This is a genomic window from Actinophytocola sp. (assembly GCF_050699915.1).
Taxonomy (GTDB): Bacteria; Actinomycetota; Actinomycetes; order Mycobacteriales; family Pseudonocardiaceae; genus Actinophytocola.
In genome coordinates, this window is the sequence record NZ_JBOHGA010000001.1 from 115343 (window position 1) to 173013 (window position 57671).

Below are 57671 nucleotides of genomic sequence, written 5' to 3' on the forward strand. Positions count from 1 at the left end.
GAGGTCCCAGCCGCGGTCGGTGGGGAACCCGGAGACCGCGTCCACGCCGTCGACGACCAGACGCCACAGCTCATCGGGGGAGCTCACGTTGCCGGGATACCGGCACCCCATGCCGACGATCGCGATCGGTTCGTCGGTGTGCACCGGGCCGTACGGTTCGGCGGCGGCTTCCGCGCCATCGGCGGCCAGCTCGCTCAGCAGGTGCTCGACCAGGGTGTCGGGCGTCGGGTAGTCGAAGATCAGCGTGGCCGGCAGGTCGAGCCCGGTCACGGCACTCAGCCGGCCGCGCAGCTGCACGGCTGTCAGCGAGTCGAAACCCAGCTGCCGGAACGGGGTCTCGGCATCCAGCGTGGCGGGCGCGTAGTCGGCGAGTACCGCGTCCGTCTCGGCGTGCACGAGGTCCAGCACGATCCGCCCGCGGTCCGCCGCCGGCATCCCGCCCAACCGATCGCGCAGTGCGGCGAGCGTCTTCCTGGCCTCGGGGCCCGCCGCCGCCCACCGGTCCGGCTCGGCCGGGAGCGCTGCGACCACGCACGGACGGTCGCTCGCCACGGCAGCGTCGAACATGGCGAGGCGGCGCGACACCGGCAGCTCGGCGAAGTCGGCCGGGGCCCACCTCACCGACACACCGGACACACCGGCCACCCGGCGATGCCGAACGAGCGCGTCGGCGAACCCGGCCGCCTCGGCATCGCGGCCGGAGGTCAGCAGTACGAACACCGGCAGGTCGTGGCCGAGCGTCATGTCGTGCAGTGCCCGCGCCTGCGCCGGTGTCGGCCCCGCACACACGACCGCGGTGACCCGCCCGGTCTCGAGTACCTCGGCCAGCGACGCGTCGTCGCCCGGGTCGATCGTCACCAGGTCGGCCACCTCGTGCGCGGTGGCCAGGTGGTCGCCGAGGCCGAGGTCGGCGTCGGGACGGGCGGCCAGCACCACGGTGCCGGCCCCACCGAGCCTGCGGCCGGCCGGCCCGGCGGGGACCGGGAGGAACCGGGGCCGCATCAGCTGACCCGCCCGAACGGCCACCTCGTCCGCGCCGCAGGCCACGGCCGCGCGCAGCGAGTCGTCGGTCACCTCGTCCATGTCGACGAGGACGATGCGGCCGGGATGCCGCGCCTGGAACCCGCGAGCGAGGCCCCACCGGGCCGCGAGCTCGGGGACCGGCGCGTAGCGGCCGGCGTGGACGGCTCCGCGGGTCAGCAGGACCAGACGGGTGGTCGTGACCCGATCGTCGCCGAGCCAGGTCGCCAGCAGGTCGGGGAGTGCGTCGGTGTCCAGTTCGAGGCACGCGACGGCCGGCGCCGGACCCGCTGCCAGGTCGTCGAGCAGCGCGGCGAGGTCGGGATGGCGACTCGCCGCGGTCAGGTCGGCGGTCAGCTCCGTGCCACCGACGAGGGCCCAGTCGCCCGCCGCATCACCCGCGGCGGCGGTCGGCTCCCAGTCGAGCTCGTGGAGCGAGTCGTGGAACACGGCCGCCGTACCGAGCAGCCGGGCGGGGGTGTCGAACAGCCGGTGCCGGGCGAGCACGCCCGCGGGGGTGCGCGGAACCTTCGACACGGCGTAGAGCTCGACGGGGACCGCCGAGGCGGGTAGCCGCTCGCGGCACGCGGCGAGCAGCGGTGCCGGGTCGATCCCGGGCGCGACCACGAACGCGACCGGTACCGCGCCGAGCTCGTCGTCCGGTCGTCCGGCGACCGCGGCGTCGAGCACGCCGTCGACCGTGCGCAGCGCGGCCTCGACCTGTTCGGGCCGCACGCGCTCGTCGCCGACGACGATGACGTCGGCGAGGCGGCCGGTGACGGTGAGATAGCCGGACTCGTCGCGCCGAGCCAGGTCGCCGGTGCGGTACCAGCCGTTGCGCAGCGACGCGGCCGTCGCGTCGGGCCGGTTGTGGTAGCCACCGGCCATCACGTTCGGCCCGCTGACCCATACCTCGCCCTCCTGACCGGTACCCACGTCGGTACCGGTCAACGGGTCGACCAGGCGCACGCTCAGGCCGGGGACCGGCACACAGCGCCGGTCCTGGCCGTCCGGCCAGCCCATCGCGACGGGCCCGCAGGTCTCCGTGGTCGCGTAGACGTCCACCAGCGGCGCGTCGAACGTGCGGGCGAAGGACTTGCGCAGCCCCGAATCGCCTGCCGATCCGACGACCAGTCCGAAACGCACGCTGTCCACATAGGACGACGCCGGGGTCGCCAGCAGAGCGCGGTGCGTCTCCGGCGTGCCGACCACGACCGTGCTGAGATGCTCGGCGAGAACCTGCCAGAGGTCGCCGGGCGGTTGGTCGCCGGCGAGGCGCACGGACGCGCCGACCGCGGTCGCGGCCAGCACGCAGAGGTGGTGCGCCAGCCCGTCGTGCACGGGCAGCGGCCACAGCACCCAGTCCGAGGCGGACAGACCGAGGATCGGGGCGTACGCCGCGGCCGCCGACCACAGCGCGTTGCGCTGGGTGGACAGGACTCCCTTGCGCGGACCGGTCGTGCCGGCCGTGTAGACCAGGAACGCGAGGTCGTCCAGGCCGAGGTCGTCACGGGCGGGCGAGTCCGGCGTCGTCGTCGCGAGCCGCTCGTACGAGGTGGCGGACATCTCCGCCGGCCCGCCGCTGACGATGAGGTTCAACGGAGCCGGGTCCAGCCGGGCAACCCGCTCGACGCGGGCCGCGTCGGTGATCACCGTGTCGGCGCCGCTGTCCTCGACGAGCCTCGCGAGCTCGGTGTCGTCGAGCTCGGGGTCGAGCGGTACCGCGATCGCGCCCGCCCTGGCGATCGCCAGGATGCTCTCCACCGCCACCACGCCGTCGATGAAGACCGCGACGCGGTCGGCCGGCCACACTCCGAGGTCCGCGAGGTGCCCGGCGATCCGTTCCGTACGGTCGGCTAGCTCGGCGTGGGTCACCCGGCACTTGGAGTCGGCGTACGCGACCCGCGGGCCGAGCCGGCTGGCGTTGGCCCGAAGGAGTTCGGGCAGCGGGCGGAGCAGGTCGGTATGCGGCATGGGTAAGCACCTCTTGTCCGAACAAATGAACCGATGCGGACCGGCAACGTCGTGGACATGCTCTCGCCGGCCTGCCCACGTCCGGGTAACTCGGCGAGCAACGCGGCTCGCGTGTGACTAGTGGCTCGCGAGGACCGGAACCTGGATCGTCGCGTCGTGCTCGAGGATCCGTTGGTGAAGCTCCTGCAGGCCGCGGCCGGGCTCCAGGCCCAGCCCGTCGATGAGCGCCCCGCGGGTGCGGCGGTACACCGTCAGCGCGTCGGCTTGGCGCCCGGATCGGTAGAGCGCGAGCATGAACTGCACGCACAGGCGTTCCCGCAGCGGCTCGGTGGCGGTCAGCACCTCGAGCTCCGGGGTGATCTCACGATGTCGCCCGCAGGCGAGCTCCGCGTCGAGCCGGTCCTCCAGTGCGGACAGTCGCTCGTCCTCGATCGCCGCGAGCTCGGACCAACAGATGCCGGTCTCGACCAGATCGGCGAGCGCGCGCCCCCGCCACAGCGACAACGCCTCACGCAGCTGCTCGGCGCCCTGTTCCGCGGCACCGGCGGTGATCGCCTCGCGACCTTCGCGGACCAGCGACCGGAACCGGAACAGGTCGATGGTTCCGGTGGCCACACGCAGTTGGTAGCCCGGCGGCCGCGTCTGCAACGCCGGCGCCAGGTCGTGGTGCCCGGCCAGCAGTCGCCTGATCCCCGACACGGCGTTCTGCACCATCTTCCGCGCGGTCGGGGGTGGCTCGCCGTCCCACATGGCCTGCAGAATCCGGCTGGTCGGAACCACCTTGTTGGCGTTCAGGACGAGATATCCGAGGATCGCTCGTTGCTTCACGCCACCCAGCTCCAGCTGGCCGCCTTTGTCGTCGGTGACTTCGAGACTCCCGAGAACTGAGAAATTCATTGGCTCACTCCGAGTCGGGAAATTCGTCCGATCATGGATCGGCGCGGCCGAGCATCCCATATTCGGTCACTCCGGAGAAACCCCGCAGCCATCGCGCGCCCTCGGGCCGGCCACGCCGCGTGGCCGTTCGCGATCAGACGTACCTGCACGTCAAAGTCCTTCGCGGAGCTCCGTTGTGAATCGCTCACCCCGCACCTGATGACGGCGTCACTTCGGATCCAGGAGCGACGACTCTGCGCCAGGGGAAACCTTCAACGGACGGCGCGTGGCATTCGCGGAGGTCCGAGATGACCTGTGTAGGACACTCAGGCTCGATCGGTTTGCGGGTGAATTGCGATGGGCCGCGGCTACTTTCTCCAAGGCGTGATGAATTCATGATTCGGCGGTGAGAATCCCGACAGGGAACGGTGAGCGACTGCCTTGTCGCGAGCCGGTCGAATCCAGCAAGTTGAGTCGAGCGCTCGCCAACCCGCGAACGCACGACTCAAGGAGACTCAGATGTCGACCACCACAATTGGCATTCTTGATTCCCTGTTCTTCGACGGCGCCGGCGCGCCGACCCACGCCGACGTCAGCATCGATGTGCTCGACAGCTGGACCAATTCGGGCCGGGCTCCGGTCTCGCCCACGACCATCAGCTGGTGCGACGGCACGGCGACCGAGGCCGCGACCCTCGCCGTGTCCTGACCGGCCGGCCCGTTCGAGCAAACAGTGACACGACTTGGAGCCCTCGAGGTGAGCGAGAGATGACCGACACCGATCTGTGGGTACGGCGGTTCCATCCGGCGGCTGATGCCCCCAGTCAGCTGCTGTGCCTACCGCACGCCGGCGGTGCGGCGAGCTACTTCTTCGCGGTGTCACGGGAGCTCTCGCCAGAGATCGACGTGCTGTCCGTCCAATACCCGGGCCGGCACGACCGGCGCACCGAGCCGTGCCTCGACTCCATCTCCGAGCTCGCCGACCGGCTGGTGGCCGCCTTGCGGCCGTTGGCCGGTCGGCCCGTCGCCATCTTCGGCCACAGCCTCGGGGCGACCCTCGGCTTCGAGGTCGCGCGTCGGCTCGAGCGCGACGGCGTCGAGCCGACGGCGCTGTTCGCATCCGGACGGCGCGCGCCGCACCTGCGCAGGCTCGAACGAACACACCTGCTCGACGACGCGGCCCTGATCGCCGACATGCGAAGCCTGGCCGGCACCGACTCCGCCCTGCTCGACGACGACGACGTCCTCAGCATGCTGCTGCCGGCGGTCCGGGGCGACTACTACGCGGCGGAGACCTACGAGTACCAACCGGGACCACGGCTCGGCTGCCCGATCTACTCGCTCGTCGGCGACAGTGACCCGAAGGTGACCGTCGAGGAGGCGAACGCCTGGCGCGAGCACACGAGCGCCGGGTTCGAGCTGGCGGTGCTGCCGGGCGGCCATTTCTATCTCAACGACCACGTCCCGGACATCCTCCGGCGAATTCGCCAGCACGCCTGTGTGCGCGTCAAGGAATCCACTGCGCGATAGGACCCGACATGACCGTTGCCGCGGATGAAGGAGTCGGCCGACCGGCCGAACGACTCGTCAAGCAGATTCTCCAGCTGACCTTCCGGTTCCGTCGTCTCCAGCGACCAGACGACCCGTGCGGCGCGGAGCCGTGTGCCACCTGCTTCGCCGTGCACGACGAGCGGGTCCGGCACTACCTCGACCGAGGAGAGCCGCTCCACTTCGTACTGCCGGCGTTCCCGGCGAAGTCCCGCAACCCGGGCAAGGTGGTCGGCTCGCTGCCCGATCTCGGCGAGCGGATCTCCATCGAGTTCCTGCAGTCCTTCTGCGAACAGCTGAGCCATCTGCATCCGCCCGGCGCCAGGATCGAGATCTGCTCGGACGGCCACGTCTTCTCCGACCTGCTCGACATCCCGGACGACGACGTGACCCGGTACCGCGTCGAGCTGCAACGCATCATCGACTCGATCGGCGCGGGCTCGGTGCGGCTGTACTCGCTCGACGACGCGTTCGGCCCGGACTCCTACGACGAGATGCGCGAGCTGCTCGTCGCCCGGTACGCCACGCCCGTCGACGAGATCCGCGCGGAGGTGCGTACCGACCTCCAGGCCAGGTCGCTGTTCAACGGGATGCACCGCTTCATGGTGGAGGACCAGACGGCGCTGCACCCGGAGATCAGCCGGAACCGGCTCAGCAAACGCTGCAAGGACCTCGCCTACCAGATGATCCAGCGCAGCAGGGCCTGGGGCGACCTCGTCGGCGACGTGTTCCCGCACTCGCTGCGGCTGTCGATCCACCCGCAGCCCAGTCATGCCGACAAGATCGGCTTCCACCTCATCCGCACCAAGGACAGCTGGCTCACCCCGTGGCACGGCGTGGTCGTCGACGACGGAACGAACATCACGCTGGTCAAGCGGAGCCAGGCCGAGAGCGAGAACGGGTCGCTGATCTGGCGCCACGGTCGCCCGAGCCACTACGCCAACCCACACATCCCACCGGAGGAGATCGCGTCATGACGAGGTCAGATGTGCATGACATCGAGCAGACACCGCTGCGGCCGTTCGGCCGGCTGATGACGGCCACCGATGCGGGTGCGGACCTGCGTGACATCGCGCCGGCCACCCTCGAGCAGTGGACCATCGAGTCGAAGGTGCTCGTGCTGCGCGGATTTCCGTTGCTGGAAAAGGAAGACCTGGTCGAGTACTGCTCGCGCTGGGGCGAGATCCTCACCTGGGACTTCGGCGCCGTCCTCGATCTGGTGATCCAGGAGGACCCGAAGAACTACCTGTTCAGCCGGACCGACGCGCCATTCCACTGGGACGGTGCCTTCGCCAAGGCCGCGCCGAGGTACTTCCTGTTCCAGTGCGTTCGGGCGCCTCGTCCCGGTGGCGGCGGCGAGACGGTGTTCTCCGACTCGAGCGCGGTGCTTCGCCGCGCCGGGGAGGACCTGGTGCGCCAGTGGGCGTCGACCGAGATCACCTACCGGACCGACAAGGTCGGCTACTACGGCGGCGAGACGGTTTCGCCGCTGCTGGCCGAGCACTCCGCGACCGGCGAGACGATCATGCGCTACGGCGAGCCGATCGACCCGGAGCGCTACCTGAACCCGGTCTGGGTGGATGTCAACGGGATGTCCGAAGTGGATGCCGCGGCGTTCAAGGAAGACCTGCGGGACCGGCTGCACGACCCGGAGGTCTGCTACGCCCACGAGTGGCGCGACGGCGACATCGTCGCGGTGGACAACCAGGCCCTGCTGCACGGCCGCAACGCGTTCCAGGACGACTCGTCCAGGCACCTCCAGCGAATCCAGATCCTGTGAACGGGGGTTGGCGACCATGACTGTCGGACAGTTACGAGAGGGCACCGCGGGAGCGCCATCGCCGGAACCGCTGACCTGGGGTAGCCGAATCCGGTACTCGGTGCGGATCCGGCGAGTCGAGTTCCTGCCGGTGATGCTGGCCATCTACCTGATCCCGGCGCTGCTCTCGGTCGACTCCGCGAGCACGCTAGCCACCGGGAACTTCCTCCTGGTTCTCGTGATGGCTCTGTCGATCATGCACTTCATCGACATGACCAACGCCTACGCGGATCGCGACGTGGACGCGGTGTACAAGGCCCGGCTGTCGCGGTCGGTGTACGGCCTCGGGCTGCGCAACGTCCGCCGACAGATCGCGGTCACCGGCGTCTTCGTGCTCGCCCTCGCCACGTACTTCACCATCCGTACCGGCAACTGGGACCTGCTGCCGCTGGTGGCATTCACCCTCTACATCGGAGCCGGCTACTCGGTTCCGCCGCTGCACCTGAAGAGCTCGGGTGTGTGGCAGATGCCGGGCCTCGCCGCGGTGCTGATCTGGCTGCCGATGCTCATCGTCGTGCGGTCGGTTCCGGGTGAGCTGTCCTGGCCGGTGCTGGCCGCGATCGTCGGCTTCGGGATCAACCAGGTCGGCATCGTGCTGGTGAACACCGCGGAGGACTTGCCGGAGGACGAAGCGTTCGGCATCCGGACCTGCGTGCGGGCGCTCGGCATGACGCGGGCCATGGCGACCGCGGTCGGCATGATCGCGATCGGCGGCTCCACGGTGTGCCTGTCGGTGTTCGCGATCGGAGGCCCGACTCTCGGGATGATCCCGATGGTCGTAGCGATCGGGTTCGCGCTGATGCACGTCTTCGGAACGTGGCGTGGCGTGCGCGGAAAATCCATTGAGGACGCACTGGCGTACCTGCGGCCCCGGGCGAAGCTGGTACCCCTGCAGGTGGCGACCACCGGCTGGGGCACGGTGTTCGCCGCCGCGTTCGTGCTGGCCGGCTGAGCGTCCCGGAGGGCGGGAGATCATGAACAAGGTAGTGCCGCTCGACCAGCTGCGTCTGGGCTTCTCCTGCTACGTGTTCACCACCGACGGGCGACTACTGCTCACGATGCGAGGACACGTGAAGCGGACCTGGTCCGGCGCGTGGACGAACTCGTGCGGCGGTCACCCCGCGCCCGGCGAGCTGCTCGACGGCGCGGTGGCCCGCACGCTGCGGGACGAGCTGGGCCTGCACACGGCGGTGCCCGAGCTGGTCCTGTCCCGGTTCCGGTATCGATCGGAAGGCGAGGACGGCGTGGCGGAGAACGAGCTGTGCCCGGTCTATCGCGTGGTGACCGACGAGTCCCCGAGCCCGGAACCCGGTGCGGTCGGTGATTTCGAATGGGTGGACTGGGTCGACTTCGTGTACGCGGTGGCGAGCAGGGACATCTCGGTGGCGCCCTGGTGCCGGCTGCAGGTGGCCGAGCTCTGCGCCCTCGGCGAGGACCCCACCCGGTGGCCGGTCGTGGCCGACGACCCGGCACTGCCGCTCGTCAGTTGACCGTTCGCGGCCGAACTGCGCGACTTCATTGGAGAACCACGATGGTCACCTCATCGGACAAACTCGTCGAGGCACTACGTGAGTCGTTGAAGGAGAACGAACGGCTCCGGCGACGCAACCAGCAACTCGACGCCGAGGCGCGCGAGCCGATCGCGATCGTCGGCATGGGCTGCCGGTTCCCCGGTGACGTCCGGTCCCCGGACGACTTGTGGCGGCTCGTCTCCGACGGTGCGTCCGGCGTCTCGGACTTTCCGACCGATCGTGGCTGGCCTACCGACGAGTTGTACGACCCGAACCCGAACGTGCCCGGGAAGACCTATGTCCGCCGAGGCGGGTTCGTCCACGGTGCCACGGAGTTCGACGCGGAGTTCTTCGGGATCAGCCCTCGAGAGGCGCTGGCCATGGACCCGCAGCAACGACTGCTTCTGGAGACCGTCTGGGAGGCGCTGGAACAGGGCGGAATCAGGCCGAGCTCGCTGCGGAGCAGCCGCACCGGCGTGTTCGCCGGGTTGATGTACCACGACTACGTGTCGGACTATCACGGCCTTCCCGACGCCGTACGGGGACTTCTGGTGACCGGGACGTCCGGCAGCGTGCTGTCCGGCCGGATCGCATACAACCTGGGCCTCGAGGGACCAGCCGTCACGGTGGACACGGCCTGCTCCTCGTCGCTCGTGACGACGCACCTGGCGGTTCAGGCGCTGCGCAGGCGGGAGTGCTCGCTGGCGCTCGCCGGCGGTGTGACGGTCATGGCGCAGCCGTACACCTTCATCGAGTTCTCCCGACAGGGCGGGCTGTCCAAGGACGGCAGCTGCCGGTCGTTCGCGGCGTCCGCGGACGGGACCGGGTGGAGCGAGGGTTGCGGGGTCCTCGTGCTGGAGCGGCTGTCCGACGCGAGGCGCAACGGCCACGAGATCCTCGCCGTCGTCCGGGGGAGTGCGATCAACCAGGACGGTGCGTCGAACGGGTTGACCGCACCGAACGGGCCGTCGCAGCAGCGGGTCATCGGCCAGGCGCTCAAGGACGCCGGACTCACCTCCGCCGCGATCGACGCGGTGGAGGCGCACGGCACCGCGACCACGCTGGGCGACCCGATCGAGGCGCAGGCTCTGCTGGCGACCTACGGGCAGGACCGGCCTGCCGACCGTCCACTGTGGCTCGGCTCGGTGAAGTCCAACCTCGGCCACACGCAGGCCGCCGCCGGTGTCGCCGGCGTGATCAAGATGGTCATGGCGTTGCGACACCAGACGCTGCCGGTGACCATCAACGTCGACGAGCCGACGCCGCGGGTCGACTGGTCGGAGGGCGCGGTCGAGCTGCTGACCGACTCCCGGCCCTGGGAGCGGGGCGACCACCCGCGCCGCGCCGGGATCTCCTCGTTCGGGATCAGCGGCACCAACGCGCACGTGGTCATCGAGGAGTCGCCCGCGGACGACGGTGAACGTGGCGAACCGGTCGCGCCGATGCCGGCCGTGCCGTGGGTGCTCTCCGCACGGACCGAGGAGGCGTTGCGAGACCAGGCCGACCGTCTGTGGAACCACGTGGACGGCCGGACCGAACTCGACACCGTCGATGTCGGGTACTCCCTGGCCACCAGCCGCGACGTCTTCGAGCATCGCGCGGTCGTCGTCGGCAGTGACAGGGAAGAGCTGTTGTGGGCGCTGGACGGGTTGAGCGAGGGCGAGCCGGGCGCGGGCGTGGCCCAGGGCGACACGCGCGGGGTCGGCGGGCGGCGCCGGGTGGCGTTCCTGTTCACCGGCCAGGGTGCGCAGCGGGCCGGCATGGGCCGGGAGCTCTACGAGTCGTACCCGGTGTTCGCCGCGGCGTTCGACTCCGTGTGCGAGCACCTGGACCCCCTGCTGGAACGGCCGATCGCCGACGTGATCCGGGACGGCGAGGGGCTGGACGAGACCGGCTACACGCAGCCGGCGCTGTTCGCGCTGGAGGTGGCGCTGTTCCGGCTGGTGAGCTCCTGGGGAGTGATCCCGGACCTCGTCTGCGGCCATTCGATCGGGGAACTGGTCGCGGCACACGTGTCCGGCGTGCTGTCGCTGGCCGACGCGGCCGCCATGGTCGTGGCCCGCGGGAGGCTGATGCAGGCACTGCCCACCGGTGGCGCCATGGTCGCGATGCAGGCCACCGAGGACGAGGTACTGCCCCTGCTCGACGAGGACCCCGGCCGGGTGAGCATCGCCGCGATCAACGGCCCGTCGTCCGTCGTCGTCTCCGGCGACGAGGAGCCGGTGCTGGCCATCGCCGCGCGCTTCGAGCGGCAGCGGCGCGGGGTCAAGCGGTTGGCCGTCAGCCACGCGTTCCACTCGCCGCGGATGGACGCGATGCTGGCCGACTTCCGCGACGTCGCCGCCAAGGTCTCCTACGGAGAGGCGCGGATTCCGGTCGTGTCCAACCTGACCGGAGGGCCGGCCACCGCCGAACAGCTGTGCTCACCGGACTACTGGGTCGAGCACGTACGGGGCACCGTGCGGTTCCACGACGGGATCCGCACGCTCGTCGAGACGGGCGTCACCACGTTCCTCGAGCTGGGGCCGCACGGGGTGCTGTCCGCCATGGGACGGGAGTGTGTCGCCGACCTGTCCGGTGTGGACGGCGGACCCGAGCTGGCCGACGTGTCTTTCACGCCCGTCCTGCGCCGGGATCGCGCGGAGCCCGTCGCCGCGTTGACAGCGCTGGGTGAGCTGTACGTCCGGGGGGCCGCGAACGTGGACTGGCCGGCGTTCTTCGCCGGCAGTGGCGGGAACCGCGTGGAGTTGCCGACCTATGCGTTCCAACGCGGAACCTACTGGCTGACGCCCACCGGGGGGCGCACCGATGTGCGGGCGGCCGGACTCCGGCCCGCCGACCACCCGCTGCTGGGCGCGGTGCTCACCGCGGCGGACTCGAACGGGCTCGTGCTGACCGGCCGGCTGTCCCCAGAGACTCACCCGTGGCTCGGCGAGCACCTGGTGCGGGACGTGCCCCTGGTGCCCGGCGCGCTGTTCGTCGAGCTGGCCATGTCCGCGGGAGTGGACGCCGGTTGCACGTACCTCGACGAGCTCACGATCGAGCGTCCCCTGGTGCTGCCGGACCAGGGGGGCGTCCGGTTGCGCGTCGACCTGTCCGGTTCGGATGACTCGGGACGCCGCACGGTGAACGTGTACGCCCAGCCGGACGATCCCGATGACGAGGACCCGCAGTGGGTCCGGTACGCGACGGGGACGTTGTCCGCCGAGCAGGCCGAGCCCGCGCCCGAGACGACCACCTGGCCCCCGGCCGGGTCCACGCCGATCGGCGTCGGCACCCTGCCGGACTCCGTCTACGACACCCTCGCCGAGGCCGGGAACACGCTGGGTCCGGCGTTTCGTTGCGTGCGCTCGGCATGGCGTTGCGGAGACGACGTCGTCGCCGAGGTCGCTCTGCACGACGCGCTCGAGGCCGATGGGTTCACGATCCATCCGGCACTGCTGGAGGCGACCTTGCACGCCACCGTGCTCGGTGAGTTCGCCGGCTCCGGAAACCTGCCCGTCCGCTGGACCGGTGTGTCACTGTCCACCACCGGCGCCACGGCGCTGCGGCTGCGCATGTCGGCCGCCGGCGCCGACCAGGTCACGCTCTCCTTGACGGATCCCGCCGGCGCACCCGTCGCCAACGTCGAGTCGGTGCGGCTGGCGCCGGTCTCCGCGGAACAGCTCACCAAGGCCGCCGGCCACGGCGACCTGCTGTTCACCATGGACTGGAACGAACTGCGGACCACGACCCGTACCACGCCACGAACCTGGGCGGTGCTGGGCGACGACGACCACTGGCCGGACGAACTGGGCGCCACGCGGCACGCCGACCTGGCGGCACTGGCCGGCGCGATCGACCGCGGGGCCGAGGTGCCAGAGATCGTCGTCCTGCCGTGCTCCGCCACGGCGGACAGTGAGGTCGTCCCCGCCACGCATGCCATGACGCAGGGAGTCCTGCACGTACTGCAGGACTGGCTCGCCGACGAACGGTTCGCCGGCTCCCGCCTCGTGGTGCTCACCCGCCGGGCGGTGCCGGTCGGTGACGACGGCGTCGACGACCTGGGTTGCGCCCCGGTGTGGGGACTCGTCCGCAGTGGACAGTCCGAGGATCCCGACCGGTTCGCCATCGTGGACCTCGGCGCAGACGACATCCGATCCGACACGCTGGTCGCGGCCATGGCGTCCGGCGAGCCGCAGGTGGCGATCCGTGCCGGCGAGGTGCTGGTGCCGCGGCTGGCCCGGCATACCCGCGACGATGTTCATGCTCGCCGGCCGCTGACCGATCCCGGGCGAACCGTGTTGATCACCGGTGGTACGGATGCCATCGGCGCCGCGCTGGCACGCCACCTGGTCACCGTGCACGGCCTGGAACATCTGCTGATCACCACCAGCCCCGGCACCGACGCCGATGACGAGGCCCTGGCCGACGAACTGGCCGAGCTTGGCGCGCAGGTCCGCGTCGCGTCGTGCGATGCCGCCGACCGGCAGTCGCTCGCCGAGCTGCTGGCCTCGATCCCCGCCGAACGGCCGCTCGGCGCGGTCGTCCACGCGGCGGCGGCGCTCGACGAGGGGCTGCTCGGCTCGTTGGACGAGACGAAACTGCACAACGTGCTGCGGCCCAAGGTCGATGCGGCGTGGCACCTGCACGAGCTGACCCGCGACTGCGACCTGTCCGCGTTCGTGCTGTTCTCCTCGGCGGCCGGACATCTCGGCGGTCCCGGCCGGGCGAACAGCGCGGCGGCCGACACCTTCCTGGACGCGCTGGCCACACACCGCAGGGCGAGCGGGCTGCCCGGCACGTCCGTCGCATGGGGTGTCTGGGCCGAGAGTCCCGATCAGGCCGCACATTCGGACGACGCCGTGGTCGCCAGGATGTCTCGCGACGGGATGGACCCCCTCACCGTCGAGCAGGGCACCAGCACGTTCGACGCCGCGCACGGCGCCACGGCGCCCGTGCTCCTCGCCGCCAGGATCAACGTCGCCGCACTCCGCCGCAACGCGGAGGTAGGCGCCGTGGCACCGCCGCTGCTCGGACTCGTCGGCGCCGGCAGCAAGCGCGGCAAGCGAGTCGGCACCACACGGGACCGCGCGCGCCTCGACCGGCTGGCCGAGCTTGCCGCGCCCGAGCGGGAACAGGTCGTGCTGGACGTGGTCCGGACCCAGGTGGTCGGCGTCCTCGGGCACGCATCGGCCGACAGCATCGACCCCGAGCGACCGTTCAAGGATCTCGGGTTCGACTCGCTGACCGCGGTCGAGCTCCGGAACCGGCTGACCGCGATCACCGGACTGCGTCTGGAGCCGACCCTGGTGTTCGACCTGCCGACGCCGGCGGCACTGGCCGACTACGTGCGGACCGAGCTCGTCTCCGACGACGCCGAGGCGCCCATGGCGGCAGGCGCTCCGGTCATGTCCGAACTGGACCGACTCGCCGCGACGCTGGCGACCGTCCCGGACGACGCGGCGATCAGGACGGATGTCACCGCCCGGCTCGAAGGACTGCTGGCTACCTGGAAGGCCGCGCGGACCGAGAACAAGCCGGACGGGCTGAAGGCGCGCATCGATTCGGCCAGTGTCGACGACCTGTTCAACCTCATCGACACCGACCTCGGGAGGGCGACGAGCGCATGACCGCAACGAACGAGTCGGCGAACGAAGCGAAGCTCGTCGAGTACCTCCGCCGCGTCACCGCCGACCTGCACGAGACCCGGCAGCGCCTGGCGGCGGTCGAGTCTGCGTCCGGCGAGCCGGTCGCGATCATCGGGATGAGCTGCCGCTACCCGGGCGGGGCCAACACAGTTGAGCAGTATTGGCAGAAGTTGCTCGACGGGCTCGACGCCGTGCGAGAGGTGCCCGCCGATCGCTGGGACGCCGCGGAGATCTACGCCGAGGACCGTTCCGCTCCCGGCAAGGCGTACACCCAGCGGGCCGGTTTCGTCGACGACGTCGCCGGCTGGGACGCGGAGTTCTTCGGGCTGTCCCCGCAGGAGGCGAGGCGGCTGGACCCACAGCACCGGCTGCTGATGGAGCTGGTGTGGGAGGGCCTGGAGGACGCCGGTCTCGCCCCGGATCGCTTGCGTGGCACCAAGACCGGTGTCTTCGTCGGGCTGATCGACTCGCAGTGGGTGGACCGGCAGTCCGATGCCGAGGGACGCGACCTCGTCAACGATCCCTACGTGGCGCTCGGTAGCGCGCAGGGCGCTTCGGCGGGCCGCATCGCTTACCACTTCGACCTGCGCGGCCCCACTCTGACGATCGACACGGCGTGCTCCTCTTCGCTCGTGGCCACCCATCTCGCGGTGCAGAGCCTGCGGCGCGGCGAGTGCGACGTCGCGGTCGTGGCCGCCAGTTCAGCTATCCTGCACCCGAACACGTTCATCGCGGGCTGCAAGATGAACATGCTCGCCTCCGACGGCCGCTCCAAGGCATTCGACGAGTCCGGCGACGGGTACGGGCTGGGGGAGGGCGGCGGCATCGTCGTGCTGCAGCGTGCCTCCGACGCGACCTCGAACGACCGCCGCGTCCACGCGTTGATCCGCGGGTCCGCGGTGAACCAGGACGGGCGCAGCAACGGGCTCACCGCGCCGAACAAGCAGGCGCAGGTCGCGCTCCTGCGGTCGGCGCTCACCGCCGCGGGTGTCGGCCCGGACGACCTGGATCTGCTCGAAGCGCACGGCACCGGCACCGCGCTGGGCGACGCGATCGAGTTCAGCGCGCTGCTCGAGGTCTTCGGTGGCCGGGTCGCCGAGCACCCGCTCCTCGTCGGTGCGGTGAAGACCAACATCGGCCACCTGCACGCCGCGTCCGGGCTCGCCGGACTGATCAAGTCGGTGCTCGCCCTGAAGCACGGCGAGGTGCCGGGCAACCTGCACCTCGACAACCCGATCTCGGTCGTCACCTCCGACGGTCCCGTACAGCCGATCCGGCAGCGACAGGCGTTGCGCCGCAACGAGGATCAGCCGCGCCGGGCCGGCGTCAGCTCGTTCGGCTGGTCGGGGACCAACGGCCACGTCGTCATCGAACAGGCGCCCGAGGCGCCGCGACCGGCGGAGCCGGACGCGGGTTCGATGACCGCGAGCCTCCTCACGCTGTCCGCCGACCGTCCGGAAAGCCTCGCCCGCACCGCGGCCGCCCTCGCCGACCACCTGGAGTCCACAGCGGACATCGAGCTGGCCGACATCGCCTACACCACCCAGACCGGCCGGTCCGGGCTTCGCTACCGCCGCGCCCTGCCGTGTGCCGACGTCGCCGACGCGGTGACCCGGCTCCGGCGTGCTGACGTCGCGGAGACCGAGCCCGTCGGGGTGACCAAGCCGGTCGTCGGGATGGTGTTCCCCGCGGCGAGCGATGACGTGCCGGGCCTCGAGTTCTACGAGACGCAGCAGGCGTTCCGCGCCGCCGTGGACGAATGCGCCGAGCTCGTCGCCGGGCACGGCATCGACCTCCGCGAGGTGCTCTCCGGCACGGGCCACCGGCACCTGCGGGCGTTCGTGCACGGCTACGCGCTCGCCGCTACGCTTGGGTCGCTGGGCGTCTCGCCCACCGTGGTGTCCGGCACGGGTGCCGGCGAACAGGTCGCCGAGCTCGTGGCCGGCCGGTACGGGCTCGCCGACGCGCTGAGGCTGGTTCGCTGCCACGCCACGGGACAGGACCCGGCGGCGGAGCTCGCCTCGATCGAGCCGCGGCCGCCGAGGATCACGGTGGTCGACGGCTTCGTCGGGATCGCCGAGCCGGCCAGTCCGGTGCTCGTCGCGGGCGCCGATGCCGAGACGCCGGGCCCGGTCGTCCCCTTGCTCGACGTGCGGGCGGCGCTAGGCCGGCTGTGGGAGCTCGGGGTTGCCGTCGACTGGCCGGCAGCGTGGCCGACACCGCGACGGGTCGCCGACCTGCCCACCTACTCCTTCGAGCGCACGCGGTTCTGGCCCGAGCTGGGCCGCGGCGCGGTCAACGCACCACGTGGCGCGGCCGCGCCGCGCCGGGAGGAGCCTGTCCGGGAAGTCCGCTGCCATGCGCCCTCCTGGCGGCGCCACGACGCGATGCCGCCCGTGACCCCGGCGCCGACGGGAACGTTGCTGGTCTTCGGGGCGGATGACGAGCCGGCCGAGTCGGCCACCGCGGCGGGTCACCGGGTCGTGCGGGTGGCGCCGGGCGACCGTTACGCCCGCACCGGCGACACGCGCTTCACCATCGACATCACCGACCCCGAGCACTACCGGCTCGTGCTCACCGAGCTCGACGAGGAAGCGGGCCCACTGCGGGTCGTGCACACGTACGCGGGCACCGACACCACCGAGGCGGCGCTCGACTCGGGCTTCTACAGCCTGCTGTGGCTCAGCCAGGCGATCGGGCAGGCGCTGCCGGACCGACCGGTCGAGTTGGTGGCCGCGACCGCCGGTGTCTTCGACGTGCTCGGCGGCGACGCTCGCAACCCGGTGCAGGCCACCGTCTCGGGACTGTGCCGGGGAATCGACGCGGAGTACCCGAACATTCGTTGCCGCAGCGTCGACCTGGACACCCCGGTGGGCGCGTCGACGAGCGCGGCGGCGCTGCTGCGCGAGGTCGAGCTGCTCGCCGACGACCACACCGACGACGGCGTGGACGGTCTGGTCGTCGCCTGGCGTCGCGGTCGCCGCTGGCAGCGAACGTTCACGGAGGTGGCCATCCCGGCCGGCACCGAGCCGGAGCGGGCCTGGCGGCCGGGTGGCAGCTACCTGATCACCGGCGGCCTGCGCGGTCTCGGTCTGTCGTTGGCACAGCGGCTGGCGCCGCTGGGTACGAAGCTCACGCTCGTCGGCAGGACCGAGCTGCCCCCGGAACCGCGCTGGGACGACTGGCTGGCCGAGCACGGGCCCGACGACGAGATCAGCACCATGGTGCTCGCGGTCCGGGCGCTGCGCGACGCAGGCGCCGAGGTCCTCCCGTTGGCCGCGGACGTATGCCGTCCCGACCAGGTCGACCGGGCGATCCGGACCGCGCGGGATCGGTTCGGCGAGCTGCACGGCGTCGTCCACGCCGCCGGTGTGTCCGGCGGCGAGCGGCTGGCGAACATGACCGGACGGCAGGCGGCCGAGGTGCTGGCGCCGAAGATCGGCGCGACGTTGGCGATCGCCGACGCGCTGCGGGACGATCCGCCGGAACTGCTGGTGCTCTACTCCTCGGCCATCGCGGCTCTCGGCCGCCCTGGCGAGACCGACCACGGCGCCGCGAGCTGCTTCCTCGACGCGTTCGCGGCTTCGGACGCGCTGACCGAGAAGGTGGCCACGCGCGTGGTGTCGGTCGGCTGGGGACCGTGGCGGCAGGAGAGCCGGCAATCGGGTCCGGTGGACGCGATGCGCGATGCCCACCTGCGCCAGTATCGCGAGGACTTCGGCATCACCGTGCCCGAGGGCGCCGACGTCCTCGCCGGGATCGTCACCGCCGGACCGGCGCACGTCGTCGTGCTGACCCAGCCGTTCGCCGACGCCGCCGAGCGGGTGGCGGCGCTGGCCACTGTGGCGGCCGAGCTCGACGCGCCTGCGGCGGGTCCGAAGTACCCGCGACCCGACCTGCGCACGCCCTATCTCGCACCGCGCACGGACACCGAGCGGCGCATCGCCGTGGTGTGGCAGGACTTTCTTGGCATCGAGGAGATCGGCGTGCACGACCCGTTCTTCGAGATCGGTGGCACGTCGATGATCGGGCTCGGGGTCGTGAACCGGCTCAACAAGGACTTCGGGATCGAGCTCGCCGCGGCGAGCGTGTTCGAGCGGCCCACGGTGGCGGAGCTCGCGGCAACGATCGCCGAGATCGATCCGCGATCCGACTCGGTGCCCGAAATCGCGTCCGCGCCGCGACGCCGACGACGCGGACCAGGAAGCCCGGAACGAAGGACGGCGTGATCGAGCAACTGTCCTGATCGGACGAAAGGATTTGAGATGGCTGGCAAATGCCCTGTTCACCAGAACCCGATGCCCTTCGACGAGGACTACTCGCGGGACCCGTTCGACTTCTTCGCCGAGCTGCACGCGGCCGGTCCGATCCACCGGGTGTGCATCCCCAGCGGAGACCCGGCGTGGTTGGTCACCCGGCACGAGGACGTCTACCGGTACCTGCGCGACCAACGCCTGGCACGCCCACGCAAGTACGCCGGGCCGGACTACACGAACACCCGGATGATGGAGGGGGCGGACTACCTCCCGCTGGTCATGGAGGATCCTCCGGAGCAGACCAGGGGACGCAAGCTGGTGAACTACGCGTTCATCCCGAAGCGCCTCGACGCGCTCATGCCGATGATGAACGAGATGGTCGACGAGATGATCGACCGCATCGCGGACGACGGCAAGGCGGACCTGATGGAGGCCCTGGTCGGGCCTTTCCCCGTGAACGTCGTCGCCGAGATCCTGGGGATCGCGCCCGGCGACCGGGAGAAGTTCCGCGCGTGGGGTGACGCGCTGTTCGGCACGGGGCCACGGGAGGATGGCGAGGCGGCATTCGGCGAGCTGATGGCGTTCATCGACAAGCTGATCGCGACCAAGCTCGAGAACCCGACCGACGACCTGATCAGCTACATGGCGACGTCGACGCACAGTGACGGCGAGCCCGTCACGCCGAAGCAGGTCCGGCAGCTCGCCACGATCATCATCATCTCCGGTTTCGACACGACGGTCGGCTCGATCGCCAACGCCCTCATCGCGCTGCTGAGCGAGCCCGCGAAGTACGCGGAGCTGCGGGACAACCCGGACCTGCTGCCCAACGCGATCGAGGAGCTGCTGCGGCTGCACAGCTCGGTGACCCGCGGCTTCCGCAGGTTCGCGACCGAGGACATGGTCATCGGCGGTCAGCACATCGCCAAGGGGGACACGGTGCTACTGGCGCTCAAGGCGGCCGACCGGGACCCGTGCCGCTTCGCCAACCCCGACGAGATGGACTTCGAGCGGCCTGACATCCAGCACGTCGGGTTCGGTCGCGGCGCGCACGTCTGTCCCGCCTCGCAGCTGGCCCGTATCGAGTTCCGCCTGGTGTTGGAGAAGCTCATGGCGCGCTTCCCGAACCTGGAGCTGGCCGTCGCGCCCGAGCACGTGGAATGGCGGCTCTCGGACCTCGTCCGCACGCCCGTCGGCATCCCCGTGAAGTTCTGAGTGGACCGGGAGCAGACATGACTGAGAGGTTGGAGAAGCGCGGGGGGCTGTGGGCGGTGATGCTCACGGCGTCCGGCGCGGGTTTCCTCGCGATGCTCGACTCGACCGTCACCAGCCTGGCGGTGCCGGCGCTGCACCGTGACTTTCCAGCCGCGTCCTTGCCCAGCCTGTCCTGGGTGATCAGCGCCTACGCGGTGGCGTTCGCGGCGTTGCTCGCGCCGTCCGGCCGGTTGGCCGACACGTTGGGACGCAGACGGCTGTTCGTCGGCGGCGTGCTGGTGTTCACCGTGGCCTCGCTGCTGTGCGCGCTGGCTCCCGGCCTGGAGATCCTGATCGCGAGCCGAGTGCTGCAGGGAATCGGGGCGGCCGCCATGATCCCGACCTCGCTCGCCATCATGCTGCACGACTGCCCGGCCGAGCGCCGCATGCTGTCGATCGGGGTATGGAGCGCGGCCGGCGGGCTCGCCGCCGCGGTCGGCCCGAGCGTCGGCGGGGTGCTGGTCCACTTGTGGGACTGGCGTGCGGTGTTCCTCATCAACCTCCCGTTCGGGGCACTGCTGGTGTTCGCCGCGATGCGCCTGCTCAGCCCGCCCGCCCGAACCGGCGACCGCAGGCTGCCGGATCCACTGGGGACGGTCCTGCTCGCCACCGGGATCGGCGCGGCGACGCTGGGCGTGACGACGGCGGAAACCTGGGGATGGACCGACGGCAAGACGTTGACCAGCCTTGCGGTGGGCGTGCTCGCGGTCGCGTACGCCCTGTACCGGTCCGGTCATCACCCGGTGCCCGCGGTCGAAACCGGTCTGCTCGGTCAGCGAACCTTCGCGACGACGAACGTCGTGGCGCTGCTCTACGGAGTGGCGCAGTTCGCCTGGCTGCTGGCCTGCGTGCTGTTCCTCACCGACGAGTGGGGCTACTCGGTGCTGGAGGCAGGCCTCGCGCAGACGCCGGGCGCCGTGCTGGCCGCGGTCGGCGCGGTGGTCATGGGCAAGCTGGCCGCGAAGTTCGGCGGCCCGCGCTTCGCCATCCTGGTCGGGCTCGCCGCCAACGCCGTAAGCGGAGTCTGGCTGCTGTTCGCGCTCACCGACGAACCGTCGTTCCTGACGCTGTGGCTGCCGGTCAGCATCATCGGCGGCGCCGGCATGGGCGCCGCGGTCACCGGGATGTCGACCGCAGCGGCCATGTCCGTGCCACCGTCCCGGTTCGCGAGCGGCACCGCGATCGTCACGACCGCACGCAACTTCGGCCAAGCCCTGGGCGTCGCGGCGGTTGCGGTCATCCTGCACGCCGGTGCCGGCGCGGACGGATCTCAGGACACCGCGTCCTACGTCAACGTGTTCCTTTTCTGCACGATCCTGATCGCGGCCGCCATCGCCATCACCATGGCCCGCATCAGGCTCGAGCCGCCACCGAAGGCGGCAGCCACGGCCGCCACCGAAAACGTGCTGTCCGAACAACCCTCGTGAGGTGAGGTACGTGATGAACCGCCGAGATCTGCTCCGCTCGTCGACCGCCGCCGCCACGGTCGCCGCGATGACCTCGCTGCTCGGACCCGGCACGGTCGCCGCGGCGACCGCTGCGGGCGAGCGGCGTGCCCGGGGCACCCTGCGGACCCACATCCTGATGTACGACGGCGTGGAGGAGCTCGACTCCATCGCGCCCGCCGAGGTGTTCGACATCGCCCGGGTCTACTTCAACGCGAACCTGACACTGGATTTCGTGACCGTCGACGAGCCGCGGGTCATCACCCTCAACCGGGGCTCGAAGATGCTCGTGGAGACGCGGTGGAACCCCCGCCGCGCAGACCTGATCTTCGTGCCCGGCGGCGGCTGGCGGGATCCGAACGCTCCGGGCACGCATCAGGAGATCGCCCGCGGCGTCATCCCTCGCGAGCTGACTGCCGCCCGCGACGGCCAGCGGAGCTTCGCCGGCATCTGCGTCGGCGCGATGCTGATGTCGGCCGCCGGCTTCCTACGCGGCCGTCCGTGCACCACGCACGCGGTCGCCAAGGAGCGCCTCGCCTCGGAGGGCGGGATCGTGAAGACGGCGCGCGTCGTCGACGACGGCGACCTGCTCACCGCGGGGGGTGTCACCTCGGGACTCGACGAGGCGCTGTGGCTGCTGGAGCGGGAGTTCAGCCCGGACCTGGCGGTGGCCACCGAGCGCATCCTCGAGTACGAGCGCCGCGGCACCGTCTGGCGCGCCTGACCGTTCCCGATTCGCCCGGACGACTGAACCAAGGAGGGTCGCCGTTGACCGCCGCCGTGAACGCAAGTCCGGCCGAGTCGGTCGGCTGGGTGAGCTGCCGCCGGTGCCGCTCCCTCGTCTACGACAAGCGGTTGAACCGGAGCCTGCGGGTGTGCCCGGACTGCGGGTACCACGGGAAGGTCGGTGCGCGCACGCGAGTGGATCAGCTGCTCGACGCGGACAGCGTGGAGTTGCTCGACCTTCCGGTGCACTCCGCGGATCCACTCGGGTTCGTCGACTCGAAGCCCTACCCGGACCGTCTGGCGGACGCACGCCGTAAGACCGGGCTCGACGAGGCCGTGCTCTGCGCGAGCGGCAGCATCGAAGGCCGGCCGCTCGTCGCCGCCGTCATGGACTTCGAGTTCATGGGAGGAAGCCTCGGCGGTGCGGTCGGGGAGCTGATCACGCTTGCCGGGGAGGCGGCCCTGGAGCGCGGTGTCCCGCTGCTGGTCGTCACCGCGTCCGGCGGCGCCCGGATGCAGGAGGGTGCCGTCGCGTTGATGCAGATGGCGAAGACGAGCGCGATGATGGGCCGGCTGGACGAGGCGGGCCTGCTGACGATCACGCTGGTCACCGACCCCACGTTCGGCGGCGTCGCGGCGTCGTTCGCCACGTTGTCAGACGTGATCATCGCCGAGCCCGGCGCCCGCCTCGGGTTCGCCGGCCGGCGAGTGATCGAGCAGACGATCAAGCAGTCGCTGCCGCCGGACTTCCAGACAGCGGAGTTCCTGCTGGCCAACGGACTGATCGACATGATCCGGCATCGCCAGGAGCTGCGACCCACGCTTGCCCGCCTGCTGTCGATGAGCACGCCGGCTCCCCGCCACCAGGCCGTCCCGAAGCCCGTCGACGCACCCGCGGGCGACGCGGGGGAGCGCGACCCGTGGCAGGTCGTCCAGCGAGCACGCGACCTCGGCAGGCCGACGACACTGGACTACCTCGGCCTGCTGCTCGACGACTTCGAGGAGCTGCGGGGCGACCGGCTCGGCGCCGACTGCCCGGCCATCGTCGGCGGCGTAGGCCGGCTCGCCGGCATCCCGGTCGTCGTGGTCGGCCACCAGAAGGGACACACCGCCGCCGAGCTCGCCGCCCGCAACTTCGGCATGCCGACACCCGCCGGCTACCGCAAGGCGGCGCGGCTCATGCGGCTCGGTGCGAAACTCGGCCTGCCGATCGTCTCGTTGATCGACACGCCGGGCGCCTACCCGGGCAAAGAGGCCGAACAACATGGCCAGGCGATCGCGATCGCCGAGAACATCCGGCTGATGGCAGAGCTGCCGGTTCCCGTGGTCAGTGTGGTCACGGGCGAGGGCGGCAGTGGTGGCGCACTCGCCCTCGGTGTCGCCAACCATGTGCTGATCTGCGCCAACGCGGTGTACTCGGTGATCAGCCCGGAGGGTTGCGCGGCGATCCTCTGGAACGACCCCTCGGCGGCCCCGCGCGCCGCCGAGGCTCTGCGCGTGACCGCGGCCGAGCTCGCGGCGCTCGGTGTGGTCGACCGGATCGTGCCGGAGCCGGACGGCGGCACGCAGGCGGACCACGTCGCCGCCGGGCAGCACCTGCGCAACGCGGTGCTGGACAGCCTGCGGGAGCTGCTGCCGCTCGACGAGAGCCAACTGATCTCCGACCGCCGAACGAGATTCAGGGCGTTCGGCGCCGACCGGCACAACGAGAAGGCAGGACGATGAACGACCGACCCCCATATGGCGTGCACGGTTCGCGCCGCAACGGCCGCGGGCCGGCGCACCTCCCCGTCGACCAGCGAACCGCGGGACCGCAGGTCCCTGTCGACCAGCGAACCGAGGAGCCGCAGGATGTCGAGGACGTGCTCAGCGTCGTGCGGCAGACCGCGGCCGACCTGCTGGCGTCCTCACCGCGGCCGCCGAGCTCGCTGAGCGTGCGTGTCGGTGACGTGGCCGTGGAGATGGGCTGGGCCGGCACCGCGCCCGCGGCCCCCGCACCAGTGGCCGCGCCACCGGACCCGCCCGCCGCCGCGCCGGTAGCCGCGCCTGTTGCCGCGCCCGTCGTCTCGGCCGACTCCGGTGGTCCCACCCTGAACGCCGCCACGGTCGGCACGTTCTACCGCTCGTCCTCCCCGGGCGCGCCGCCGTTCGTATCGGAGGGCGACGAGGTCGCCCAGGGCCAGCAGATCGCGATCATCGAGGCGATGAAGCTGATGCTGCCGGTCGAGGCCGAACACGCGGGCCGGATCACCGAGGTACTGGTGGGCGACGGTGATGGCGTCGAGTTCGGTCAGCCGCTGTTTCGACTCGCTGCCCTGGAGACCGACCTCGCCGCGTGACGGCATCCCGGGAGGGGCGCACGATGTTCGAGAAGATCCTGATAGCCAACCGCGGCGAGATCGCGGTGCGCGTGCTCCGGGCGTGCCGCGAGCTCGGCGTCCGGACCGTCGCGGTGTACTCCACCGAGGACACCGACTCCGCCGTCGTGCGAATGGCGGACGAGTCGGTGCGGATCGGACTGGCGCCGTCGCGGCAGAGCTATCTCAACGCCGCGGCCGTGATCGAGGCCGCCCGGATCACCGGTGCCGACGCGATCCATCCCGGGTACGGCTTTCTCTCCGAGGACGCGGACTTCGCCGAGGTGTGCGAGGCGGAGGGGATCACGTTCATCGGTCCGCCGCCGGAGGTGATGGCCCGGCTCGGCGACAAGACGTCGGCCCGCGCGGCGATGACCGCGGCCGGCCTTCCGCTGCTGCCGGGCAGCGTCGAGCCGCTCGCCGACGCCGACGCGGCAAAGCGCCTGGCCGACGACATCGGTTACCCGGTGATCATCAAGGCGGCCGCGGGCGGCGGCGGCCGTGGAATGTCCATTGTGGAGGATCCGGTCGACTTCGCGCGTAGCTACCAGCAGACCAAGGCCACCGCGCTGCAGCTGTTCGGTGACGGCCGGGTGTATGTCGAGCGGTATCTGCCATCGGCCCGGCACGTGGAGATCCAGGTGCTGTGCGACACGCACGGCAACGCGATCCACCTCGGCGAGCGCGACTGCTCGGTGCAACGCCGGCATCAGAAGCTCGTCGAGGAGACGCCCGCGCCCGGGCTGCCGGCGGAGCTGACCGAGCGGATGGGCGCCGCGGCCGTGCGAGGAGCGCTCGCCGCCGGCTACGTCGGCGCGGGAACGTTCGAGTTTCTCGTGGACACCGAGAACGACTTCTCCTTCATGGAGGTCAACTGCCGCATCCAGGTGGAGCACCCCGTGACGGAGGTCGTGACCGGAGTGGACCTGGTCGCCGAGCAGCTGCGGATCGCTTCCGGGGAGCCGCTACGGCTGCGCCAGGAGGACGTGCGGCTGCGGGGCGTGGCCATCGAGTGCCGGGTCAACGTGGAGGATCCCGAGCGCGGCTTCGCGCCCGCGCCGGGACGGCTCGAGCAGTTCATGCCGCCCGGCGGCCCGTTCGTCCGGGTCGACACACACGGCTTCACCGGCTACAAGGTGCCCGCGTCGTATGACTCGTTGCTGGCCAAAGTGATCACGTGGGCGCCGGACCGCGACCAGGCGATCGCACGGATGCGCCGCGCACTGGCCGAGTTCCGCATCCACGGTCCGGGCGTGCACACCACGTGCGCGTTCCTGGACAAGGTCCTCAGCACCCCCGACTTCGCCGAGGGCAAGCACGACACATCCCTGGTTGCCCGGCTCCTCGAGCCAACATCCGTGCGGTGACGGAGGCAGGGGTGGTTGCGCGCCTCCACGGTCGTGCGTCGCGCCGCCGGCTACCCGGAAGGTTCGGCGCTGCCGACGTCCTCCGTCCGTAACGCCTCCGCACCGCGCGGCGCGTGTGCCCGCGACTGCCGATTGACGACAGCCAGCAGTCACAGCGCCGCGACGAGCAACCGGTGCTTTGCGCATGATCGCGCCGGTGAGATCGGGCACCTCGGTCGCCTCGCGTACCCGCAGGATGCGGGACATCCCGAACGCCCGCGCCTGCCATGCGCGGCATTCCGAGCAGGAACGAAGGTGCTCGTCAGTCTGCGCGGCGGGCGCCGGCTCGTTCTCGCCGTCCATTCGGGCCGACAGCGCTTCGCGACACGGTTCGCAGTCCACCAGCACATGTTCGCAAGTGCTGTCCCTGAATGTGTGAGCTGTCCACGGATCTCCGCGCGGTCACGAAGAGCTGGCCAGTGAGCGCCTACCGCGCGGGCTGACTCCGGGGACGCCCAACCTGCCGTGCGCCCTGCCGCTGGCCGCGGCGGGTGAGACCGCGGGGTTTGACGATGTTGAGGACGAGGGGCACGAGCAGGACGAGCAGGCCGCCGGCGGCGTGGACGAGATCTCCGCCCAGCGCGGTGGGATCGGTGGCCGGGTCGGCTGCGTGTTGAGCCAGTTGACTGATGTCGCGCAGGTGCAGCAGCAGGACCAGAGTGGCGAGCGCTGTGATCGTGAGGCTGATCAGGACCCAGTAGTGCCGGAACAGTCCCCACGAGGTGCCCAGTGACTGGACGATCCCGGTGACCAGCGACGCGACCGCCAGCGGGACGACGGCATACCAGGCGACCGGCTCCATCATCAGGTAGGCGGCACGCACCGCCTGAATGTCCTGGCCGCGCAATGCGACCGCGTTGAGCGCCAGGTAGGCAGCGATCGCGCCCAGCCAGCCGACCGAGGTCGCGACGTGCACGGTGAGCCCGACCTTGCGCAGGCGCGGCCCCATGGTCATCCGAGTTGTCATCCGAGTTGTCATCCGAGTTGTCGTCCGCGCTCGTCGACATCGACGAGCGGCGTGCTGAGGCCGGAGGACATGTGCCGGCCGGGGCCATGCTCGCCACCGTTGATCAACATCACCGCAACGACCAGCAGGGCGAGAACGGCCGCGATGAGTCCGGACACCTTCACCCAGCGCGGCACACCGGCGCTCGTCCCGTGTTCAGTCATGGCTCACAGTCTATCGATACACAACGTCTCGTTCAATACATCTTGTATCGGAAGTGTCGTCCCGTACACTCACGGCGTGCCGAGGCTGTGGACCGAGACCGTCGATTCGCACCGCCGCGAGGTGCGCGAAGCCATCCTGGGCACCACCGCGGCGCTGGCCGCCGAGCACGGGCTGCTCTCGGTGACGATGTCGCAGATCGCCGAGCGGACCGGCATCGGCCGCGCCACGCTGTACAAGTACTTCCCCGACGTCGAAGCGATCGTGCTCGCCTGGCACCAGCGGCAGATCGCCAACCACCTCGAGCTCCTCGCCCAGGTCCGCGACCAGGCAGGCACCACCGACCAGCGCCTCGAGGCGGTGCTCACCGCCTACGCACACATCCACCAGCAGCGTGTCCGCCACCACCAGCACGCCAGCCATGGCGCCGAGCTGGGTGCCTTCTTGCACCAGGACGAGCACGTCGCACACGCGCAGCAGCAGGTCCATTCGCTGATCCGAGACCTGCTGACAGAGGTCGCCCACACCGGCAACCTGCGCGACGACGTCACCACCGACGAGCTGGCCGGCTACTGCCTCCACGCGCTCAACGCGGCCAGCAGCCTCCCGTCAAAGGCAGCAGTCCACCGCCTCGTCACCGTGGTCCTCTCGGGCCTTCGCCCATCCCCATAAAAGTGTGTGCCTGCCGGACGGTGCTGAACGGCAGGCGCATCAGGTCGATGCGACTACCGGGTCGCCGCCAACACATGTGCAGACATGCGTCGGTGGGGAGGACTTGTGGTTCCCTCCCCACCGAACAGCACATCAGCAGGCTATTTGAGCATCTTCTGCATCTCGTCGATCTCGGTCTGCTGAGAGTCCGTGATCTGCTTGGCGAGTGTCGTGGCGTCGGCGTTGCTGCCTTGTTCGATCTGTGCCTGGGCCATGGTCAGCGCGCCCTGGTGGTGCTTGATCATCATCTGCAGCCACATCTGGTCGAACTCGGCACCGGTGGCCTTCTCCAGTCGCTGCATCTCCGCCGGGGTCATCATGCCCTCGCCTGACGCACTGCCGTGATCGCCGTGGTCCATGCCAGGCATGTCCTCCGTCGACGTCGACTCGCCCCACGCCTCGAGCATCGACGTCATCTGTCGGATCTCGGGATCCTGCGCGTCCTTGATGCGTGCGGCGAGATCCTTGACCTTCGCATCGGCGGCCTGTTGTGCGGCCATCGTGGACATGTCCACGGCCTGCTGGTGATGCGGGATCATCATCTGGGCGAACATGACGTCCTGGTCGTTGTGCTCGGTCGCCGCGCCACTCTCGGCCGGTGCCGACGTGTTTTTCCCGTGCTCGGACCCGGTGTCGTGGCCGGCATCGTCTCCGCCACAACCGGCTGCCAGCGCGACGAGCGCGGCCGCGCTGATACCGATCAGGTACTTCCTCATGTCTATCCATCCTCGTGTTCGTGTGTCATCTGGCCGTCATCGATCTGCGGTCAAGTGACCGCCGGATGCGATGGCCTAGATGCGCAGCACGCACACCGAGGTGAGGATCGATCGTCCGCCGGTTCTTCGTCGCCGCACCCCTGTCGTGCGGAGGTACCACCGGGGAGCGAGTGCCGCGGGCGGAGTGCCGAACGCCAGTAGTAGACCGACGAGGAGCAACCCGGCCGCGGCGGCAAGAACGGCCAGGCACAGGTGCAAGAGGTCGTGCCCGGTATCCGGACCGGGTGTCGGTGGATCGACGTACGAATGAGCGGGCGCCACGGAGTCCATCGCGGTCTCTGCCAGAGAGGTGACGACCATCGTCCCGTGGGAGGCGGTGTGCGGCCCGCACGGTTCGCATCGCGCTGAGGCAAAAGCAAGGTGGTGCATGCCGATCACGGCAAGGGAGAGCACGCACAGCAGCAGCCACTGCCGCCACCGCGTGTCCGTGTCCCTCGGCATGCCGACACCGTAGTACCACCTCGCCGGCGCCGTGACCCGAAGCCGAGTCATTCGTCGACAGCCGGTCCAGCCGTTCGGACAGCCCGTCGATAGTGCCGAGCTGACCCATCGGCCGGAACCGGGAGCGGCAGCCGTTTCAGTGCCAGGGCGTTGACGGCGACGATGATGCTGGAACCGGACATCGACAGAGCGGCGATCTCCGGGCGAGGTTCTGCCGCAGGCGCGTCGTTCACACCGTCGCCGACCATGGCCACCCTCTTGCCGGCGCGTGTCGATCCCCAACTGCCGGGCGATGCGCTCGCCGGTGGCAAGCATGGCGGTCCGGCCGCTGGCCGCCAGCCGCTAGCGTTCGCCGGCCAGGTCACCGAGGTCGATGCCTTCCCGCTCGATCAGCCGTCGGTTACCAACCACCACCCGGTGACCGTCCACCTCGGCGATGGCGCCGTGACCGGGCACGTTCTCGATCCGGTCGGCACGGTCCGACCGAAGGCCGCGGTCCTCGGCGTGGCGGACGATCGCCTGGGCGAGCGGGTGTTCGGACTCCCGCTTCACGCCGGCGACGAGCCGCAGCACATCCTCCTCGGTGAGGCCACTTTCGGCGCTGGCGGCGATGATGTCGGTGACCTCTGGCTCGCCCATGGTCAACGTGCCGGTCTTAGCCATCACGACGACGTCGATATGCGCGGCGGTCACCAGCGAGACGGCGTTCTTGAACAACACGCCACGCTTGGCGCCAAGCCCGGTGCCGACGATGATCGCTGTGGGGGTTGTGCAAGTGCGGTGTCGGCACCCACCTTCGTCGCTCGTACCCGCAGCGTGCCGTTCGCGTTGATGGTCGCGCCGATCACCGCTGAGCCGGGCGCCTTGTGTACCGGCAGGCTCTCACCGGTCACCATCGACTCGTCGACCTCGCTCTCGCCCTCCCCGACCACTCCGTCGACGGCGATCTTGGCTCCCGGCCGGGCCACCAGGAGGTCGCCCACGACGACCTCCGAGGTCGGTAAGCAGGCCTCTCAAGCAACGCGCCTTGACGGAACGCAGGACACCAGGGCTGACGCTCGCCATCGCCGACAGGTCGCCGGCCGGCGTGATCGGGATCCGGTCAGAGGCCAACGAGCAGCCGGACGGCAAACACACCGAGCACCACTGCCATGAGTCGTTGCAGTAGCAGCCTGGTACGCCCGGTCAGGACCCGTTCCCGCATTCGGTAGACCAACTCGACGAGGATGATCAGCCAGGCGCTGGCGAGACTGAGGTAGACGGCCGCCAACACCACCATCGTGGAGATGGGCGGCATGCCTGTCGGCACGAACTGCGGGAGGAAGACGAGCAGGAAAACCGCCGACTTCGCATTGGTAGCGGCGGAGAGAAGCCCGAGCGCGAATGATCTACCGCCTGCCGGCTCGGTATCCGGGCCGCGGGCCGTGGCCGGGCGGAAGGACTCCCACATCGTCCATGCGCCCCAGAACAGCAGTACTGTCGCGCCGGCGACCTGCACGGCGATGAACAGGCCGGGGTTGGTGCGCAGCAGCAGCGATACGCCGGTTATGGCAAGGCACACGTGCCCGACACCGCCGGTGATCATGCCGGCGGCCGTCGCGAGTGCGGGCGCGCGGCGAGCGGAGCGCAGCACCGTCTGGGTGATGAGTGCGGCGTCCTGTCCCGGGGTGACGATCACTACGAGCGAACTGACGAGGAAGAACATGCTGATCATGATTTGAGCTACGTCCAGAAATTCCGCAGGTGCTCAAAAACTACGTCCGGTTCTTCCAGGTGTCCGAACGAGCCGCTGCGCTCCAGCATGTGAAACTGCGCCTGCGGGGCGAACTCGACGAACTCATGGAGGTCGATGGTCATTGCGCCTCTCCGGTCGTGGTGTCAGCGCCGGTAACACGCTGGGCAAGGTATGCGGCGAACAATCGTGGAGTGGGGTGGCTGTCGTCCGTGTAGCGAAGCCCAGAGCGGATCTCAGATCCTGGTGAAGGCAATTAATCGTCCCGTTCGGGTGGCCCTGGGGTGTGAAGGGCCACCGCCGAACGCCCTCCCGGCCCACATGGGGCAACAATTGCCCTGCCACGTGGGCGCTCATGTGGCTCTCACAGAAGCTGATGGGCGGCAAAGGCTTCCTCGGCGCCGGGCACGTCCAGGACGCCGGCGGACCGGAACGTCCGCACGGTGGCCCGACAGACGTCCGCGTTGCTGCCCGTATCGGCGTATACGTCGGCGACGACGGTCGCCGCGGTCGCGGCGTCCACACCGGACATGAGCAGCGAGGCACGGACCGGCTCGACATCCCACGTCAGGCATGCCTGGACTAGTGCTGGCAGGGTGTGCGCGACCGGCTCGCGGAGACGGTGGTCCAGATTGGCCCACAGCTCGTGGAAGAACTGGGCGAAGAACCGATGGTGGTGACCCTCGTCCTTGGCGTGGTCCCGGGTTAGATCTCGCACCACGGTGATCACCGAGGAGTCGTTCGGGATCTCGATCAGCACGGCGGTGATGAGGGTCTCGAACACCACGGTCTGCAGCAGTGGCACCAGGGCGGGTTCGTCGGGCAGCAGGCGCCGCCCGGTCTCCTGGAGCCAGTCGACGATCCCGCCGTAGTGCCATGGTGGGATCGCCACACCGGTGGCGGATGCGATCTGGTCGGCGAGGTCCAGGCTGTACAGCGCGTGGTAGCCCTCGTCGCAGTAGACCTTGAACGCGTCCAGGCGCCTGGCGTTCGGCAGATCCAGTCCCGCGCGGTTGTTGGCGATCAGCTCCGCGGTGGTGTTGACGACCCTGGTCTCCAGGTGCGTGGTCGACATCAGAAACTGGTACAGGTGCCGGATCGTGAGTGCACGCCGCTGTGACTCCGGCAGGTCGGCGAGCACTTCGTGCGCGAGGTAGGGCACGAGGCGCTGGGGGTAGAAGACCTTGCCGGCGTCGGTCTCGTCGGCGAACATCCGGCGGATCCCGCTCCGCACTCCCGCGATGTCGTACCACTGGTGGAAGGGGCTGTTCATGACGTCTCCAACGCCCGGATGAGGCGGTTGATGCTGGTCGCGACGGTGCTGGCGTCGGTGGCGTGGCAGAGCCGGAACCGGCCCGGCTCCGGACACGCGAACGCCGTGCCCGGCAGGATTTTCACCCGGGCGGACCGCGGAATCCGTTGCCACAGCGCACGCTCGGCCGGGGCGAACCCCCAGATGCCGTGCACGGCCTGCTCACCCACCATCCTGTCGTCCCACGCTAGCGAGCGCTCCATGCTGCCCTCCTCGGCGGCTCGATCCATGCTGATCCCGTCATGAGGCCGCCACTCGCACGGGTCGGCCGAGGGTCACTGACTCAAGCACCGAGCACAGCCGAGCCAACTCCTCCGATGAGTTGTAGTAGTGCACCGACACCCGTAGCAGGCTGTTGAGGCCCCGCCTCTGCATGTCGACGCATGCGGCGTTCTCCAGGCATACCCACGTGTTGATACCGGCCCGCTGCAGCTCCGCCCTGACCGACGCCGCGTCCCAGCCTCGCACGGTGATGGCGACGGAGCCGCATCGTTCCAGACCGCGGTCCAGCACCGTCACTCCTGGGATGCGGGTGATCTCCGCACGCAGGTCCGCGGCCAGTTGCCGGATCCGCGGCCAAGTGTGCTCTACTCCCCAGGCTAGCGCGTAGTCGATGGCGACACCGAGTCCTATGCGTGCAGCGCAATTCGTCTCCCAGGTGTCGAACCGGCGGGCGGCAGGAGCGAACCGGTAGCTTCCGGCGGCCCACTCGACGCCGTCCAGGCCGACCATGGCAGGTGTGAGCTGCTCGGCGAACTCCCGGCGGGCGAACAGGAATCCAGTGCCACGCGGACCCCGCAGGTACTTGCGGCCGCAACCCACGAGCATGTCGCAGCCGATCTCCTCGACGTCGATGGGCATCTGCCCCACCGACTGGCAGGCGTCGGCCAAGAACGGGATCCCGTTCTGCCGTGCCACCTGGCCGATCAGTGCCACCGGATAGACCAGACCGTCGTGCGTCGGCACGTGGGTCATCGCGATCAGCTTTACGCGTTCGTCCAGCCTGCCCCGCAGTTCCTCCACGCTCACCAGACCGTCGGCGTCCACGGGCAACACCTCTAATCGCACCCCGTGGCGTTTGGCCAGGTGGAGCAGGGAGAGGTAACAACTGCCGTATTCCATCGGCGAGATGAGCACGCGATCGCCGGCCCGCAGTGGAATGCTGGCGAGTGCCGTTGTCCAGGCCCGGGAGGCGCTGTCGAACAAGGCGACTTCCTGGCTGTCGCAGTTGAGCAAGGCGCCGACAGCGGCATGCCCACGTTCGATTGCCTCCTGGGCGCGTTCAGCGGCCTCGTAAGAACCTATCTCGCTCTCCAGCCGCAGATGGCCCACCATCGCGTCGATGACGGGCTTCGGCGCGAGGCTGGCGCCAGCGTTGTTCAGGTGTGCGACGTGGTTCACGCCGGGCGTATCCGCCCGCGCCCGCACGAGATTGAGGTTCATTCAGTCAGCTCATCTCTGCCAGTCAGGCGTGGTTGAATATCAACCGCCCCTTGGCTTGAATCATCAGGTTGGTCGGTAGCTCCAGGCAGAAGTGCTTGCCGGCTGTAAGGCCAGGTGGGGTTGCCTAGGCCACCATTTCGGCGACCGATCCCGCGCCACCGAGTGTCGGCGACACCGGACGCGGCGCCGGCAGCGCGTCGCGGCCCATCGGTCACCGCGGCGCCGGCAGCGCGTCGCGGTCCAGCTTGCCGCTCGGCCTCAGCGGCAGCCGGTCGAGCGCCGTCATGGTGGCCGGCACCAGGTACTCGGGCAGCCGTGCGCGCAGGAAGTCGAGCAGATCCTGAGGGGTTGACCGCCCATCGGTCACTACGTACGCGGCCAGCACACGCGTGTCGCCGTCCCCTCGGGGCACGACCGCGGCGTCGGCGACGCCGGGGTGGGAGGTCAGCACGCCGGCGATCTCACCCGGCTCGACCCGGTAGCCGCCGATCTTGACCTGATCGTCGTTACGGCCGAGGAACTCCAGCACGCCGTCGGCACGCCGGCGGACGATGTCACCGGTGCGGTAGACCGCAACGGGCTCGCCGTCCGGGCCGACCGGGAGGCTGACGAAGCGAGCGGCGCTCTCCTCCGGTTGGTTCACATAGCCGGCCGCGTTGCCGCCACCGCCGAGGCACAACTCGCCATCCTCGCCGTTCCCGGTGAGGCTGCCGTCGGAACGAACGACGTAGCAGGTGGTATCCGAGATGGGCACGCCGATCGGCACACTGACCGCGTCCGGCGGTAGGTCGTTGACCTCGTATGTGGTTGAGAAACAGGCGGTTTCGGTCAGGCCGTAGGCGTTGATGAGGTGTGCCGGCCGGCCGTGTTCGAGCACCCGGCGGGCCGCGTCGGCCCGCATCGCCTCACCGGCGACAATTACGTACCGCAGCCCGGCGAACAACTCGGGCCCCGTGGCGGCCAAGCTGTGGAGGATGCTCGTGGTCAGGAGTACGACGCTGATCCGCTCCCGTTCCAGCACCGCGTGCAGTGCAGGCGCGGACAGCAGCACCTCCCTGGAGACCGGCACCAAGCAGGCACCGTTCAGCAGCGTCGCCCATATTTCGAACACCGCGATGTCGAAGGAGAGCCTCGCGGCGTGCAGCACCCGGTCCGTTGGCTCGATGTCCGCGAAGCCGTTGTCGATGCTGAGCCTCAGCACACCACGCTGCGGGATCGCCACTCCCTTCGGGCGGCCAGTCGTGCCGGAGGTGAACATCACGTAGGCGGGAACCGTCGTGTTCGGGGTCGGCGTCGGCCCATCGGCGCCCGAGTGGCCGGCGTCGAGCACGTCGGCGAATTCAAGTACCTGTCCGTCGGCGACATGTGCACCAGGTAGTTGGACGACCGCCACCGCGCCGCTGTCGGTCAGCAAGCGGCGCTGCCGGTCGGCGGGCAGCGACGGATCCAGCGGCGCGTACACGAGCCCGGCGCACACCGCACCCAGGATCGCGACACAGAAGTCCTGGCCACGCTCGCCCGCCACCGCGACAACCGCGCCTTCGAGCAGTCCGAGATGCCGCAGTCCGCGAGCGAACCGCTCGGCGAGCGAGCCGAGTTCGGCGTAGCTGAGTTGTCCGTCGACAACGTCGATCGCGGGCCGGTCAGCGTGGCGGCGTACCTGAGCCAGGAATAATTCGGCGAGTGACTGATCGTAAATGTCAGTGATCGGTTCGGCCGCTTCGTCAGCTTTCATGTGGACCTCCGGTCCGGTTTGCTTCTCACAGTATCCATATTTGGTTGGTGATCTCTGCCCTACCAGGTCAGAGTAGTACCCGGAATTAATGATCAAAGCTCTTGAAACGTGAGCGGCGACGCAACAAGTCAAGGTTCACGTCATCAGAACCTTGAGCGATCGAACACGAGTGAATTGCATCCGTGTAACTACGCCAAAATGTTGAACTAGTAGGCCCGTGCCATTACTCGGCAAGCATCGATAATGTTGGGCGTCACCCCTTCGGCGGCTTGCGGCGGGCGTTCGGCTGATGCGGTGAGGAGCTCCTGCGGCTCTCGGCGCAGAATACGGAGCGACATGAGCAGCCGGCTCTACGAACTTCACGTCGTGGCCAACTACCTTGGGCGTCCTCGGCGCAGGGGGTGCGGCTGGCTCCGACAGGTTGCTCGTTCGAGCCGCTGTCTCCTGCACCGCCTGCTGGAGTCGTGGGAAGACCGCGAAGAGGAGCGCTGCGGCCCGGGCCGACTCGCCGGTCACGCAGTGGTCGGCGCGGCTACTGCGGCTGGTCAAACGTTCCGAGATGCAGCTCTACCTGGATTAGGCGAGCCCGATATCCCTAACGAACCGGCTCACTCCGTCGTCGTCTATTCTGCGGTTGTACTTGGTCACGACGAAGCCCGAGTAGAAGATCCGGAGCTCCTTGCGAGCACGGGTGATCGAGACGTAGAAACGGCGACGGCCTTCTACACGGTCCTCCGGTGCCTTCGACTGGTAGCTCGGCATCAGGTCCTCGTCCGCGCCGACGATGAGTACGACGTCGAACTCAAAGCCCGTTGCCCGACGTAGTGGTGGTCACCTCCACCCCACGGCTTGATCTTGGTCACCGACTGGTCCTTGCACAACTCCATCAACACGGTGAACGAAGGTTCGACGTTCTCCGGCTTGGTGGTGAGGTGGCACCAGGGACCGGCGCGGCTGACCACCGGCGTGTTCGCCTCGTCCTACGTGAACGCGGGGAACCTCGGCATTCCGATCTCGGTCTACGTGCTCGGCGACGCCGCCTACGTCGTGCCCGTCCGATCGTGCTCGGTTGCGCCGTCGGGCTCGGTCTCGCCGCCACCGGCTGGCGGTTGCCCACCGTCGTGCGAGAACCGGTCGAGCTGCTCGCGATGCTCGCCGTGCCCGCGGCGCTGCTGGCGTACGGGATGAGCCTGCGCGGCGCGCCCCGCCCGGCCAGCGGAGAGCGAACCGGCCCGGTGTGGCTCGCAGTGGTGCTGAAGACGTTGGCGCAGCCGGTGTTCGCCTACGTGCTCGGCCGCTGGGTGGCCGGCCTCGAGGACACGGCGTTGCTCGCGGTCACGGTAACCTCGGCGCTACCCACGGCACAGAACGTGTTCGTGTACGCCGCGACTCACAACCAGGGCACCGACCAAGCCCGCGACGTCATCCTGCTCACGACTGTCCTGTCGGTACCAGTACTCGTGGTGATCACCTTGCTGCTCGGGCCAGCCTGACCACCAATTCGGGGTACTGGAGTTACCTCCTACACCCATGGCAGCCCGCCTACCCCGGAGTTATGGCCCAGATCGACCACCGCGCCGAGACGCCGTCGCGGTGGTCGCGGCCGGTTGTCTACGGTCCGTGCTGCCCTGATCTCGGAAGAGCCTCGGTGAGATGTCGGCGTGTGGCGTTGAGGGCAAGGCGCACACATTCTCGTTCGCCCAGTTGGGCAGCCAGGCTGGCGCGGGGGATTTCCAGAGCGTAGGGGATGTCGGGCGGTAGCGCGGCGAGGATGCCGTGGACGTCGATTCCACCTTCGCCGGGAGAGAGGCGTTCGTAGCGGGCGGTGTGGATCAGTCCTTCCACTGTGGACGGTACGCGGGCGGGAGCGTCGCAGACGTGGGCGTAGTGGAACCACTCTCGGGGCAGCGCTCGCAGTTCCTCGATGCTGGAGTGGGACCTCGCGAAGTGCAGCAGGTCGATCAGCATGCCGGCGTTGGGACGATCAGCGGCGCGTAGAACGTGGGTCGCTTCGCTGAGGTTGGGGGTTTCGGTCCAGGACGGGAACTCGAGGTCGATGGTGAGACCGAGTGGCACTGCCAGGTCGCACAGCTGGACGAAGTGTTCGGTCTTGCGGTCTCGATTCGAATCGGGCAGCTGGGTGATGACGTGGCGCGCGCCGAGGTCGGCGCCGACTTCGAGGTAGCGCTGGAAGGCGCGTGGGTCGTCGTGGGGACCGATGCGGGCCAGCTCGATGTCCAGTACGCGGATACCGGTGTCGGCCAGGCGTTGCTTGGTTTCGCGCAGCAGGGCGGGATCGGTCGCGATCGGGTAGTGCGGCTCGTCGGGCGTCACTCTGGTCAAGCGGATGCCGACGTAGTCGTAGCCGGCATCGGCGGCGGCGGATACGAGCTCGGGCGGCGAAAGGCTCAGCGCGGACAGGTGGGCGATGGAGTACTCGTGCGCCTGCCGATCGTCGCGGACGGCCGGTGGCTGGGGGATGACTGTGGTCGCGACCAGGCGGCGCTGGCGGTGGGCGGCCATCCGTACCGGGGTGGTGCCGGCGGCACCATAGCCGGCGTAGCCGTCGATGCGTTGCACGATCTCGAAGAAGACGCGCGAGCCGAGCATGTCGGTGCAGAGGTGGAGGTACTCGCCGTGCTCGTCGCGGTCGTACAGCACCGAGTGCTCGCGCATCGAGTCAAGCAGGTCCGGCGGCAGCTCGATCCGGGCGTCCAGGTCGTCGTAGTAGTTGCCGGGGATCTCCAGCAGTGGGGCGCCGAGTGCGCGGAGTGCCCTGGCGGTGGCGATGGCATCCGTGGTTTCGAATGCGATGTGCTGGGGATCTGGCACCGCGGGCGCCCACTGGCCACGGCGAAACAGCGCGGCGTTGAGTGTGATCCGTACGCGGTGGCCCGGGTCGGTCGCGGCGCGGCTGCGGATCAGTCCGAAGGGCGCGGCGAACTCGGTGGCGGTCTGGGCGCGCAGACCGAGCACCGAGCGGTAGAACAACGCGGTCTGGTCGAAGTCGTCGAACGGTTCGGTCAGTGAGACGTGGTCGGTCGCGACGAGCAGGCCGCGCTCGCTGGATGGTGTTCCGGTGGGCGCGAAGTCCGCCAGCCAGCTGTTCGACTCGTCTCCTGAGTCGCAGAAGAAGACGGTCGTTCCGTCGGGCGCGGAAACCGAACGCAGGTCCGCCTCCTGGGACCGGCGGCTACGGGGGAGGACGGGCGCGAGCAGCAGCTCCGCTCGCTGCGCGGACGCCGTCGGATCGGAGCTCTCGACCGCCAGCGCGACGATCTCCGCGGTGCCCGGCGCGGCGGTGACCCGCGGGGTCGCGTTGAGCAGGACGCGGGCCTTGCCCTGCTGCCACAGCTGCACCGGCTTCGAGCGGTGCTGACCGACATGGGCGAACCCGAGTGCGTTCAACGTGCGTGCGAGCAGCGGACCGGAGACGTCGTCCACGGACAGTTCGGTGAACGCGTGCCCGGCGAGGGTGGGGGCCGGGGGCAGGTAGCGTCGGTCGGGGCTGCGCAGGCTCTCCCGAACCGAGATGAGCGAACGCATCGCGTCGACCGCCATCGGCCGCGGGGCGGCCTGGCGGAAGACGTCGTTGGACACCTCGAGGGAAAGCGGTCCGGCATACCCGGTGGCGAGCACGGTGGACGCGAATCCTGCCAGCTCGAATGATCCCTGCCCGGGGAAGAGTCGGTGGTGTGTGCTCCACTGCGCCAGGTCCATGTGCCGGGGCGGCGCGTCCGCCAGCTGCAGTGCGAAGATTTTCGCGCCGGGGATGATCCGGATGCCCGTGAGGTCGCTGCCGTGGGCGAGCACGTGGAAGCTGTCCAGGCACAGCCCGAGCGCGGGATGGTCGGCGCGGCGCACGATTCGCCACGCGTGGCCGAAAGTGTTGACGAACCGGCCCCACGCGAGCGCCTCGTAGGCGATGCGCAGTCCGTGCTCGCCGGCCCGGTCGGCGAGCAGGTGCAGGTGCTCGGCGGCGAGGTCGTCGTCGTCGACCGCGTCCGCGGACAGGGTCGAGCACACCGTCATGGTGGCCGCACCGAGCTCGCCCATGAGTGCGAACTTGCGGTCGGCCCGGCGCAGGTTCGTCCGCAGGATGTCCGGCGGCACTGCCTCGAAGTCGTGGAAGGGTTGGTACACCTCGATCGTGAGTCCGAGGTCGGCACACCGTTGCCGCACCTGCCGGGGTGACAGCGGCGATGCGATGAGGTCGTCCTCGACTAGCTCGACCCCGTCGAATCCCGCCGCGGCCGCCGCGGCCAGCTTATCCTCCAGCGTGCCGGACAAACACACGGTGGCGAGTGTCAGCCTCGGCTGCGTCCCGGGACGATGCTCGGCTTCGGTGGTCGTGGTGGCGCGTTCATCGGTGAGCAAGGGGTTGCCTCCCATCCGGCGTGTTCCGTGCCATCTCGTCGAAGTGACGCAGCATGCGGTCCAGGTCGGGCTCGCGGCCGGTGATGATCCGGAACGTGTCCGCGGCCTGGAAGACAGCCATGCGCCCGCCGTCGAGAACCCGGCAGCCGAGTGCGCGAGCGGTTCGGACGAGCTCGGTCTCCAGCGGCCGGTACACGAGGTCGGCGATCCACAGGTCTGGTCGCAGCAGCTCCACGGGGAGCGGAAGGCCGGGATGGCCCGCCATCCCGGTCGGGGTGGCGTGGGTGAGTCCGTCGGCGTCGCGCAGCGCGTCGGCCAGCTCGCCGACCCGGCCCGCACTCGCACGTCCTGCGCCGAACCGCCTGCACAGCGAGCCCGCAAGTTGCTCGCCGCGACCCGAATCGACGTCGACGATCCGGATGGTCCCCGCCCCGAGCGAGAGCAGGGCGTGCCCGATCGCGGCACCGGCGCCACCCGCGCCGAGCAGCACGATCCGGTCCAACGCGGCGTCGGGAAGGCCGACGCCCAGGGCACGGGAGAACCCGGTCAGGTCGGTGTTGTGCCCGACTGACCGGCCGTCGGCGAAGACGACTGTGTTGACCGCGCCGACCGCCGCTGCGTCGGGGGAGAGGTCGTCGAGGTGGTCCAGGACGAGCTGCTTGACGGGGTGGGTGATGTTGAGCCCGTCGTAGCCGGCGAGTCCGGCGGCTGCCAGCAGGTCGCCGACCGCCGCGGCCGGCACGCCGAGGCCGTCGATGTCGAGGATTCGGTAGAGGTAGCGGATACCGAGGGCGTCGCCCTCCCGTTCGTGCAGTGCCGGGCTCAACGAGGTGCCGATGCCCGAGCCGATCAGGCCGACGAGGTAGCCGGTGCCGTCGCGCGCTGGTGCCATGAGCTCTCCTGCGAGACATCCGACCGCTGCGAACGAACTAGATAGTTACTTATACGCCGCCAACGGTGCGAGGGGAAGAACGGACAACGGGCGCGCCGTGCGGATCACGCGGCGCGCCCGCGCGAGGTTGCTCAGAAGACCTCGATCTTGCCGGTGGACCGGGGGCTGGCGGGGTCGTTGAAGAAGTACTCGCCCCTCTTCCGGAACGTGTGTGTGTAGGACTCGCCGGGGGCGAGCCTGACGTCGAAGAGTCCTTCGAAGAACTGGGTAGCCCCGCGGGTACCCGCGTTGCCGGGATGGTTGGTGAAGGTGACGGTGGTGCCGATGGGAACGCGCAGATGTGTGGGCGCCATGGCGTTGACCGCGGTCGACTCGGTGGCGCCGATCTCGCCGGTGTCCGGGTCGTAGGTGCGGCCGATCACGACGGTGTTGCCGACTGTGCCGCCCTCGACCGGTTCGCCGGACACGGGTCGACGGATGACCGGCGGTGGTGGTGTCGGAGCCGGTTCGACGGTGCCGCCGATCGTGAAGGCCCACAGGAAGTCGCCGCGTGGCGCGGAGTTTCCGTAGGGTATGCCGGTGCCGCCTGCGTAGACGGCCATGTACTGCTGTCCGTCCACTTCGTACATGATGGGGCTGCTGCTGATCGCGGCGCCGGTTTGGAACCGCCACAGCTCACGGCCGCTGCGGGCGTCCAGGCCGAGCAGGTTGCCGTCGGGTTGCCCGATGAACAGCAGGTCGCTCGCGGTGGTGAGGATGCCGTTGCCGTGCGCCAGCGAGTAGGGCATGTGCTTCTTCCAGCGGACCTTGTTGGTGCACGCGTCGACGGCGACGATGCCGCCGGTCTGGTACTCGCCCGGCGGGCGCAGCCCGTTGCTGGCCTCGGTCAGCGAGTGCGCCGCCGCGACGTAGCCGAACCCGGTGTACACGAGTCCGGTGCTGTGGCTGAAGGACTGGTGGCTCCAGTCGGCGCCGCCGCCGTGACCGGGGATCGAGAGGATCGGGATGTCCCAGTGCGGGTCGTACAGCGATCCCTGCACGTAGTTGGGCACCGCACGGTTGGGGTTGCCCGGAACCGACGTGCCGAGGGGCTGGTCGACCACCGTGGTCTCGGTCCACGGGCCCTGCCGCGGGAACGGCTGTGTCGGCCAGGTCTTCTGCCTCGGTTCCTGAGGCACGGACACCTCGTCGATGCCCAGCGGTGCGGAGCCGTCGGTGCGGTCGAGGATGTAGTACATGCCGCACTTGCTGCCGTAGATCACGATCTTGCGCATGCGGCCGCGGATGCGCACGTCCGCGAGCACGGGCGCCATCGTGTTGTCCATGTCCCAGATGCCGTGGTGGATGGACTGGAAGTGCCACCGGTACTCGCCGGTCTCCATGTCGATCGCGACGAGCGAGCTGGAGAACAGGTTCTCCCCGGCGCGTTCCGAACCGTCCTGTGAGGACCGGCTGCCACGGGCGTTGCCGAACGCCCAGTAGACCAGGCCGAGGTCGGGGTCCACCGCGGGGTGGAGCCACGGTGTGGCGCCGCCGGTCTGCCAGGAGTCGCCTTCCCAGGTGTCGTTGCCGATCTCGCCCGGGCCGGGTGCGCCCCAGAAATGCCAGACGACATCGCCGTTGCTCGCATCGAGCGCGAGACCCGCGCCGCGGTCGCCGTCGTGGGTGCCGCAGTAGAGCCGGCCGTCGTGATAGGTGACGGCGACCTTCTCCATGTTGCCGTAGCCGGTGATCTGCCGTTCCCAGGCGACAGCACCGGTCTGCTGGTCCAGCGCGATGATCCAGCTGCCTCTGGCATGGGTGAACACCATGCCCTGGCCGACAGCGACCCCACGGCGGGTCAGGGTGCCACGAGCCTGGTGATAGACCCACTTCGTGACGCCGGTCGCGCCGTCGACGGCGTGCACGTTGCCGAGCGCGGACTCGATGTAGAGCACGCCGTCGACGGCGACGGCCGTGCTCTGGTTGGTGCCAGTGGTGAGGCCGCCCTCGATCCGGTTCACCCAAGCGGCGCCGAGCTTTCTGATGTTGCCCCGGTGGATGCCGCCGAGTGCGGTGTAGTTCTGGTTGCCGAGGTTCCCGCCGACCTTCGGGAAGTCGCGGCCACCCGGCTTTGTCGCCAGAGGGTGCCCGGTATGCCGGACCGCCGGCTCGGCCGTCGCGGGCAGCGTGGACGTCAGCCCGGTGCCGACCGCGACGCCCACTGCCGCCGCTGCAGCACCCTTCATGAGCTCTCTTCGCTGGATCTCCGCCATGCCGCGCCGCCTCCATGGTTGGAACGCTGTCACGTCAAGAAGGTCCGTATAGCGGACCTATTGAACTATCTGACGGTTCAGGGTAGGTGAGCCACTGTGCGTGCCGCAAGGCAAGAAGTGGTCCCTGTTCGGAGAATGCTTGCCTGCGTGAAGCGGTCAGAGGTAGCGTGCCGGTCTCCACAGTGGTGCGTCTAGACCGCGTAGCGGACCTGACTGGTTCGTGTTGTCGAGAACGAGAGAGAGGCCGTGCACTGTGAACAGACGAGCATCAACATTGATGGCCGCGATCGCGAGCGCGGCAGTCGCCACCGCGGCCACCGTCGTCGCCCTCGGCGTGCCGGCGGGGGCCGATCACGGGAGTAGCACCGGGGCTCGGGAGCTCGGGGAGCCGGACTACGGCGTGTGCCGTGGTCCCCGGCCGCAGTGTTACCACGAGTGGGGCAACTTCGACTTGTCGCAGGGAATCAGGGTGCTGATCTACTCCCGGACCGCGGGACCCCGGCACGCGAACCTCGGCCCTGCACTGGCGCCGGGGCTGAACCCGCCGCTCACCGACGCGAACGTGGCACAGAACGCCGTTGTCCGGCTAGGTCAGCAGAACGGGTTCGCCGCCGACTGGACCGAAGACGTGACCCAGCTCAGCAGCCCGTCGCGGCTGTTCAACTACAACGCCGTCATCTTCCTCAGCACGACGCGAGACACCCTCGACGACGCGGCACAGACCTCGCTGCGCCAGTACGTCCGTGGTGGCGGCGGGTTCGTCGGGATCCACAACGCGTTCGGTACCGAGTACAACTGGCAGTGGTACGAGGGCCTGCTGGGCAACGCCAACTACTACGACCACGGCCCCTACCAGCCGGGAACGGTGCGGACGGTCGACCGCAAGGACGTGTCCACAAAGGATCTGCCGCGCCGGTGGGCGTTCGCCGACGAGTGGTACAACCTGGTGCCGTTCCCCAGCGACGTCCGCACGCTCGCCACGGTCGACGAGTCGACGCTGGCTCGAGGGGTCCGCGGCTCGATGGGACATCCCGGGCATGGCGACGACCACCCGGTCGCGTGGTGTCAGTACTACGACGGCGGCCGGTCGTGGGTCACCACGCTGGGCCATGACGCTGCGGCATTCGCCGACCCGGCCGTCTCGGACGGTGCCGCGTACTTCCAGAAGCTCATCGTCGGGGGGATCCGGTCCGCTGCGGGAGCCGAGCCGTTCTGCCGGTGAGCTCCGCTCAGAGACCGAGGTAGATCTGCCGGACACGGGGATCGCGGCGGAGCTCGGCCGAGGTCCCCGTCATGGCAACCTCCCCGTTCTCCATGACCAGGCAGGTCTTCGTCGCCTCGAAGGTGAGCTTCGCGTTCTGCTCGACCAGGAGCAGACCGTGCCCGGCAGCGCTGAGCCGCTGCAGGACCTCCAGAATGTCCTCGATGAGCTTGGGGGACAGGCCCATGGACGGCTCGTCGAGCAGGATGAGCCGCGGGTTCGACATCAACGCCCGGCCCACCGCCAGCATCTGCTGCTGGCCGCCGGAGAGCGCCCCGGCGAGACGGTGGCGCATCTCGCCGAGCATGGGAAACAGCTCGAACACCTCGTCCATGGTCGCCCGGGTCTCGCCCTTCCACGACCGGACGTAAGCGCCGAGCATCAGGTTCTTCTCCACGGACAGACCGGGAAAGACATGCCTGCCCTCCGGCACGTACCCGATGCCGTGGCGCACGATGTTCCGCGCCCTGACCTTGGTGAGGTCGTGGTCGCCGAACCGGATGGTCTCCGCTGTGCGCGGCACGAGACCCATCAGAGCCTTCAGGGTCGACGTCTTGCCTGCGCCGTTCGCGCCGATGATGCCGACGCACTGTCCCGCGCCGACGGTGAAGCTGACGGACCTGACGGCCTGGACACCGCCGTAGTGCACCGACAGGCCGGACACCACGAGTTCCTGGAGGTTTTGGACCGCCTCCGGGGACCGCACGGTCATCGTGCCACCTCCGTCTCCACCTCGGCAGCGATGTCCGCGGTGTTCATCGAGTCGCCCAGGTACGCCTCGATCACGGCGGGGCGCACGGCCACCTCGGCTGGCGTACCCTCGGCGATCACACTTCCGCTGGCCAGTACGGTCACGCGGTCGCACAGGGACATGACCAGGCCCATGTTGTGCTCGATGAGCACTACCGTCACCCCACTGTCGCGAATGGACCGGACGATGTCGCTCAACTGACCGACCTCGTGGCCGTTGAGCCCGGCGGCCGGCTCGTCGAGGAGGAGCAGACTCGGGTTCGTCGCCATCGCGCGTGCGATCTCGAGTCGCCGCTGGATCCCGTAGGGGAGGGACCGGGGTGCCGCGCCGGCGAAGTCGGTGAGGCCGAACCGGTCCAGCAGTTCGTCCGCGCGTCGGCGCAACCCACGCTCGGTGCGCCAGACGCCGACCGGCCACAGCACGTATCGCCAGACCGACCACATGGCGGACCGATCCAGGGCGACCAGGACGTTTTCCCGGACCGTCATCTGGCCGAACAGCCGGAGGTTCTGGAACGTCCTGGCGATGCCGAGCTTGGACAGGTGGTGGGGCCGGCGTCCGGTCACCACGCGTCCGTCGACCGACGCGGAGCCCGAGGTGACGGTGTAGATGCCGCTGACGATGTTGAAGAGGGTGGTCTTGCCGGAGCCGTTTGGTCCAACCACGCCCCGGATCTCGCCCGGTTGTACCGACATCGACACGTCGACGAGTGCCTTCAGCCCGCGGAACTGCTTGCTGATCCTGGTGATCTCCAGGCCCGCGCCGGGGCTGGGCTCGGCGTCGGCGGGAAGACCGGGCTGGAACGGCCGCAGCACGGCTCGTTTCTCGGCCGATCCCTTGCGCCGGATCACGCGGCGCAGCCGGGTGGGAATGCCGGCCAGTCCGGTCGGGGCGAACACCACCATGAGCACGACGACCGCACCGAACCCCAGCTGCGCGTAGACGGAGAAGTCGACCAGCGCCTCGCGCAGCAGGGACAGCGCGATCGCGCCGATGACGCAGCCGACGATGCTCTGTCGGCCGCCGATGATGACCATGGCGAGCAGTAGGAACATGTTGGCGATGCTGAAGGTCTCGGGCGCGACGTACCGGATGAGGCCGGCATAGAGCACTCCGGCCACGCCACCGTAGAGGCTGGCCAGCACGAAGGCCGTCATCCGCAGGATCGGCACCGGGGCGCCGACCGCGCCGGCGGCTAGCGAGTCGTCGCGCATCGCCCGCATCCGCCGGCCCAGCCCGGTGTTCGCGAGGAAGCCGGCGAACCCCAGCGCGAGCCCGAACACGATCAGCTCGAGGTAGTAGTACAGGTACTCGTTGGAGAGGTCGATGCCCAGCAGCGGCGGCGCGGGGATGCCGGAGATGCCGTCCGCGCCGCCGGTGAGTGTGCTGTTGGTAACCCAGTTCGTGAAGGCGAGCGCCAGCCCGAGGGTGACGATGCCGAGGTAGTGGGACTGCATGCGCAGCGCGGGGATGCCGACGAACAGGCCGATCAGCGCGGACGCGATGAGTGCGAGCACGGCCGACGTCCAGAATCCGAGTCCGGCCTTTGTGGTGAGGATGGCGACGGCGTAGGCGCTGACGCCGAAGAACGCGACCTGGGCCAGGTTGATCTGACCGCTGATGCCCAACGCCAGGCCGAGTCCGATGGCCAGCAGTGCGAATACGATGGCGATGTTGAGCACGTGGATGCTGTAGAGATCGAGCTGATAGGGAAGAAACCAGGCGAGCACCGCGATGACCGCGACGCTTCCGACACGCAGCCTCATGCCCGATTCACCGTCCGCTCGCCGAACAGACCGGTGGGCCGGACCATGATGATGACCGTGAATACCAGGAACACTACGAGCTCGGAGTAGGCCTGGAATCGTCCAGCCGCGTACGAGTCGAGCACGCCGATGGCCAGCCCGCCGACGATCGCGCCGGGGATACTGCCGAAGCCGCCGAGGATCGCGGCGGCGAATCCCTTGATGCCAAGGGATCCGCCCAACGTCGGGTTGACGTAGAGCAGCGGCGCGACCAAGGCACCGGCGAGCGCGGCGAGGCCGGCGCCGATGGCGAAGGCGATGGCGTTGCTGCGTCCGACGTGGATGCCGACCGCGGTGGCCGCCTCGTGGTCCATGGCGACCGCCTGCATGGCCGCTCCGCGTTTCGTGCGTTGCAGGAACATCACCAGCGCGACGGTCGCAACGGCGGCGATGGCGAGGACCACGAGGCTGTAGGTGCGGACGCGGATGCCGAACAGGTCGAGCGGTGCGGTGTCGACGGGAGAGGGCACGGCGTGCCCGGTCGCGCCCCAGATGATCGTCGCGAGGGACTCGAGTACGACGCCGAAGCCGATCGTGCCGATCAGCATGAGGTCGAAGTCCTTGTTCTCCAACGGCCGCAGCACCCGCTCGATGACGAGTCCGACGAAGCCGGTGACCGCCATGGCGACCGGGATGGCGATGAAGAACGGCAGGTGTGCGGACATATAGAAGGTGGACGCCGCGTAGGCGCCGATCATGACGACCTGTCCGTGGGCGAAGTTGACCAGGCCCATCGTCCGGTAGACGAGCGAGAATCCCATGGCAACCAGGGCATAGACGGCGCCGAAGCCGAGCCCGCCGACAAGAGTTTGGAAAAAGACTTCCATGGTCGTCCTTACCTCGCCGGGGCCGGACACCATCGGTGCCCGGCCCCGGGAAGGGTCAGCTGGCGGACTCGGAGACGAGCTTCCCGGACTTGATGACACCGATCGACGTGGCGTGGATGCCTACGCCGGTCTTGTCGAACTCGAAGTTCCCGAGCAGGCCCTCATACTTCGTCGCCCGTATCGCGTCGGCCAACTTCTCGCCCGTGGCGACATCGCTGTCCTTCAGCGCGGTGAAGACGATGTTCGCGCCGTCGTAGGCTTTCGCGCCGTGCAGCTCAGCCTCCTCCTTGTGCGCGGCCTGGTAGGCATCGGCGAACGTGCGGGAGGCGTCGCTCGTGTCGTTGCTCAGGTAGGGCGAGCTCACGACGGTGCCCTCCGCGTTCGTCGCGCCGGCCGTGGACAGGTACACCGGTGTCCCCATGGGAGCGGCTCCGGCGATCGTCGCGGTGATGCCGAGCTCGCGGGCTTGCTTGACGATCAGTCCCGCTTCGACCTCCTCGGTGCCGACGAACAGCACGTCCGGTGCCTTCTGCCGGATCGACGTCAGCGCCGCGCTGAAGTCCTTCTGGTCGGTGGTCACCACCTGGTCGTCGACCGGCTTGACGTCGCGGTCGGCGAGGGCCTTGGTGAAGGCCTCGCGCTCACCCTTGCCGTAGGACCCGTTGTTGGAGATCAGCGCGATCTTCTTCTTGCCCTCCTGGTCGACGAGATACTTGGCGAGTGTCTCGTCATAGGTCGTGCTCGTCGGGCCGTTGTAGAACGCGAACGGACTCTTGGTCGCCGCGATGGCGGGCGACTGGCCGGAGGTGATGTTGGGGATCTTGGACTGCTGCAGGATGGGGATCATGGCGACGGTGACCGCGCTCTCCGCGGTACCGATCATCGCGATGAAGTCCTCACTGGCGAGCTTGCGTGCGAGGTTCGTGCCGACCGTCGGGTCGCCCTGGTCGTCGAAGAGCTCGAGCTGGATTTCCCGGCCGTTGATCCCGCCCTTGTCGTTCCACTCGTCGGCGGCCAGCTTCGCGCCCTTCCACTCCCATTGTCCGAGCGAGCTCAGCTGCCCGCTCTGCGCGTCGACCACGGCGATCTTGATCGGGCCGCCTGAGTTCTCCTCCGAGGACGAGGAGCTACCAGGGGCGCTGCACGCGGTACTCGTCGCGACGGCGATGACGGCCGCGGACGCGAGAACTCGCGCAATTCGTGCACTGGCCATGAAACGTCACCTCATTGTGGAATTCTCGGGTACTAGTCGAATACACCGCGGTAGATGTCCTTGATGTTCCAATGGCCTGGGGTGGGGACGGGTTCGTTCACCATCGGGACGTCCAGCACCGCCGGCCCGCGACGCTGGATCGCCTCGCGGAGTGCGGCGGCGAGATCTTCGGGTTTCTCGATGAGATAGCCGTCGGCACCGCACGCCCGGCCGTAGGCGGCGAAGTCGGGCGAGTAGGGGTTGCCGTTCTGGTCGCGGAACTCGCAGCCGAAGCTGGCGCCGAAGCTCGCTGCCTGCAGGTCGGCGATCGTGCCGTGCGCGCGGTTGTTCATCACCAGGAAGATCACCGGCAACCCTTGCTCGACCGCCATCGGCACCGCGGGTAGTTGCGCGCTCATCCCGCCGTCTCCGACCAACGCGACGACCACTCGGTCGGGCTCGGCGAGCTGCACGCCGATGGCCGCTGCCGGGCCAAAGCCCATTGTGGACAGCCCGCCCGGTGTGACGAACCGGCCGTCGGGTGGCAGCTCGTAGCACTGTGCGACACCGTTCTTGTTCCAGCCCACGTCGGTCACGAGCACCGCGTTCGACGGCAGCGTGTCTCGAAGGTCGGCAAGGATCCGCTCGGGGCGCAGCGGGAAGTCGCCGCTGCGGCCGCGTTCCCGGCTCGACGCGAACAGCTCGTCCCGCTCGGAGCGGATGGTGTCACGCAGCGCGGGGCGTGTGGCGCCCTCGGGGCGCAGGGCGACGACGGCGTCCGCGATGGCCTCAACCGCGACGCCGACGTCGGCCACCACGCCGATCTCGACCGGGTAGTTCCGGCCGATCTCGGCGGGGTCGATGTCGATCTGGATGAGCCGTCCCGGCGGGAACTGCCAGGTGTACTCGGAGTTCCACGAGCTCGCGTCGGTCTCGGCGAACCGAGTGGCGAGCGCCAGCACGACGTCGGCGTCCATCGTGTACTTGTTCGTGAGGTCCAGGCCCCAGAAGCCGGTCATACCCATCACCAGCGGGTGCCGGTCGTCCACGGTGCCCTTGGCCATGAGGGAGTGCGCGATCGGGATGTCGAGGTGCTCGGCGAGCCGGCGCAGCGCCTGCCGCCCGGGGTCGTTCCGCAGGCCGCCGCCCACGTAGATCAGCGGCCGCTCCGCGCCGACGAGTGCCTCCGCGATCCGTCGTGTCTCCGCAGGCGACACCGCTGGATTGGGCCGGTGCGCGACAAGCGGGTACGTGGTCGCCGACTCCGCCGGTACCTGGCGGGAGAACAGGTCCATCGGGATGTTGAGCAGCACCGTCCCGGGCCGTCCCGATGTCGCGGTCCAGAAGGCCCGTTCGGTGAACCGGGAGAGGTCCTCGGCGCGGTGGGCGTGCCACGCCCGCTTCACGAAAGGCGCGTAGATGGCGGTCTGGTCGGCGTCGCGATGCAGGTTCACCTCCTGGTGCGGATGCCGGCCGTAGAAGTAGGACGGGATGTCCCCGGCGATGGTGACCAGTGGGACGGAGTCGAGCGCGGCGGTCGCGACACCGGTCACCGCGTTCATCATCCCCGGTCCCACGTGGACCAGGAGCACCCCGGGCTTCCCCGTCATCCGGGCATACCCGTCCGCCGCGTGCGCGGCGGCCTGCTCGTGCCGGGAGATGACGAAGCGGATGTCGCTGCGCCCCAAGGCGTCCAGGAAGGCGATGTTCGTGTGTCCACACAGGCCGAAAACGTATTCGACGTCGTAGGACTCGAGCTGCGCGACGAGTGCCTCGGCCGCGGTCACGGTGGGGGCGCTCATGCCTGCCCCCAGATGGACATGCCGCGCAGGATCAGCGTCTTGATCACGGTGTAGTCGTCGATCATCTGCTTGGGCGCTTCCCGTCCGAAACCGGAGTCCTTGACCCCGCCGAACGGGACGTGGTCGAGACGGTAGTTCGACGAGCCGTTCACGATGAGTCCGCCGACTTGCAGCTCGCGCCACGCGTGGATGATCGTGGCGATGTCGTTGGTGAACAGGCCGGCCTGCAGGCCGAACCTGCTGCGGTTGCAGGTGTCGACGACCTCGGCGAGGGTGTCGAAGGGCAGCACGGCGACCAGCGCGCCGAAGGCCTCCTCGGTCACCAGCGTGGCGTCGGCGGGCGGGGCCGCCACGACGGTCGGGTGCAGAGTCGCGCCGTCGCGGCCGCCGCCGACCAGCACCCGGGCGCCCTGTGCGCCGGCCTGGCTGATCCACTTCTCCACCCGTGTGGCCGCGTCCTCGTCGACCATCGACCCGACATCGGTCGCCGGGTCGAGCGGGTCGCCCACGGTGAGTCCGCGGACCTCGGTGCAGAACGTGGCGAGGAACTCGTCGTATCGCTCGCGCTGCACGTAGACGCGTTGCACGGAGATGCAGCTCTGCCCGGAGTTCGTGTAACCGGTCCGCGCGCAGGTGGCAGCGGCGTGCGCGACATCCGCGTCCGCGCACACGATCGTCGCGGCGTTGCCGCCGAGTTCCAGCACCAGCCGCTTGGCGCCTGCGGCCCGGGCGACCGCGGCGCCGGTCTCCGGGCTGCCGGTGAAGCTGATGACGGCCACCTCGGATGCCGCGCACAGCGCCGCGCCCACATCGCCGCCGCCATGGAGCAACTGGACGGCCTCCGCCGGCATACCCGCCTCGAGCACCAGTGCCACCATCGCGGCCGTAGTCGCCGGCGCCTGCGGCGGCGCCTTGACCAGCGTGGTGTTCCCGGCGGCGAACGAGGCGCCCAGCTTGTGCGCCAACAGGTTCGCCGGGGCGTTGAACGGCGTGATCGCCAGCGCGACCCCCGCCGGCGCCCGATAGGTCAGGGCCGTGTTTCCCACCCCGCGCGCCCACCCGGCGACCGGCACGTTCTCACCGCCGATGTGTCGAGCCTCGCCGGCGCAGACCGCGAACGTGTCCGCCACCCGGTCCATCTCGCCCAGACCGTCCTTCACGGGCTTGCCGAGCTCGAGGGCGATGAGCCGGGCGAAGCCGGCGCGATACTCCGCCGCCAGCCGTGCGGCGCGGTCCAGCACGGCGGCACGGGTGGCCGGCGCCAGCGCGGCGACCATGCGCGCGCCGTCGCGAGCGAATTCCCGCGCTGTCTCAAGCTGCTCGGCAGTCGCCGGGTAGGAGTGCGTGACAACGTCGCGGACGAACGGGCCGACTCGCTTCGCGGGCGGTCCCTCGCTGGTCCACCGGCCGGCCACGTACGCCGGAGCCTCGGTCGGGACGTCTGCCTTGGCCGGTTTGAGAACGTCGTGCAGCACTACAGTTCTCCTCATGAACCATCAAGCGGTACATCTGGACCGCTGTACGGACTGCGTGTAACGTACGGCTCGCCACATTCGCTGGCAAGTCTTCGAGCCGAAGACGTTATGGCGACGAAGGCGAGGTCTCGTGCAGTCGAACCCTGGACGGAGCGACGCGAAGCGGTGAGGATGATGGATCGTTGTGGCAAGAGGGGACGGGGTTGTGAAGTCGACCGGCACGGATCAGGCCGCTGAGCCCCGCTGGGACACCGCGAGCGGAGCCGGCGAGACCGCCGGTGAGACGCAGGGTGTGCGCAGCGTGCAGCGCGCCATCGACATCCTCGGCTTGCTCACCGAGTCCCAACCCGCGATATCGGTGGCGGAGATCGTCCGGGCCACCGGACTCGCGAAGACGACGGTGATCCGGCTCGTGCAGACCCTGGAACAGAACGGACTGCTCTGGGCGACGGCGAAGGGATACATGGCCGGCCCGAGCCTGTGGCGCTGGGCGCATCTGGCCCGCGGCAGCTGGGAACTCCCGCCGGAGACCAAGGAGCTGATGCGCGGACTGGCGCAGCGGCAGCGCGAGACTGTCAACCTCTACGTCGTCCGCGACATCTACCGCGTCTGCGTCGCCCAGCAGGAAAGTCCGCAGCCGCTGCGCCATGTCGTGCACGTCGGGGACGAGCTCCCACTCTGGGCGGGCGCCTCGTCGAAGATCCTGCTGCGCAACTCAGACGATGCGCATCTCGCTCGCGTGGCGCGCAGTTCGCCCTACGGCCCCGAATTCGTCGATTCGCTGCGTGCGCAGATCGACGAGGCGGCCGTGCAGGGATACGCCTTCAGTCACGGCGAGCGCGAGACCGGGCTGTCCGCCGTCGCCGTGCCGGTCATCGGTCGCACCGGATCGGTGATCGCCGCCCTGTCGCTGAGCGGTCCGACCGTGCGCTTCCCCAACGAGCGGATCAAGGAGTTCGTCGACGCCCTCGCGGAGGTCGCCGCACACATGGCCGAACGGGGCTTCGATCACCCGTTCCGCATGTAGCCCGATCGACCGGCGGACGATCCTCGTATTTCTGCGTTTCGTCGCAGAAGGAGTAGACGCATGGAAAATTCACCGCTCTGCGGCATCCGGGTACTCGATCTCACGAACGTGCTGGCCGGTCCGTACTGCAGCTACCAGCTGATGCTGCTCGGTGCCGAGGTCGTGAAGATCGAGGTTCCGGGATCCGGTGACCTCGCACGGCATCTCGGTCCGGATCCGGAGCTGAACAGCGCCGGCATCGGCGCGTCCTTCCTGGCGCAGAACGCGGGGAAGAAGTCCATCGAGTTCGATCTGAAGGATGCCGCACAGCGTGAGACGTTCGAGAACCTGGTGCGCGGCGCGGACGTGTTGCTCGAGAACTTCCGCGCCGGCGTACTCGCACGACTCGGCTTCGACTGGGAGCACCTGCGCAGCGTCAACCCGACGCTGATCTACTGCGCCATAACGGGATTCGGCCAGACCGGGCCTATGAGTCAGGCGCCCGCCTACGACCAGATCATCCAGGGCCTCTCCGGGATGATGAGCATCACCGGCACCGAGGAGACCGCGCCCCTGCGAGTCGGATTCCCGGTCTGTGACACCGTCGGCGGCCTGATGGCGGCGCTGTCGATATCGGCCGCGCTGGTGGGGCGCGAGCGCACCGGCGAAGGATGCTTTCTCGACCTGTCGATGCTGGAGGCCTCGATGTCGGCGATGGGCTGGGCGGTGTCCCACTACGTGATCAGCGGTGCCCGGCCGGCGCCGATGGGGCAGCAGAACGTGACAGCCGCGCCGTCCGGCACGTTCGACACCGCCGACGGTCCCCTCAACATCGCCGCCAACCGGCAGGCCCAGTTCGAGAAGCTGTGCGAGCTGCTCGGCCGGACCGATCTCATGTCCGACTCCCGGTTCGCCGACCGCGAAGCACGTAAACACAACCGCGACGCGTTGAACGACGAGTTGAACCGTGAGCTCCGCAAGCGCACCGCCGCCGAATGGGAACAGCTCCTGCCCGCCATCGGCGTCCCGGCCGCGCGCATCCTGTCCGTACCGCAGGCGGTCGAGTCCGAACAGCTGGCGCATCGCGGCTTCTTCACCGACGTACCGTTCCCCGGCGACACCGAGCGATCCGTGCGGGCCAGCGGCAACGGCGTGCTGATCAACGGTGAACCGCTCCGCCCGGCCGGGCCGCCACCGGTGCTGGGCGAGCACAACGCCGAGACCCGCGACTTCATCACTCGGTGGCGTGATGGCGGCTCGGCCGACACCGTCGCGGTCGAAGACGAGCGCGCGGGATGAGCACCGACTCCGAGGCCGCGGACTGGTGGGCCACCAGCATCTGCCGGATGGAGCCCGGCGTGGTGGAACTTCGCGGCGTGCCCGTCCAGGACCTCATCGGCTCGACCGGCCTCGTCTCGACGATCTGGCTGATGGTCCGCGGCGATCTTCCGGCTCCCCGGCAGGCCGCGCTGCTGGAGGCGGCGATGGTCGCGTCGGTCGACCACGGGCCGCAGGCGCCATCGATCGCCATCGCCCGGATGACCGCCACGTGCGGCGTGGGCCTCAACAACGCCATGGCGTCCGGAGTGAACGCACTCGGCGACTCCCACGGCGGTGCGGGCGAGCAGTGCGTCGAGCTGCTGTCCGAGATCGTGTCCCTTCAGGACACCGGCGCGAGCCTCGACGCCGCAACCGAACGGGCCGTCGCCCGGTACCGGTACGTGCCGGGTTTCGGACACCGCTTCCACCCGGTGGACCCGCGCCGGGACCCGCTCCTCGATCTGGTCGACCGCGCCGTGGCGGACGGCGTCGTCGCCGGCCGCCACCTCCAGGCGGCGCGGGCCGTCGAGGAGGTCCTGGAGGGAGGCCGGGCCAAGCCGGTGCCGATGAACATCGACGGCGCGACCGCGGTCATCTACGCGGAGCTCGGGTTTCCGTCGCCCCTGGCGCGCGGGCTGTTCGTGTTGAGCAGGAGCGTGGGAATCCTCGCGCACGCGTGGGAGGAGACCACCCAGGGACGGCGGAACAAGGGTCCGATCCCACGGTCGGTTCTGCCGACCTACCTAGGAGGGTCGACTGATGCAGCTGGCAGTACTGCACGGACCGAACCTGAACCGCCTCGGTGAGCGGAATCCCGCGAAGTACGGCCAGGCGACGCTCGACGACATCACCCAGGACGTCGACGCCACCGCCCGGCGCCTCGAAGTGACCGTCCTGCACTTCCAGTCGAACTACGAAGGCGCGCTCACCGAATGGGTACACGAGCGCCACCACCTGCTCGACGGGTACGTGATCAACCCGGCCGGACTCGCTTCCTACGGCTACGCACTTCTCGATGCCGTGCGAGACACCGACCACCCGCTCGCCATCGTCCACATCTCCCAGTGGTACGCCTGGGACGGCAAGGACAGGACCGACATCTTCGCCGGGGCCGCCGCGGTGTACCTCGCCGGCGCGGGCTGGCGCGGCTACTCGCTCGCACTGGAGGCGCTGGTCCAGCACATCCGCGATCGTCCATGACGGACGGACTGCTTGGTACGCCGCTGCGGGTCGGAAACGCCGTGCTGCGCAACCGGATCGTCAGCGCACCCATGGAGCGGAACTACTGCTCCCTCGACGGAACCCCGACAGACCGGTACATCGCCTACCTGCGTGCTCGAGCGGCGGGCGGTGCGGCGTTGGTGTTCACCGAGGCCGCCTACGTACGAGCGGACGGGCGCGGCCGCACACGGGAGCTCGGTGCCCACGACGACCAGATGATCGCCGGGTTGCGCCGTCTCGCCGACGCGGTGCACGCCGAGGGCGCGCTGGTCGGCGTCGAGCTCAATCACGCCGACCGGCGTCATTCCTTCGCGCGATGAAGACGGAGCCGACGACCACACCCAGGGCCACACCTAGCGCGACACCGAGAGCGACGTTGTCAAAAAAACCCCCGACGACGACGCCGAAGAGAGAGCCAAATGCGATCCAGACCCCGAGATTTCCCCAGATCCCGAGACCTACCGCGCCCGAGGGCGTGTTCTTGCTCGTCATCGCATCTCTCCCAGGACGCGGGCGGAAAGGCTGACAATCTGGCGGCCCACCACGGCGGATGCGCAACCATCTTCCTCCACATCGTATCGCCTACCGCGCCGTTCTCCGGCTGGGACCGGCACCGTCACCGACCCGCGGTTCTTCACGTTGACGCCGGTGCGTGGAGCTGGCGGTCCGGGTGGCCGTCGGGTTCGGAGCCCACGCGTCCGAGTGCGATGGCGGCCGCGAGGGCGACTCCGGCGAGCGCGGCGGCGCTGACCGCGGCGGCGGCCTGCATGCCGTTGGTGAACGCGTCGGCGGCGGCGTCGAGCACGGCGACGGGGAGTTGATCGGCCACACCGGTGGCGCCGCCGAGGGTGTCGCGGGCCGCCTCCGCGGCCGTGCCGGGGACATCGGCAGGGACGGTACCAGCCAGCTGGCCGCGGTAGACGGCGGTGGCGATGCTGCCCAGCAGTGCGATGCCCAAAGCCAGGCCGAGTTCCTGGGACGTCTCAGAGATCGCCGATGCCGCTCCGGCTCGCTCTGGTGGGGCAGCGCCGAGGACGACGTCGGCCCCCAGGGCCGCGACGGGCATCAGACCAGCGAACACGATGCTCAGCCCGATGATCACGACCGCGGATGTGGAGGCGTCGCCGACCTGGCTCACGACCGCGAACCCGACAGCGGCCAGCCCCAGTCCGGCGGCGATGACGTAGCCGGGGCGGACCCGACGCACGAGCAGCGGGGCCGCCACCATCGACACGATCCCGACGCCGAGCGGAACCAGCATCCACAGCCCTGCGGTCAGTGGGGAGAGCCCTGTGACGAGCTGCAGGTATTGCGCGACGAGGTAGCCCACGCCGCCCATGACGACCGAACTGATCGTCAACGCGCCAAGCGACACGCTGAACGCGCGCGATCGGAACAGCCCCAGATCGACCAGCGGGGTCGCGAGGATGCGTTGGCGCCGGACGAAGACCACACCGATCACGAGTCCGGCGACGACCACCGCGACGGGCAGCACGGTGAGTCCGTCCGCGGCGACCTGCTTGAGCCCGTAAATGACGGCCAGCACCGCGGCCAGCGCCATTCCCGCGCTGGGCAGGTCCACCCGGCCGGCCTGGGGGTCGCGGTACTCGGGCAGCAGCACCGGTCCGACCACGAGCAGTAGCACCATCACCGGGACGCCGATCAGGAACGCCGAGCCCCACCAGAAGAACTCCAGCAGCGCCCCGCCGACCACCGGGCCGAGCGCCGCGCCGGCCAGGAAGCTGGTGAACCACGCCGAGATCGCCACCGTGCGCTGCGCCGGGTCGTGGAACATGTTGCGGATCAGGGCGAGTGTCGACGGGGCCAGGGTTGCCCCGGCGATCCCGAGCAGTGCGCGGGCGGCGATCAGCATCTCCGGGCTGGTGGAGAACGCGGCGAGCACCGAAGCGATGCCGAACGCGGCGGCGCCGATGAGCAGCAGCCGCCGCCGCCCGATCCGGTCCCCGAGGGTGCCCATGGTGATCAGGAACCCGGCGATCATGAATCCGTAGATGTCGACGATCCACAGCAGCTGTGAGCTACTCGGCGCCAGATCTGCGCTCAGGCTCGGCACCGCCAAGTGCAGCACGGTCAGGTCCATCGACACGAGCAGGGCGGGCAGCGCGAGCATCGCCAGCCCGAGCCACGCCCGCCGGCCGGCCCGCGCGGTGACCGGTGAGGTAGTAGTGGCTGGCTGTTCCTGGCCCACGGAGGTCTCCTGACGATGTCGGCCGACGAGATCGCCGACTGACCCCAACCTAGAACCTCCACATTAGTTGAGGTCAAACGGAGGTGGTCGACGCCGCTCGATCAGCTACGGCCAGACACATGAGCCGAGGAGCCGGGCGCGG

44 protein-coding genes and 4 pseudogenes (1 of these 48 cut by a window edge) are annotated in these 57671 nt (G+C 69.4%); 22 read left to right on the forward strand and 26 right to left on the reverse strand.

Features of this window, described 5'->3' with window-relative positions; translation table 11 throughout:
- A protein-coding gene (locus ACRDSK_RS00390; RefSeq protein ID WP_431437785.1) for an SDR family NAD(P)-dependent oxidoreductase crosses the window boundary here: on the reverse strand, positions 1-2994 show its 5' end (the start). 10260 nt of this gene lie to the left of the window's left edge; the window shows 2994 of its 13254 coding nt (coding positions 1-2994); the start codon lies at positions 2992-2994; the stop codon falls past the left edge of the window.
- 117 nt (positions 2995-3111) lie between these two features.
- A complete protein-coding gene (locus tag ACRDSK_RS00395) occupies positions 3112-3891 on the reverse strand; it encodes an AfsR/SARP family transcriptional regulator (RefSeq protein ID WP_431437786.1) in 780 nt (259 codons plus the stop codon).
- A gap of 498 nt (positions 3892-4389) precedes the next feature.
- Here ACRDSK_RS00395 and ACRDSK_RS00400 point away from each other — a divergent pair, with 498 nt between their 5' ends.
- The 14 genes and pseudogenes from ACRDSK_RS00400 to accC all read left to right on the forward strand — a co-directional run bounded on the left by ACRDSK_RS00400 (position 4390) and on the right by accC (position 25779).
- Positions 4390-4578 carry a hypothetical protein gene (locus tag ACRDSK_RS00400; RefSeq protein WP_431437787.1) on the forward strand — a complete coding sequence of 63 codons (189 nt, stop codon included), beginning with the start codon at positions 4390-4392 and terminating at the stop codon, positions 4576-4578.
- Positions 4579-4637: 59 nt separating this feature from the next.
- Positions 4638-5399, forward strand: a complete 762-nt coding sequence (locus ACRDSK_RS00405; RefSeq protein WP_431437788.1) for a thioesterase II family protein — start codon at positions 4638-4640, stop codon at positions 5397-5399.
- Positions 5400-5407: 8 nt separating this feature from the next.
- On the forward strand, positions 5408-6394 hold the full coding sequence (locus ACRDSK_RS00410) for an L-tyrosine/L-tryptophan isonitrile synthase family protein (protein ID WP_431437789.1): 987 nt from the start codon (positions 5408-5410) through the stop codon (positions 6392-6394).
- On the forward strand, positions 6391-7197 hold the full coding sequence (locus ACRDSK_RS00415) for a TauD/TfdA dioxygenase family protein (RefSeq protein ID WP_431437791.1): 807 nt from the start codon (positions 6391-6393) through the stop codon (positions 7195-7197). The genes ACRDSK_RS00410 and ACRDSK_RS00415 overlap by 4 nt, the downstream gene beginning before the upstream one ends.
- Positions 7198-7213: 16 nt before the next feature.
- Positions 7214-8188: a prenyltransferase gene (locus ACRDSK_RS00420; RefSeq protein ID WP_431437792.1), complete on the forward strand. Its 975-nt coding sequence runs from the start codon at positions 7214-7216 to the stop codon at positions 8186-8188.
- A gap of 22 nt (positions 8189-8210) precedes the next feature.
- Entirely contained in the window at positions 8211-8726 is a 516-nt protein-coding gene (gene idi / locus ACRDSK_RS00425; protein WP_431437793.1) for an isopentenyl-diphosphate Delta-isomerase, read from the forward strand.
- Between the two features lie 53 nt (positions 8727-8779).
- Positions 8780-14359, forward strand: a pseudogene (locus ACRDSK_RS00430) (SDR family NAD(P)-dependent oxidoreductase); the annotation flags it as partial.
- The gene (locus ACRDSK_RS00435) at positions 14356-18606 is read left to right on the forward strand and encodes an SDR family oxidoreductase (protein ID WP_431437794.1); all 4251 of its coding nucleotides are present in this window, start codon (positions 14356-14358) and stop codon (positions 18604-18606) included. The pseudogene ACRDSK_RS00430 and the gene ACRDSK_RS00435, both read left to right, overlap by 4 nt.
- A 69-nt stretch (positions 18607-18675) precedes the next feature.
- A complete protein-coding gene (locus ACRDSK_RS00440) occupies positions 18676-19845 on the forward strand; it encodes a cytochrome P450 (protein ID WP_431437795.1) in 1170 nt (389 codons plus the stop codon).
- 17 nt (positions 19846-19862) lie between these two features.
- Positions 19863-21311 carry an MFS transporter gene (locus ACRDSK_RS00445; RefSeq protein ID WP_431437796.1) on the forward strand — a complete coding sequence of 483 codons (1449 nt, stop codon included), beginning with the start codon at positions 19863-19865 and terminating at the stop codon, positions 21309-21311.
- Between the two features lie 13 nt (positions 21312-21324).
- Entirely contained in the window at positions 21325-22053 is a 729-nt protein-coding gene (locus ACRDSK_RS00450; RefSeq protein WP_431437797.1) for a DJ-1/PfpI family protein, read from the forward strand.
- 44 nt (positions 22054-22097) lie between these two features.
- Complete coding sequence (gene accD, locus ACRDSK_RS00455) at positions 22098-23780, forward strand: acetyl-CoA carboxylase, carboxyltransferase subunit beta (RefSeq protein ID WP_431437798.1); 1683 nt, start codon at positions 22098-22100, stop codon at positions 23778-23780.
- Positions 23777-24394 (forward strand): acetyl-CoA carboxylase biotin carboxyl carrier protein, encoded by a 618-nt coding sequence (locus ACRDSK_RS00460; RefSeq protein ID WP_431437799.1) that lies wholly within the window; start codon positions 23777-23779, stop codon positions 24392-24394. The genes accD and ACRDSK_RS00460 overlap by 4 nt, the downstream gene beginning before the upstream one ends.
- 23 nt (positions 24395-24417) lie before the next feature.
- Positions 24418-25779 carry an acetyl-CoA carboxylase biotin carboxylase subunit gene (accC, locus tag ACRDSK_RS00465; RefSeq protein WP_431437835.1) on the forward strand — a complete coding sequence of 454 codons (1362 nt, stop codon included), beginning with the start codon at positions 24418-24420 and terminating at the stop codon, positions 25777-25779.
- A 282-nt stretch (positions 25780-26061) separates the two neighbouring features.
- On the opposite strand, the pseudogene ACRDSK_RS00470 reads toward accC, so the two are convergent.
- From ACRDSK_RS00470 to ACRDSK_RS00480, 3 genes and pseudogenes are all read right to left on the reverse strand, one after another.
- A pseudogene (locus tag ACRDSK_RS00470) lies at positions 26062-26166 on the reverse strand (zf-HC2 domain-containing protein); the annotation flags it as partial.
- 79 nt (positions 26167-26245) lie between these two features.
- Positions 26246-26785, reverse strand: coding sequence for a DUF2269 domain-containing protein (locus tag ACRDSK_RS00475; RefSeq protein ID WP_431437800.1), 540 nt, complete (start codon positions 26783-26785; stop codon positions 26246-26248).
- An 8-nt stretch (positions 26786-26793) separates the two neighbouring features.
- On the reverse strand, positions 26794-26988 hold the full coding sequence (locus ACRDSK_RS00480) for a hypothetical protein (protein ID WP_431437801.1): 195 nt from the start codon (positions 26986-26988) through the stop codon (positions 26794-26796).
- A gap of 76 nt (positions 26989-27064) precedes the next feature.
- Between ACRDSK_RS00480 and ACRDSK_RS00485 the strand changes: the two genes are divergently transcribed.
- Positions 27065-27658 (forward strand): TetR/AcrR family transcriptional regulator, encoded by a 594-nt coding sequence (locus ACRDSK_RS00485; protein ID WP_431437802.1) that lies wholly within the window; start codon positions 27065-27067, stop codon positions 27656-27658.
- Between the two features lie 140 nt (positions 27659-27798).
- Here the strand turns inward: ACRDSK_RS00485 and ACRDSK_RS00490 are convergent, their stop codons facing one another.
- The 10 genes and pseudogenes from ACRDSK_RS00490 to ACRDSK_RS00535 all read right to left on the reverse strand — a co-directional run.
- Positions 27799-28413, reverse strand: a complete 615-nt coding sequence (locus ACRDSK_RS00490) for a DUF305 domain-containing protein (RefSeq protein WP_431437803.1) — start codon at positions 28411-28413, stop codon at positions 27799-27801.
- Positions 28414-29256: 843 nt separating this feature from the next.
- A complete protein-coding gene (locus ACRDSK_RS00495; protein WP_431437804.1) occupies positions 29257-29634 on the reverse strand; it encodes an HAD family hydrolase in 378 nt (125 codons plus the stop codon).
- Entirely contained in the window at positions 29604-29897 is a 294-nt protein-coding gene (locus tag ACRDSK_RS00500) for a hypothetical protein (RefSeq protein WP_431437805.1), read from the reverse strand. Before ACRDSK_RS00500 ends, ACRDSK_RS00495 begins: the two co-directional genes overlap by 31 nt.
- Positions 29898-30016: 119 nt before the next feature.
- Positions 30017-30628 (reverse strand): LysE family translocator, encoded by a 612-nt coding sequence (locus ACRDSK_RS00505; RefSeq protein ID WP_431437806.1) that lies wholly within the window; start codon positions 30626-30628, stop codon positions 30017-30019.
- Between the two features lie 8 nt (positions 30629-30636).
- Positions 30637-30771: a hypothetical protein gene (locus tag ACRDSK_RS00510; protein WP_431437807.1), complete on the reverse strand. Its 135-nt coding sequence runs from the start codon at positions 30769-30771 to the stop codon at positions 30637-30639.
- 239 nt (positions 30772-31010) lie between these two features.
- The gene (locus ACRDSK_RS00515) at positions 31011-31919 is read right to left on the reverse strand and encodes a diiron oxygenase (protein WP_431437808.1); all 909 of its coding nucleotides are present in this window, start codon (positions 31917-31919) and stop codon (positions 31011-31013) included.
- On the reverse strand, positions 31916-32161 hold the full coding sequence (locus tag ACRDSK_RS00520) for a hypothetical protein (protein ID WP_431437809.1): 246 nt from the start codon (positions 32159-32161) through the stop codon (positions 31916-31918). Before ACRDSK_RS00520 ends, ACRDSK_RS00515 begins: the two co-directional genes overlap by 4 nt.
- Before the next feature lie 37 nt (positions 32162-32198).
- Positions 32199-33401, reverse strand: a complete 1203-nt coding sequence (locus ACRDSK_RS00525; protein WP_431437810.1) for an aminotransferase class V-fold PLP-dependent enzyme — start codon at positions 33399-33401, stop codon at positions 32199-32201.
- Positions 33402-33612: 211 nt separating this feature from the next.
- The gene (locus ACRDSK_RS00530) at positions 33613-35232 is read right to left on the reverse strand and encodes an amino acid adenylation domain-containing protein (protein WP_431437811.1); all 1620 of its coding nucleotides are present in this window, start codon (positions 35230-35232) and stop codon (positions 33613-33615) included.
- 480 nt (positions 35233-35712) lie between these two features.
- Positions 35713-35943 (reverse strand): annotated as a pseudogene (locus tag ACRDSK_RS00535) (3'-5' exonuclease); the annotation flags it as partial.
- A 254-nt stretch (positions 35944-36197) separates the two neighbouring features.
- Between ACRDSK_RS00535 and ACRDSK_RS00540 the strand changes: the two are divergent.
- Positions 36198-36629: an AEC family transporter gene (locus ACRDSK_RS00540; RefSeq protein WP_431437812.1), complete on the forward strand. Its 432-nt coding sequence runs from the start codon at positions 36198-36200 to the stop codon at positions 36627-36629.
- A 118-nt stretch (positions 36630-36747) separates the two neighbouring features.
- On the opposite strand, the gene ACRDSK_RS00545 is transcribed toward ACRDSK_RS00540, so the two are convergent.
- The 4 genes and pseudogenes from ACRDSK_RS00545 to ACRDSK_RS00560 all read right to left on the reverse strand — a co-directional run bounded on the left by ACRDSK_RS00545 (position 36748) and on the right by ACRDSK_RS00560 (position 42633).
- Positions 36748-37659 carry a sugar phosphate isomerase/epimerase family protein gene (locus ACRDSK_RS00545; protein ID WP_431437836.1) on the reverse strand — a complete coding sequence of 304 codons (912 nt, stop codon included), beginning with the start codon at positions 37657-37659 and terminating at the stop codon, positions 36748-36750.
- A pseudogene (locus ACRDSK_RS00550) lies at positions 37633-39432 on the reverse strand (bifunctional sugar phosphate isomerase/epimerase/4-hydroxyphenylpyruvate dioxygenase family protein); the annotation flags it as partial. The pseudogene ACRDSK_RS00550 and the gene ACRDSK_RS00545, both read right to left, overlap by 27 nt.
- A gap of 67 nt (positions 39433-39499) precedes the next feature.
- A complete protein-coding gene (locus ACRDSK_RS00555; RefSeq protein WP_431437813.1) occupies positions 39500-40405 on the reverse strand; it encodes a shikimate dehydrogenase in 906 nt (301 codons plus the stop codon).
- A gap of 131 nt (positions 40406-40536) precedes the next feature.
- The gene (locus ACRDSK_RS00560; RefSeq protein WP_431437814.1) at positions 40537-42633 is read right to left on the reverse strand and encodes a PQQ-binding-like beta-propeller repeat protein; all 2097 of its coding nucleotides are present in this window, start codon (positions 42631-42633) and stop codon (positions 40537-40539) included.
- Positions 42634-42937: 304 nt separating this feature from the next.
- Here ACRDSK_RS00560 and ACRDSK_RS00565 point away from each other — a divergent pair, with 304 nt between their 5' ends.
- On the forward strand, positions 42938-43882 hold the full coding sequence (locus ACRDSK_RS00565) for a ThuA domain-containing protein (protein WP_431437815.1): 945 nt from the start codon (positions 42938-42940) through the stop codon (positions 43880-43882).
- 7 nt (positions 43883-43889) lie between these two features.
- Here the strand turns inward: ACRDSK_RS00565 and ACRDSK_RS00570 are convergent, their stop codons facing one another.
- The 6 genes from ACRDSK_RS00570 to ACRDSK_RS00595 are packed head-to-tail and all read right to left on the reverse strand — an operon-like array spanning position 43890 to position 51773.
- Positions 43890-44633: an ABC transporter ATP-binding protein gene (locus ACRDSK_RS00570; protein WP_431437816.1), complete on the reverse strand. Its 744-nt coding sequence runs from the start codon at positions 44631-44633 to the stop codon at positions 43890-43892.
- Entirely contained in the window at positions 44630-46438 is a 1809-nt protein-coding gene (locus ACRDSK_RS00575) for a branched-chain amino acid ABC transporter ATP-binding protein/permease (protein ID WP_431437817.1), read from the reverse strand. The genes ACRDSK_RS00570 and ACRDSK_RS00575 overlap by 4 nt, the downstream gene beginning before the upstream one ends.
- Positions 46435-47304 (reverse strand): branched-chain amino acid ABC transporter permease, encoded by an 870-nt coding sequence (locus ACRDSK_RS00580; RefSeq protein WP_431437818.1) that lies wholly within the window; start codon positions 47302-47304, stop codon positions 46435-46437. The genes ACRDSK_RS00575 and ACRDSK_RS00580 overlap by 4 nt, the downstream gene beginning before the upstream one ends.
- Positions 47305-47359: 55 nt before the next feature.
- The gene (locus tag ACRDSK_RS00585; protein ID WP_431437819.1) at positions 47360-48517 is read right to left on the reverse strand and encodes an ABC transporter substrate-binding protein; all 1158 of its coding nucleotides are present in this window, start codon (positions 48515-48517) and stop codon (positions 47360-47362) included.
- A gap of 32 nt (positions 48518-48549) precedes the next feature.
- Positions 48550-50298 (reverse strand): thiamine pyrophosphate-binding protein, encoded by a 1749-nt coding sequence (locus ACRDSK_RS00590; RefSeq protein WP_431437820.1) that lies wholly within the window; start codon positions 50296-50298, stop codon positions 48550-48552.
- The gene (locus ACRDSK_RS00595; RefSeq protein ID WP_431437821.1) at positions 50295-51773 is read right to left on the reverse strand and encodes an aldehyde dehydrogenase family protein; all 1479 of its coding nucleotides are present in this window, start codon (positions 51771-51773) and stop codon (positions 50295-50297) included. The genes ACRDSK_RS00590 and ACRDSK_RS00595 overlap by 4 nt, the downstream gene beginning before the upstream one ends.
- A 205-nt stretch (positions 51774-51978) precedes the next feature.
- Between ACRDSK_RS00595 and ACRDSK_RS00600 the strand changes: the two genes are divergently transcribed.
- Genes ACRDSK_RS00600 through ACRDSK_RS00620 form a run of 5 tightly spaced genes read left to right on the forward strand, consistent with a single transcriptional unit; the run spans position 51979 to position 55640 of the window.
- Positions 51979-52800 carry an IclR family transcriptional regulator gene (locus ACRDSK_RS00600; protein ID WP_431437822.1) on the forward strand — a complete coding sequence of 274 codons (822 nt, stop codon included), beginning with the start codon at positions 51979-51981 and terminating at the stop codon, positions 52798-52800.
- 60 nt (positions 52801-52860) lie between these two features.
- Entirely contained in the window at positions 52861-54078 is a 1218-nt protein-coding gene (locus ACRDSK_RS00605) for a CaiB/BaiF CoA transferase family protein (protein ID WP_431437823.1), read from the forward strand.
- Positions 54075-54905, forward strand: coding sequence for a citryl-CoA lyase (locus tag ACRDSK_RS00610; protein ID WP_431437824.1), 831 nt, complete (start codon positions 54075-54077; stop codon positions 54903-54905). Before ACRDSK_RS00605 ends, ACRDSK_RS00610 begins: the two co-directional genes overlap by 4 nt.
- On the forward strand, positions 54859-55299 hold the full coding sequence (locus ACRDSK_RS00615) for a type II 3-dehydroquinate dehydratase (protein ID WP_431437825.1): 441 nt from the start codon (positions 54859-54861) through the stop codon (positions 55297-55299). The genes ACRDSK_RS00610 and ACRDSK_RS00615 overlap by 47 nt, the downstream gene beginning before the upstream one ends.
- Positions 55296-55640: a hypothetical protein gene (locus tag ACRDSK_RS00620; protein WP_431437826.1), complete on the forward strand. Its 345-nt coding sequence runs from the start codon at positions 55296-55298 to the stop codon at positions 55638-55640. The genes ACRDSK_RS00615 and ACRDSK_RS00620 overlap by 4 nt, the downstream gene beginning before the upstream one ends.
- Before the next feature lie 314 nt (positions 55641-55954).
- Here ACRDSK_RS00620 and ACRDSK_RS00625 read toward each other — a convergent pair whose 3' ends face one another.
- Positions 55955-57451 (reverse strand): MFS transporter, encoded by a 1497-nt coding sequence (locus ACRDSK_RS00625; protein WP_431437837.1) that lies wholly within the window; start codon positions 57449-57451, stop codon positions 55955-55957.
- Positions 57452-57671: the final 220 nt, after the last annotated feature.

What these genes read in the sequence shown, in the direction of transcription:
- ACRDSK_RS00395 (WP_431437786.1), bottom strand. Translation starts at nt 3,891, where the DNA reads ATGAATTTCTCAGTTCTCGGGAGTCTCGAAGTCACCGACGACAAAGGC.
- ACRDSK_RS00400 (WP_431437787.1), top strand. Translation starts at nt 4,390, where the DNA reads ATGTCGACCACCACAATTGGCATTCTTGATTCCCTGTTCTTCGACGGC.
- ACRDSK_RS00405 (WP_431437788.1), top strand. Translation starts at nt 4,638, where the DNA reads ATGACCGACACCGATCTGTGGGTACGGCGGTTCCATCCGGCGGCTGAT.
- ACRDSK_RS00410 (WP_431437789.1), top strand. Translation starts at nt 5,408, where the DNA reads ATGACCGTTGCCGCGGATGAAGGAGTCGGCCGACCGGCCGAACGACTC.
- ACRDSK_RS00415 (WP_431437791.1), top strand. Translation starts at nt 6,391, where the DNA reads ATGACGAGGTCAGATGTGCATGACATCGAGCAGACACCGCTGCGGCCG.
- ACRDSK_RS00420 (WP_431437792.1), top strand. Translation starts at nt 7,214, where the DNA reads ATGACTGTCGGACAGTTACGAGAGGGCACCGCGGGAGCGCCATCGCCG.
- idi (WP_431437793.1), top strand. Translation starts at nt 8,211, where the DNA reads ATGAACAAGGTAGTGCCGCTCGACCAGCTGCGTCTGGGCTTCTCCTGC.
- ACRDSK_RS00435 (WP_431437794.1), top strand. Translation starts at nt 14,356, where the DNA reads ATGACCGCAACGAACGAGTCGGCGAACGAAGCGAAGCTCGTCGAGTAC.
- ACRDSK_RS00440 (WP_431437795.1), top strand. Translation starts at nt 18,676, where the DNA reads ATGCCCTTCGACGAGGACTACTCGCGGGACCCGTTCGACTTCTTCGCC.
- ACRDSK_RS00445 (WP_431437796.1), top strand. Translation starts at nt 19,863, where the DNA reads ATGACTGAGAGGTTGGAGAAGCGCGGGGGGCTGTGGGCGGTGATGCTC.
- ACRDSK_RS00450 (WP_431437797.1), top strand. Translation starts at nt 21,325, where the DNA reads ATGAACCGCCGAGATCTGCTCCGCTCGTCGACCGCCGCCGCCACGGTC.
- ACRDSK_RS00460 (WP_431437799.1), top strand. Translation starts at nt 23,777, where the DNA reads ATGAACGACCGACCCCCATATGGCGTGCACGGTTCGCGCCGCAACGGC.
- accC (WP_431437835.1), top strand. Translation starts at nt 24,418, where the DNA reads ATGTTCGAGAAGATCCTGATAGCCAACCGCGGCGAGATCGCGGTGCGC.
- ACRDSK_RS00475 (WP_431437800.1), bottom strand. Translation starts at nt 26,785, where the DNA reads ATGACAACTCGGATGACCATGGGGCCGCGCCTGCGCAAGGTCGGGCTC.
- ACRDSK_RS00480 (WP_431437801.1), bottom strand. Translation starts at nt 26,988, where the DNA reads ATGACTGAACACGGGACGAGCGCCGGTGTGCCGCGCTGGGTGAAGGTG.
- ACRDSK_RS00490 (WP_431437803.1), bottom strand. Translation starts at nt 28,413, where the DNA reads ATGAGGAAGTACCTGATCGGTATCAGCGCGGCCGCGCTCGTCGCGCTG.
- ACRDSK_RS00505 (WP_431437806.1), bottom strand. Translation starts at nt 30,628, where the DNA reads ATGATCAGCATGTTCTTCCTCGTCAGTTCGCTCGTAGTGATCGTCACC.
- ACRDSK_RS00510 (WP_431437807.1), bottom strand. Translation starts at nt 30,771, where the DNA reads ATGACCATCGACCTCCATGAGTTCGTCGAGTTCGCCCCGCAGGCGCAG.
- ACRDSK_RS00515 (WP_431437808.1), bottom strand. Translation starts at nt 31,919, where the DNA reads ATGAACAGCCCCTTCCACCAGTGGTACGACATCGCGGGAGTGCGGAGC.
- ACRDSK_RS00520 (WP_431437809.1), bottom strand. Translation starts at nt 32,161, where the DNA reads ATGGAGCGCTCGCTAGCGTGGGACGACAGGATGGTGGGTGAGCAGGCC.
- ACRDSK_RS00525 (WP_431437810.1), bottom strand. Translation starts at nt 33,401, where the DNA reads ATGAACCTCAATCTCGTGCGGGCGCGGGCGGATACGCCCGGCGTGAAC.
- ACRDSK_RS00545 (WP_431437836.1), bottom strand. Translation starts at nt 37,659, where the DNA reads ATGGCCGCCCACCGCCAGCGCCGCCTGGTCGCGACCACAGTCATCCCC.
- ACRDSK_RS00555 (WP_431437813.1), bottom strand. Translation starts at nt 40,405, where the DNA reads ATGGCACCAGCGCGCGACGGCACCGGCTACCTCGTCGGCCTGATCGGC.
- ACRDSK_RS00560 (WP_431437814.1), bottom strand. Translation starts at nt 42,633, where the DNA reads ATGAAGGGTGCTGCAGCGGCGGCAGTGGGCGTCGCGGTCGGCACCGGG.
- ACRDSK_RS00565 (WP_431437815.1), top strand. Translation starts at nt 42,938, where the DNA reads ATGGCCGCGATCGCGAGCGCGGCAGTCGCCACCGCGGCCACCGTCGTC.
- ACRDSK_RS00570 (WP_431437816.1), bottom strand. Translation starts at nt 44,633, where the DNA reads ATGACCGTGCGGTCCCCGGAGGCGGTCCAAAACCTCCAGGAACTCGTG.
- ACRDSK_RS00575 (WP_431437817.1), bottom strand. Translation starts at nt 46,438, where the DNA reads ATGAGGCTGCGTGTCGGAAGCGTCGCGGTCATCGCGGTGCTCGCCTGG.
- ACRDSK_RS00580 (WP_431437818.1), bottom strand. Translation starts at nt 47,304, where the DNA reads ATGGAAGTCTTTTTCCAAACTCTTGTCGGCGGGCTCGGCTTCGGCGCC.
- ACRDSK_RS00585 (WP_431437819.1), bottom strand. Translation starts at nt 48,517, where the DNA reads ATGGCCAGTGCACGAATTGCGCGAGTTCTCGCGTCCGCGGCCGTCATC.
- ACRDSK_RS00590 (WP_431437820.1), bottom strand. Translation starts at nt 50,298, where the DNA reads ATGAGCGCCCCCACCGTGACCGCGGCCGAGGCACTCGTCGCGCAGCTC.
- ACRDSK_RS00605 (WP_431437823.1), top strand. Translation starts at nt 52,861, where the DNA reads ATGGAAAATTCACCGCTCTGCGGCATCCGGGTACTCGATCTCACGAAC.
- ACRDSK_RS00610 (WP_431437824.1), top strand. Translation starts at nt 54,075, where the DNA reads ATGAGCACCGACTCCGAGGCCGCGGACTGGTGGGCCACCAGCATCTGC.
- ACRDSK_RS00615 (WP_431437825.1), top strand. Translation starts at nt 54,859, where the DNA reads ATGCAGCTGGCAGTACTGCACGGACCGAACCTGAACCGCCTCGGTGAG.
- ACRDSK_RS00620 (WP_431437826.1), top strand. Translation starts at nt 55,296, where the DNA reads ATGACGGACGGACTGCTTGGTACGCCGCTGCGGGTCGGAAACGCCGTG.
- ACRDSK_RS00625 (WP_431437837.1), bottom strand. Translation starts at nt 57,451, where the DNA reads ATGCTCGCGCTGCCCGCCCTGCTCGTGTCGATGGACCTGACCGTGCTG.